Annotated in this window: 51 protein-coding genes (1 of these 51 running past the window's edge); 19 read left to right on the forward strand and 32 right to left on the reverse strand. The window is 52.2% G+C overall.

Annotated elements, in window-relative coordinates; genetic code table 11:
• Nucleotides 1-31: 31 nt before the first annotated feature.
• The 14 genes from J1781_RS06520 to J1781_RS06585 all read right to left on the reverse strand — a co-directional run bounded on the left by J1781_RS06520 (nucleotide 32) and on the right by J1781_RS06585 (nucleotide 14114).
• A complete protein-coding gene (locus J1781_RS06520; RefSeq protein WP_217233356.1) occupies nucleotides 32-2203 on the reverse strand; it encodes a polysaccharide biosynthesis tyrosine autokinase in 2172 nt (723 codons plus the stop codon).
• A gap of 20 nt (nucleotides 2204-2223) precedes the next feature.
• Complete coding sequence (locus J1781_RS06525) at nucleotides 2224-2658, reverse strand: arsenate reductase/protein-tyrosine-phosphatase family protein (RefSeq protein WP_013576878.1); 435 nt, start codon at nucleotides 2656-2658, stop codon at nucleotides 2224-2226.
• Between the two features lie 2 nt (nucleotides 2659-2660).
• Nucleotides 2661-3794, reverse strand: a complete 1134-nt coding sequence (locus tag J1781_RS06530) for a polysaccharide export protein (protein WP_217233357.1) — start codon at nucleotides 3792-3794, stop codon at nucleotides 2661-2663.
• A gap of 97 nt (nucleotides 3795-3891) precedes the next feature.
• Nucleotides 3892-5322, reverse strand: a complete 1431-nt coding sequence (wbaP, locus tag J1781_RS06535) for an undecaprenyl-phosphate galactose phosphotransferase WbaP (protein ID WP_217219072.1) — start codon at nucleotides 5320-5322, stop codon at nucleotides 3892-3894.
• Nucleotides 5323-5490: 168 nt separating this feature from the next.
• Nucleotides 5491-7581: a YjbH domain-containing protein gene (locus J1781_RS06540; protein WP_217139464.1), complete on the reverse strand. Its 2091-nt coding sequence runs from the start codon at nucleotides 7579-7581 to the stop codon at nucleotides 5491-5493.
• Nucleotides 7581-8324, reverse strand: coding sequence for a capsule biosynthesis GfcC family protein (locus J1781_RS06545; protein ID WP_217233358.1), 744 nt, complete (start codon nucleotides 8322-8324; stop codon nucleotides 7581-7583). The genes J1781_RS06540 and J1781_RS06545 overlap by 1 nt, the downstream gene beginning before the upstream one ends.
• Nucleotides 8321-8977 (reverse strand): YjbF family lipoprotein, encoded by a 657-nt coding sequence (locus J1781_RS06550; protein WP_129991363.1) that lies wholly within the window; start codon nucleotides 8975-8977, stop codon nucleotides 8321-8323. Before J1781_RS06550 ends, J1781_RS06545 begins: the two co-directional genes overlap by 4 nt.
• Nucleotides 8978-9051: 74 nt before the next feature.
• Nucleotides 9052-9267, reverse strand: a complete 216-nt coding sequence (locus J1781_RS06555) for a hypothetical protein (RefSeq protein ID WP_217233359.1) — start codon at nucleotides 9265-9267, stop codon at nucleotides 9052-9054.
• Between the two features lie 288 nt (nucleotides 9268-9555).
• Nucleotides 9556-10242 (reverse strand): EAL domain-containing protein, encoded by a 687-nt coding sequence (locus J1781_RS06560; RefSeq protein WP_129953097.1) that lies wholly within the window; start codon nucleotides 10240-10242, stop codon nucleotides 9556-9558.
• A gap of 75 nt (nucleotides 10243-10317) precedes the next feature.
• Complete coding sequence (locus J1781_RS06565; protein ID WP_129953098.1) at nucleotides 10318-10914, reverse strand: helix-turn-helix transcriptional regulator; 597 nt, start codon at nucleotides 10912-10914, stop codon at nucleotides 10318-10320.
• A 1044-nt stretch (nucleotides 10915-11958) separates the two neighbouring features.
• Nucleotides 11959-12228, reverse strand: a complete 270-nt coding sequence (locus J1781_RS06570; protein ID WP_129953099.1) for a helix-turn-helix domain-containing protein — start codon at nucleotides 12226-12228, stop codon at nucleotides 11959-11961.
• The gene (locus J1781_RS06575; protein WP_217233372.1) at nucleotides 12225-12674 is read right to left on the reverse strand and encodes a hypothetical protein; all 450 of its coding nucleotides are present in this window, start codon (nucleotides 12672-12674) and stop codon (nucleotides 12225-12227) included. Before J1781_RS06575 ends, J1781_RS06570 begins: the two co-directional genes overlap by 4 nt.
• A 614-nt stretch (nucleotides 12675-13288) precedes the next feature.
• Nucleotides 13289-13435, reverse strand: coding sequence for a hypothetical protein (locus tag J1781_RS06580; RefSeq protein ID WP_217233373.1), 147 nt, complete (start codon nucleotides 13433-13435; stop codon nucleotides 13289-13291).
• Nucleotides 13436-13565: 130 nt separating this feature from the next.
• Nucleotides 13566-14114: a helix-turn-helix domain-containing protein gene (locus tag J1781_RS06585; protein ID WP_217233360.1), complete on the reverse strand. Its 549-nt coding sequence runs from the start codon at nucleotides 14112-14114 to the stop codon at nucleotides 13566-13568.
• A gap of 98 nt (nucleotides 14115-14212) precedes the next feature.
• Here J1781_RS06585 and J1781_RS06590 point away from each other — a divergent pair, with 98 nt between their 5' ends.
• Together J1781_RS06590 and J1781_RS06595 are read left to right on the forward strand one after the other, a co-directional pair.
• Nucleotides 14213-14881 (forward strand): AzlC family ABC transporter permease, encoded by a 669-nt coding sequence (locus J1781_RS06590; RefSeq protein ID WP_217233361.1) that lies wholly within the window; start codon nucleotides 14213-14215, stop codon nucleotides 14879-14881.
• On the forward strand, nucleotides 14878-15201 hold the full coding sequence (locus J1781_RS06595) for an AzlD domain-containing protein (protein ID WP_217139471.1): 324 nt from the start codon (nucleotides 14878-14880) through the stop codon (nucleotides 15199-15201). The genes J1781_RS06590 and J1781_RS06595 overlap by 4 nt, the downstream gene beginning before the upstream one ends.
• A gap of 50 nt (nucleotides 15202-15251) precedes the next feature.
• On the opposite strand, the gene J1781_RS06600 is transcribed toward J1781_RS06595, so the two are convergent.
• On the reverse strand, nucleotides 15252-16613 hold the full coding sequence (locus tag J1781_RS06600) for an APC family permease (RefSeq protein ID WP_129953323.1): 1362 nt from the start codon (nucleotides 16611-16613) through the stop codon (nucleotides 15252-15254).
• Nucleotides 16614-17195: 582 nt separating this feature from the next.
• On the opposite strand from J1781_RS06600, the gene J1781_RS06605 reads away from it, so the two are divergent.
• Nucleotides 17196-18002, forward strand: coding sequence for a helix-turn-helix transcriptional regulator (locus J1781_RS06605; RefSeq protein ID WP_129953105.1), 807 nt, complete (start codon nucleotides 17196-17198; stop codon nucleotides 18000-18002).
• Here J1781_RS06605 and J1781_RS06610 read toward each other — a convergent pair.
• On the reverse strand, nucleotides 17989-18627 hold the full coding sequence (locus tag J1781_RS06610) for a LysE family translocator (RefSeq protein ID WP_217233362.1): 639 nt from the start codon (nucleotides 18625-18627) through the stop codon (nucleotides 17989-17991). The two genes, J1781_RS06605 and J1781_RS06610, sit on opposite strands and share 14 nt — an antisense overlap.
• A 424-nt stretch (nucleotides 18628-19051) precedes the next feature.
• Between J1781_RS06610 and J1781_RS06615 the strand changes: the two genes are divergently transcribed.
• Genes J1781_RS06615 through J1781_RS06625 form a run of 3 tightly spaced genes read left to right on the forward strand, consistent with a single transcriptional unit; the run spans nucleotide 19052 to nucleotide 21877 of the window.
• Nucleotides 19052-19870: a transporter substrate-binding domain-containing protein gene (locus J1781_RS06615; RefSeq protein WP_129953107.1), complete on the forward strand. Its 819-nt coding sequence runs from the start codon at nucleotides 19052-19054 to the stop codon at nucleotides 19868-19870.
• A complete protein-coding gene (locus tag J1781_RS06620) occupies nucleotides 19870-20694 on the forward strand; it encodes an amino acid ABC transporter permease (RefSeq protein WP_217158297.1) in 825 nt (274 codons plus the stop codon). The genes J1781_RS06615 and J1781_RS06620 overlap by 1 nt, the downstream gene beginning before the upstream one ends.
• Before the next feature lie 52 nt (nucleotides 20695-20746).
• Nucleotides 20747-21877: an aminotransferase class I/II-fold pyridoxal phosphate-dependent enzyme gene (locus tag J1781_RS06625; RefSeq protein ID WP_217218974.1), complete on the forward strand. Its 1131-nt coding sequence runs from the start codon at nucleotides 20747-20749 to the stop codon at nucleotides 21875-21877.
• A gap of 12 nt (nucleotides 21878-21889) precedes the next feature.
• Here J1781_RS06625 and J1781_RS06630 read toward each other — a convergent pair whose 3' ends face one another.
• Entirely contained in the window at nucleotides 21890-22771 is an 882-nt protein-coding gene (locus J1781_RS06630; protein ID WP_129953110.1) for a LysR substrate-binding domain-containing protein, read from the reverse strand.
• Nucleotides 22772-22886: 115 nt separating this feature from the next.
• On the opposite strand from J1781_RS06630, the gene J1781_RS06635 reads away from it, so the two are divergent.
• The 7 genes from J1781_RS06635 to J1781_RS06670 all read left to right on the forward strand — a co-directional run bounded on the left by J1781_RS06635 (nucleotide 22887) and on the right by J1781_RS06670 (nucleotide 30932).
• Nucleotides 22887-24440 (forward strand): MFS transporter, encoded by a 1554-nt coding sequence (locus tag J1781_RS06635; protein WP_129991357.1) that lies wholly within the window; start codon nucleotides 22887-22889, stop codon nucleotides 24438-24440.
• Between the two features lie 440 nt (nucleotides 24441-24880).
• Nucleotides 24881-25426 (forward strand): Csu type fimbrial protein, encoded by a 546-nt coding sequence (locus J1781_RS06640; RefSeq protein WP_129953324.1) that lies wholly within the window; start codon nucleotides 24881-24883, stop codon nucleotides 25424-25426.
• A gap of 62 nt (nucleotides 25427-25488) precedes the next feature.
• Nucleotides 25489-26007, forward strand: coding sequence for a Csu type fimbrial protein (locus J1781_RS06645; RefSeq protein ID WP_129953112.1), 519 nt, complete (start codon nucleotides 25489-25491; stop codon nucleotides 26005-26007).
• An 83-nt stretch (nucleotides 26008-26090) separates the two neighbouring features.
• On the forward strand, nucleotides 26091-26594 hold the full coding sequence (locus tag J1781_RS06650) for a Csu type fimbrial protein (protein WP_217158311.1): 504 nt from the start codon (nucleotides 26091-26093) through the stop codon (nucleotides 26592-26594).
• Nucleotides 26595-26613: 19 nt separating this feature from the next.
• Entirely contained in the window at nucleotides 26614-27411 is a 798-nt protein-coding gene (locus tag J1781_RS06655; protein ID WP_217158293.1) for a fimbrial biogenesis chaperone, read from the forward strand.
• An 18-nt stretch (nucleotides 27412-27429) separates the two neighbouring features.
• On the forward strand, nucleotides 27430-29967 hold the full coding sequence (locus tag J1781_RS26130; protein WP_238483481.1) for a fimbria/pilus outer membrane usher protein: 2538 nt from the start codon (nucleotides 27430-27432) through the stop codon (nucleotides 29965-29967).
• The gene (locus J1781_RS06670; protein ID WP_129991355.1) at nucleotides 29964-30932 is read left to right on the forward strand and encodes a Csu type fimbrial protein; all 969 of its coding nucleotides are present in this window, start codon (nucleotides 29964-29966) and stop codon (nucleotides 30930-30932) included. Before J1781_RS26130 ends, J1781_RS06670 begins: the two co-directional genes overlap by 4 nt.
• Before the next feature lie 55 nt (nucleotides 30933-30987).
• Here the strand turns inward: J1781_RS06670 and J1781_RS06675 are convergent, their stop codons facing one another.
• Together J1781_RS06675 and alkB are read right to left on the reverse strand one after the other, a co-directional pair.
• Nucleotides 30988-31467, reverse strand: a complete 480-nt coding sequence (locus tag J1781_RS06675; RefSeq protein ID WP_129953116.1) for a cold-shock protein — start codon at nucleotides 31465-31467, stop codon at nucleotides 30988-30990.
• 108 nt (nucleotides 31468-31575) lie between these two features.
• A complete protein-coding gene (gene alkB, locus J1781_RS06680; RefSeq protein WP_129953117.1) occupies nucleotides 31576-32229 on the reverse strand; it encodes a DNA oxidative demethylase AlkB in 654 nt (217 codons plus the stop codon).
• 137 nt (nucleotides 32230-32366) lie between these two features.
• Between alkB and J1781_RS06685 the strand changes: the two genes are divergently transcribed.
• Nucleotides 32367-33188, forward strand: coding sequence for a shikimate 5-dehydrogenase (locus J1781_RS06685; RefSeq protein WP_129953118.1), 822 nt, complete (start codon nucleotides 32367-32369; stop codon nucleotides 33186-33188).
• A gap of 69 nt (nucleotides 33189-33257) precedes the next feature.
• Here J1781_RS06685 and gudD read toward each other — a convergent pair whose 3' ends face one another.
• The 6 genes from gudD to dgt all read right to left on the reverse strand — a co-directional run bounded on the left by gudD (nucleotide 33258) and on the right by dgt (nucleotide 42259).
• A complete protein-coding gene (gene gudD, locus J1781_RS06690) occupies nucleotides 33258-34595 on the reverse strand; it encodes a glucarate dehydratase (RefSeq protein ID WP_129953119.1) in 1338 nt (445 codons plus the stop codon).
• A 28-nt stretch (nucleotides 34596-34623) separates the two neighbouring features.
• Complete coding sequence (locus J1781_RS06695; protein ID WP_238483482.1) at nucleotides 34624-35964, reverse strand: enolase C-terminal domain-like protein; 1341 nt, start codon at nucleotides 35962-35964, stop codon at nucleotides 34624-34626.
• Nucleotides 35964-37337 (reverse strand): MFS transporter, encoded by a 1374-nt coding sequence (locus tag J1781_RS06700; protein ID WP_129991353.1) that lies wholly within the window; start codon nucleotides 37335-37337, stop codon nucleotides 35964-35966. The genes J1781_RS06695 and J1781_RS06700 overlap by 1 nt, the downstream gene beginning before the upstream one ends.
• 226 nt (nucleotides 37338-37563) lie before the next feature.
• Entirely contained in the window at nucleotides 37564-38724 is a 1161-nt protein-coding gene (locus J1781_RS06705; protein WP_129953122.1) for a CdaR family transcriptional regulator, read from the reverse strand.
• Nucleotides 38725-38962: 238 nt separating this feature from the next.
• On the reverse strand, nucleotides 38963-40414 hold the full coding sequence (gene degP / locus J1781_RS06710; protein ID WP_129953123.1) for a serine endoprotease DegP: 1452 nt from the start codon (nucleotides 40412-40414) through the stop codon (nucleotides 38963-38965).
• 330 nt (nucleotides 40415-40744) lie between these two features.
• Nucleotides 40745-42259, reverse strand: coding sequence for a dGTPase (dgt, locus tag J1781_RS06715; RefSeq protein ID WP_217233364.1), 1515 nt, complete (start codon nucleotides 42257-42259; stop codon nucleotides 40745-40747).
• 183 nt (nucleotides 42260-42442) lie between these two features.
• Between dgt and mtnN the strand changes: the two genes are divergently transcribed.
• From mtnN to J1781_RS06730, 3 genes are all read left to right on the forward strand, one after another.
• Nucleotides 42443-43147, forward strand: coding sequence for a 5'-methylthioadenosine/S-adenosylhomocysteine nucleosidase (mtnN, locus tag J1781_RS06720; RefSeq protein ID WP_129953125.1), 705 nt, complete (start codon nucleotides 42443-42445; stop codon nucleotides 43145-43147).
• Entirely contained in the window at nucleotides 43147-43959 is an 813-nt protein-coding gene (gene btuF, locus J1781_RS06725) for a vitamin B12 ABC transporter substrate-binding protein BtuF (RefSeq protein WP_217233365.1), read from the forward strand. Before mtnN ends, btuF begins: the two co-directional genes overlap by 1 nt.
• Nucleotides 43960-44280: 321 nt before the next feature.
• The gene (locus tag J1781_RS06730; protein ID WP_129953127.1) at nucleotides 44281-44526 is read left to right on the forward strand and encodes a hypothetical protein; all 246 of its coding nucleotides are present in this window, start codon (nucleotides 44281-44283) and stop codon (nucleotides 44524-44526) included.
• Nucleotides 44527-44632: 106 nt separating this feature from the next.
• On the opposite strand, the gene erpA is transcribed toward J1781_RS06730, so the two are convergent.
• On the reverse strand, nucleotides 44633-44992 hold the full coding sequence (erpA, locus tag J1781_RS06735; RefSeq protein WP_370278338.1) for an iron-sulfur cluster insertion protein ErpA: 360 nt from the start codon (nucleotides 44990-44992) through the stop codon (nucleotides 44633-44635).
• An 88-nt stretch (nucleotides 44993-45080) separates the two neighbouring features.
• Nucleotides 45081-46544, reverse strand: a complete 1464-nt coding sequence (gene clcA, locus J1781_RS06740) for a H(+)/Cl(-) exchange transporter ClcA (protein WP_129953128.1) — start codon at nucleotides 46542-46544, stop codon at nucleotides 45081-45083.
• Between the two features lie 186 nt (nucleotides 46545-46730).
• Here clcA and hemL point away from each other — a divergent pair, with 186 nt between their 5' ends.
• On the forward strand, nucleotides 46731-48011 hold the full coding sequence (gene hemL, locus J1781_RS06745; protein WP_217233366.1) for a glutamate-1-semialdehyde 2,1-aminomutase: 1281 nt from the start codon (nucleotides 46731-46733) through the stop codon (nucleotides 48009-48011).
• 276 nt (nucleotides 48012-48287) lie between these two features.
• Nucleotides 48288-50966 carry an autotransporter family protein gene (locus J1781_RS06750; protein WP_217233367.1) on the forward strand — a complete coding sequence of 893 codons (2679 nt, stop codon included), beginning with the start codon at nucleotides 48288-48290 and terminating at the stop codon, nucleotides 50964-50966.
• Nucleotides 50967-51013: 47 nt separating this feature from the next.
• Here the strand turns inward: J1781_RS06750 and fhuB are convergent, their stop codons facing one another.
• The 5 genes from fhuB to mrcB all read right to left on the reverse strand — a co-directional run.
• The gene (fhuB, locus tag J1781_RS06755; protein WP_217233368.1) at nucleotides 51014-53002 is read right to left on the reverse strand and encodes a Fe(3+)-hydroxamate ABC transporter permease FhuB; all 1989 of its coding nucleotides are present in this window, start codon (nucleotides 53000-53002) and stop codon (nucleotides 51014-51016) included.
• A complete protein-coding gene (gene fhuD, locus J1781_RS06760; protein WP_217233369.1) occupies nucleotides 52999-53901 on the reverse strand; it encodes a Fe(3+)-hydroxamate ABC transporter substrate-binding protein FhuD in 903 nt (300 codons plus the stop codon). The genes fhuB and fhuD overlap by 4 nt, the downstream gene beginning before the upstream one ends.
• Nucleotide 53902: 1 nt before the next feature.
• Complete coding sequence (gene fhuC, locus J1781_RS06765) at nucleotides 53903-54715, reverse strand: Fe3+-hydroxamate ABC transporter ATP-binding protein FhuC (RefSeq protein ID WP_129953327.1); 813 nt, start codon at nucleotides 54713-54715, stop codon at nucleotides 53903-53905.
• 123 nt (nucleotides 54716-54838) lie between these two features.
• Complete coding sequence (fhuA, locus tag J1781_RS06770) at nucleotides 54839-57067, reverse strand: ferrichrome porin FhuA (RefSeq protein WP_129991346.1); 2229 nt, start codon at nucleotides 57065-57067, stop codon at nucleotides 54839-54841.
• A 281-nt stretch (nucleotides 57068-57348) separates the two neighbouring features.
• On the reverse strand, nucleotides 57349-57671 hold the 3' portion of the coding sequence (mrcB, locus tag J1781_RS06775; protein WP_129953134.1) for a bifunctional glycosyl transferase/transpeptidase. Its footprint extends 2296 nt past the window's final position; only the last 323 of its 2619 coding nucleotides appear in the window; its start codon lies beyond the right edge, outside the window; its stop codon occupies nucleotides 57349-57351.

Raw genomic sequence — 57671 nt, forward strand, 5'->3', positions numbered from 1 at the left:
GTTATTACCAATATTTATAAAACCATACTAATTAACTCTCAGTTTTATTATCTGAATACGAATAACCGTAGTGATTATATCCATAGCCATAATAACTTCCCGACCTCTTAAGTATTCCGTTAAGAATGCAGCCTTTTATTGCCACACCACTTTGTTCAAAACGTCTGATGCTAATTTCAATTTCTTTTGGTGTATTAACCTCGAAACGAGCGACCAGTAACGATGTGCCAACATAGCGACCAATAACGGCGGCATCTGTAACAGCCAGAATTGGTGCTGTATCGATTACTACTATATCGTAATTATTTGATGCCCACTCAATCAACTGTTGAAACCTTGGGTGCATTAACAACTCAGCAGGATTTGGTGGGACATTACCACGAGAAATGTAATCAAAACCAACACTATGGACTTTTTTTATACCTTGTTCGATTGTACATTTACCGACAAGAATGTCTGAAAGTCCATTTTCTAACCCTCCTTTAAATAATTTATGCACATAACCTTTTCGCATGTCTGCATCAATAAATAGTACTCGCTGGTCTCCCATTGATAATAATGCAGCCATATTGGTGCTAATAAATGTTTTACCCGCACCTGGGCTAGCACTGGATATCATTAATACGTTGTTTTTTGCTTCCATCATTGCAAAATGCAAACTTGTGCGTAACCCTCGTATTGCCTCAATTGCTAAATCCGCAGGATTTTCTTGTGCGAGGAAAAATGTGTTTTCTTTATTATTTTTAGATTTTCCATTTATAGGAATGGATTTTTTTCTCACCAACTCAGATAAGGGCACACTTGCATAAACATTAATTCCCAACTCTTCTAACTGTTCTGGAGATTCAATACCCCTGTGCAAGAAAACTCGTAAAAGCACGATACCTATTGAAAATACTCCACCTAATATGATTCCAATGAGCACTACTAAGAGTTTCTTAGGTTTTACCGGCGTGGGCTCGGTAACAGCATCGTCAATGATGCGCACATTGCCTATTGCGCTTGACTTCGCAATGCTCAATTCCTGCTGACGATTCAACAACTGCATATAGATAGCACGGTTGGATTCGGCATCACGACTGAGCCTAGCAACTTCCTGCTGAGTCGCCGGCATAGCAGAGACACTTTTGTTCAGTCGCTCTCTCTCTTTTACTAAGGTTTGGCGCTTTTCTAAAAGTGCTTTGTATGTAGGATGATCTTTTGTATAGAGCTGTGAGATTTCAGCTTCACGAAACGTTAATTCGTTTAGTTGACTTTCAACATTGACGATTTGATCTAGTACAGACTTTGCTTCAAGTGACAGATCTACTGAGTCTTTCTGTCGGCGATAGGTATTTAATGCATCTTCTGATGCATTAAGGTCACTGCGCACTTGGGGCAACTGACGTTCCAGAAAATCGAGACTTTTGGCATCCTGCGCTGCCTGCCGAGCGATATTTTGATCGAGATAATTTTGGCTGATACTGTTTAGCGTCGCGGAAATTAGCTCTTTATTATCACCATTCATCACAAGATTCAAAATACCCGTATCTTTCCCTTGGTCATTGACATTAAACGCATTGAGTAAATCATTAATTGCTCTTAATCGCGTCAGATAATATACGTCAAACTGGGTTCCTGGTGCGCTTTGAATATCATTTACCAATAAAGAAATTCCTTTTTCGCTAAAAACCTCTCCAACTATTCCTTTTATTTTAAAATCATCGCCTTCAACCAGATAATTATTATTATCTATGACCTTTATTGTAATTTTTGGCATACCGCTGCTACTTGCAGGCAAATACAACCGCCCAATGGAAAGCTTGCCGGGTACCTCTCCTGTCATCCTTGCCCATCCACGACCAAATACCGGAAAATACTTTTGTTTAACCAGCGCCTGCAGATTCAGGTCATCTACAGTTTTCCCTAAAATCATACGTGATTGTAATAAAGCAATTTCGGGTGCGGATTGTGGCTGAGAATCAGGTAATACCTGACTCAGGCTTTCAAGGATTGCATTACCTTGTTTCTGTTCAACCTGAATCAATGCATCAGCCTGGTAAATCGGCGTGGCAAAAAGAGCATATATAAGGGCCAGCACCGTGAATATGGCTGTAATGGTAATAATAAGTTTTCGGTGGTCAATAATCTCACCGAAAAGACGACCCAGGTCTATTTCGTCTGAATCTGGTGAAGCGGGGGTTTTTGAAATTGCTGGAGACATACGTAGTTTCCCTGATGAAGTTATCCGTTCAGCTTTTGCAACCAGGACTGACATGCCTGATCAATTAATCGGTAAACAGAGTCAAAGGCTTCCTGACTTTTACGATAAGGATCAGGAATCTCCCTCTGCCCAAGCCAGTGGCCCAGCAACATTATCTTCCCGCGAGCTTCAGGGGAGATACGACTAATCTGCTCTTGGTGTAATTTTTCCATTACCAAAATAAGGTCATACTGGCGCCCGAGCGCGGAAGTAAATTGAGTCGCGCGGTGATTATCAAGCAGCAGCTGATGTTTGCCTGCTGTAACAATCGCCCCCTCATCTGCAGAGTGGCCGACCAAAGCAGCCATTCCAGCCGAGTCTATTTTCTTATCCGGTAATAATCGCCTCAGCAGCCTCTCCGCAATCGGAGAGCGACATATATTTCCGGTGCACACAACAAGAACTGAAGAAAACATAGTTAGTTCCATTGCTTGATGAAACGAGTAGCTTCGATCATGTCATGCACTCCCGAAATGGTCGGGACAATCTGCGAAATAACACGATTCCAGCGAACTATCGGTGCGGTGGTGACATAAACGATATCGTAAGGCTGAAGCTGGAATTCCGTACTCATCACCATAGAAGAAGCATCTTTGGCATTCAGCTGATAAATATTAGCAATTTTGCCTTTCTGGCTTCCCTTCAGTGGCCGGATAACAAATATCCCGGATGCATCCGCCATACTTTGGGCAATACCTTCTGAATTGCCTAATGCCTCGGCGAGCGTCATCCCGCTACGGTCCATTTTCAGCGTGCTCTGCTTGGTGACCTCGCCCATCACAAATACTTTCAGGTCGTCATTTCGTGGTACAAACAGAATATCGCCGGGATAAAGCAAGCGGTTCTGTGTGAGGTCCCCTTTCTGCATCAGGGCCTGAAGTGAAATCTGAGTATCCCGGCCGTTATGGTTGAGCACGACGTTACGCCAGTCTGCGTCAGGCGCTAAGCCCCCTGCAGCATTAATAGCATCAATCACGGTAAGCGGAATATTGGTAATGGGCTGTTGCCCGGACTTGACGACTTCGCCAGTGGTATAAATTTTCTGAGAACGGAAGGCCGCAATACTCACATCTACCTGCGGACTTTCAACATAAGTAGCCAGACGGCTGCTGATGTCCTGACGTACTTCCGTCACGGTTTTTCCGGAGACCTTCAGTTTCCCGATGTAAGGATAGAAAATTGTCCCATCAGCATTGACCCAGTTACCCGTATCGCTGGCACTGCGGTATTGGCCCGCAGGGGTGGTCAGTTCCGGGTGATCCCACACGGTAACCATCAGGACATCACCGACACCGATACGGTATTGGTAATTTTGCAGTTGCATATCCAGCTCAGGATTTGGCCGCGCCTGAACCGTGTCAGGGCGCAGCTGATCAATCAGGCCAGGCGTCATCGGGTAAACATTAACTAATTTATCAATGTCATAATTGCTATCAGTAGGTTGAACAACGTCTTTGTCCATGGTACTTAACGACTGCCCTGGAATAACCGTACATCCGCTCAGTAACAAAGCCCCGAATAATGCAGAAATCTTAAAGGTATTTTTTTTCATAAAATCCATATCATGTGGTTCAACAGAAATTGATGTTGGCCATGACGCTAATGATTAGCAGCCAATACATGAGGGTGATGCATTATTTAAATAACTGTTAATAAGCACCGTCTTTTCTAAGCACAACACTTACTGTTTTAAATAAAATGGCAATGTCATTCCACATCGACCAGTTTTTTACATACCAGGCGTCCAGATAGACGCGGGTCTCGTAATCCACATCACTGCGACCACTCACCTGCCATAATCCGGTCATTCCCGGCTTACTCAGTAAGTAATAATCTACCTCATCACTGTATCGCTCCAGTTCAGCGTTAATAATAGGTCTCGGCCCGACAAGGCTCATTTCTCCTTTTAGTACATTAAATAACTGCGGCAACTCATCCATACTGGTTTTACGCAATAAATGTCCGATGCGCGTAATACGTGGATCGTTTTTCAGTTTAAATGTCTCATCCCACTCGGCACGCGCTTCCGGGTTATTTGCCAGCAATTCTTCAAGCACTTCTTTGGAATTAATGACCATCGAGCGGAATTTAAGGCATTTAAAAGGACGCCCGCCTTTACCAATGCGTTCATGACCATAAATCGCCGGGCCGCCATCTTTCCTGACTTTGTAGCTGATATACAGCAACAGCGGAGAGAGTATGGCAATAATGCCCAGTGAAGCCGCAATATCGAAGGCGCGCTTCAGGAAACGTGATGACCATTTGGCCAGGTTCTGATGAACACGTAATATCATCACTTCATGGCTGAAAATAAACGACATATCGGTGCTGTCGAGCGGCATACCGCGCAGGGTCGGGATCACAGAGACATACCGGTAGCCGTGGATCATAAACATCCGTAGCCAGTAATTGCGGATATCACCCTGATGCGATTCCACAGCGACAATAAACTGCGTTTTTTTGTCGCAAGGGGTTAATAACCACAGGTCATCGCAGAATATGATCGGGATACCATTAATACTGTCGCCCGGTTTATCTGTTGGTTCACTGGATATAAATCCGGTGACATTTAACCCGAGGTTCTTCTCGCTTTGAATCGCTTTGAAGGCCTCATGAGCATTTTTACCGGTGCCGATAATAATCGCATCCCGTCGCCAGATCCCCAGAACCGTTAATATGTGTTTAGTCAGCATGCGGGCACAAGGGACAAGTATCAGCACCAGCATCCAGGTGAGGATCCACATATAACGTGAGAAATTCCACTCGGCGAAAGCCATCACGGCAATTTCAATGACGGCAAAAATCACCAATGTACGTAAGATTTCTTTCAGCTCAAACCAGAAGGTTTTGCGATAGTAATAATGCCGCAAGCGTATGGAGAACCAGCCAACACAGCAAAATGCCAGCGTCCAGTGTAATAAAACAAGGGCGGTGACATGTTCAGCGGGAATATAGTCATCAAACTCTTTGAGCATGAATCTTAACAATATTTTAGCGACATAAATCGACAGAACAAAACTGAAAAAATCCGAAAGAGCAAGGAACAGGCTTGAGTAAAAATTTCTGGTGAGAAATGTCATATTTCCCTCACAACAAGTAACGAAAAAAATTATTACCTGAGGACATCAGGTTAATAGGCTTATAATAATGGACTTCATTAACTGTCTCCTGACATGCAGTAATATCAGAAAAAAAATAAATAAGTCATTTGTAGATGCCTGACTATTCCAGTCAGGCACAACCTTTCTCTAAGGCAACTGCGGAATATCTCTGTCTGAAGTAATACCGTATAAGCCGTACTGCCTGCCCAGCATCTGGCCACCATCACGCGTCAGCGGTGTCCAGCTAACCGTCGGCGTACTGCGTGTTGGTTTGACCGTCAGCAAGTCCAGCGGAACAGAGATGTAGAACCCCTTAGTAAAGGAGCCTTCCCCGTATTCCTGTTTCGAGACATTCGTCAGCGTCGCATAGGCGCCCACGGTGACACCACTGTCAAAGCGTTTGGAGAGATCCAACGTGCCGCCTTTGTCTTTAGCCAGATATTGCCCGACGCTCATTTTCACCAGCACATCATCCATAAACGCTGGCCGCCAGTAAGCTGTCAGGTTGCCGGTGGCAGTTTTGTAATCGGTGAAACGCATCATGTCGTCCCAGTCACGCTGTTTAACGTAGTTGGCATCAATGCCCAGCGCCCAGTCAGAGTCGAGTGGCCGGTAGAGCACTTCGCCCCCGACGCCGCCGTACATCATCTCCAGATAGCCGCCATAAAGTTGTCCGTAGAAACCGTTGCCCAGATACCGGAAGTAGTTGGCTTGCAGGTTATTCACATAGACATCGTTGCTGACGTATTCACGGATACGCGTTCGCACGCGTGGCAGAGAAGAGTCATTACTGACGCCATTGTAGCGGAACTGATCATAGTTATTGGCGATGTTGCCAAACACACCACCATCAACCAGCAGATGATCTGTCAGCCAGTAGTTGGCATCCGCCAGTACCCCGACCTGATACATGTAAAAGTTTTCAGGGCCGCCGACGGATTGTCTTAATACCGGCGACAGGCTGTAATTAAACCGGTCTTTGCCGATAAAGAATCCCTGACCGACGTCAGTGACAGGTTCAATCCGTTGCTGATTCAGGGATTGCTCCTGGCCCAGCGGATAACCCTCTTGCTGCTGACGCAAACTCGCCACGCGGGTACGGGTGGTGACCATCGGCATACCAAAGCGGTTTTGGGTTACATCCAGTGTATCGACATTGGCTGGCAGATTATTCAGCATGATGAGATTGGCACGGTCTACGCCTTTTGACGTATTGCGATATTTATCCTGCTGCCCCGTGACGTTCAGGGTATCGTCACGAATGTCGATACGCGGTTCGCTAAACCCGGCATTACTTTTGAGCTGCGCCAGCTGACCGGTGGCGACGCTGTAATTGACCATTCCCGCGCTTTGCTGCTGCGGCTGATAGTCAGGCACCGGATCGTCAATCTGATGCGGTACCCACTCGTTCATGTTACTGCGCAGGGTAAAGCCGAACATAAAGGTATTGCCGCGCTCGTAGCTGGCATTGACATCCATCCAGCTGGCCAGGCGATAAACGGCACCGACATTAATCTTACTGCTCTGTTTTAATGCTCCGGCGAAATCATCGCGGTAATTATTGCCATCGTATTCCACTTTCAGGCGCAACGGCTGCCAGGGAGTCTGATACTCCACGCCACCGAATATTCCCGCTGGTCCGCGGAACATATCATTGAGGGAGATATCGCCGGTGGAATGGCTTTGAGCACGGGTACAATATTTATCGCTGGCTTTGCAGAAAGGGTTAGTGATATTACCGCTGTTACCGATATACCCCCAGCCAATCCCCAGCGTGAAATCTAACGGCCCGGCCGCTTTACTGGCAGCCAGATATTCGCTGTCGAACAAACCGGTGCCGCCGATATCGCGCTTGCCGAACGCAACCTGTGGCAGATAGTAGCCCTCTTCCCACAGCCTTAATTTCACATCGAAAGACTTGTCTTTGTAAGTCTGATCGCCGCTGAAATTCGGATCATTGCTGTAAAGCCGGTTACGCACGTCGGTATAACGCAACGTGGTTTCCAGCCAGGGAAACAGCGCCATCGAGAGCGAGTAAAAGCGGTACGCGTCATTATCACGGTAGTTGGCGCTGAACTCCCCTTCTTTGGGGATCCGCGCCGTTGGTGTTTGTAAAAGCCCCGCGCCGCCAAAATCCGATTGCGAAGGACCAAGAGGTTCATTATAAGTTTGCGCCCGGGCTGTATTAGCACACACCACGGACAAAGCGAGCAGGCTGAGAAGATATTTTGGTTTCATCAGTCAGGGATCCGGTGCGCCAAAACAGAGACGATGTTCTGATTAAGGTTTTTATACTGACGCGGCAGCGTCCAGTCAGAAAAACCGACCCAAATGATACTGCCCGGCTGGGCTTCAACGTGGCGATAGTTCCAGTACGCGACCGGTGCAACCCGGACGGTTCCGTTGGGATCAATCACCACGGCTTCATTCAGATTGGCACCGGCAAGAAACTGATGCTCCCCGAGATATTCACGCACCGTGCGTCCCGCAACCCACGGCTGTTTCCCCGCCCCGCTCACCGCCCCAAGCAGCCAGATGCTGTCGGGACGCGTTGCGGTATAAACGCGATAATCTCCCTGCAACTGCCGGTTCGCGGCATTGTTGTTCAGGATCAGATCCGCATCCATCGGCGTAAACTGACGGCCGGTAACCCGCAGCCCCTGCAATTGCTGAATAACGCCGTTAATGGTCTGCTGCGTATCGCCACTCTCGGTGATACTCCAGGCTTTCAGCTGGTTTTGCATGTTCAGATACTGTTGCTGCGCCTCAGACGTTGCGGCAGGCACAGCAATCACCGTACCGGGTGCCCAGGAATGACGGATCAGATCCGACTCCGCCATCATCTGACGCATATCTTTAATATGGCTGAGTGTCTGCACCGGCTGCCCCTGAGAAGCGCGGGTATATACGGTCACGTTGCCTGCGGAAAATGCCATCCCCGGCAAGGCGCTGAAAAGGAATAACAGTGTTTTTATTTTCATGCTGGTGGGATCCCCGCATTGGCTGGTTTGAGCAATGTCATACTCACCGGCATATCTGCTCCCAGCCTCTGATTGCTCTTGAGCACTAATCCGCTCTGCGGATCCACCCAGAACGTGTTTTGCCAGCGGTCACCCGTGGCCTGAAGCGTGACATCCTCGCGCCACACCTGGCAGGCGACGACTCTTCCGGGAAGGGTCAGGGTTTCGTCGTCCTGACGGCTGAAACGGGATGTGACAACCGATGACAAGGGTTGCCGGTTCTCCGTCCAGCGCATCAGGCGTGTCCAGTTCGCCCCCTCATGCAAACTCGCTGCATGCAGCAACGGGTCCTGGGGCAGATTGGTGACTTCCAGCAGATCGCCTTGCGAATAACCGGTTGACCGTACCAGGCGACCATTCCTGGTAATAAAGACAACCTGGTCGCCGGTACTCCATTTTTCAAAGCCATCCTGGAGATAACCAACCACAAAGATTTGCGCTGACGTAGGCAGTTTTAAATAAATGCTGCCGTAAGGAATAGCGGCAATTCTTTCGGGTGGCACCACGACATCCTGCGGCCCCTTCACGGTAACCTTAAAAGTATCAACCAGACTGTTTTGCGAAGGGGTACATGCTTGTAATAAGAGGCAGAGGAGCAATAAGGAATAGCGCACAAGTGATTCCCTATATCTTTATTATCATGTGGGAAAATAACCACACGGATGTGTGGTTATAATTAAGTGACTTATTAGCGTGAGGTTGTGGTGGTAGTTGAGGTATTGGTGTTGCTGTTACCGTTACTATCATCGTTACCTACAGCAATCAGGCCTGCGGCTAATATTGCGCCACCGGTACCGACCACTGCCGCCACTGTTGCCCCAGAGCTGAGTTCAGCAGCAGATGTTGTCTGCGAATATAGCGGCAGCAGCATCAGGGCAATAACAGAAAGCATGGCTTTTCTCATAATTACTCCTCTTCAATTGACAGACGAATTGTTCACCCAATAACCAATGGGCTCTTTGAGTATATCAACAGAAAATAATTATTGTACAATTTAACACCGGTATATATTTTAGCTATGCTACCGCCCCTGGTTTACGGCCACCAATTTGCCAAACGATAATTCCGGTAGTAATTTGCACAAGTTACCCTCGCCAAAATATTTCAGGCGATAAGTCCCCGCACCTTTAAAATAACCGCAGTAATTAGCTATTCGTGCTTATTATGGGGTTATTATAAACAGTTAATCTTTTCAAAAAAATGACTGTACTAATTCATCCTGACTATATGGCAACCATAATGTACCTTGCATAGCAAGAATATCACTGCCGCTTAAGTACTCAATATGCTGCGAATTCTCGACACCATTGATAATAACGCCCCCGCAATACGGGCGGAGATGGCGGATCACTTTTCTTAGAGACTGAGTTCCCTGGTGTTGCCAAAAAAAGACCTTACTGATTTTTATATATTCAAACTTTTCGCTCATCACAAGCGTAAGGCTGGTGTCACCGGCGCCAAAATTATCCAGCCATAGAGGACAGCATGCCGCTAAAGACTGAAGTACAGGGCGTTCCTGTCCGGCACTGAATTCGTGAAAATCCTCACTCACCTCAAGTCTTATATATTTGTGCTGCTGTAAAACCTTTTGTATCGCCTGATTGTTGGCAATATGCACCGCAATCTCATAGTCAATATTGATCGACAATAAAAAGCCGTTGGCGATAAAGATGCTTTCATTGACACAGGCTGTCGTGACCTGCTCAAAGAAGCTCTTCACCTTCTCTTCTGCAGAGAGAGGCAAATCATAATGCACTGAATTTTCGTTGCTTTCCCTTGCATTCCTTTTCTTAACCAGCTCAAAACCAAGCATCACTCCCGAGACGGACACGATGGGTTCATACATGAAGCCGGGATGGCTTCTTTTGAGTGATCGCATTTCTTACCCCTGAAAAATAGCAACGTCTGGCGCGCTTACCTGCACTGTGCAAGGCTGGCTTAAAATGTTTTCTTCTTATCGGACAATTCTGTTTCCCACGGCATGTTTGTGCAAAAAGAACAAAGCTGAACTGCTGCTGGCATCAACACCTATTTTTCTTAGTGAGTTGCATTTATGCACACTTATCGTTTTAACACTGAGCTTTAGAATATTTGAAATGCTGGTGACAGACAGACCAGACATCATCATCACCAAAACTTTTTCTTCCATTTTGGTAATATTATAATTGAATTCTTGCTTGTTAATCGCACTGCCCTGAAGCCGGATGAATTGCTCGACCGATGTCTCCACGTCTGACAATTCACTCTTCTTCTTGAGGAATTTAAACTCCTTTTTCAGTAAAAGTTCGAGCATTAACATATCCACGGCTGAAGACACAACCAGAATTCTCTCCGGGTCCAATATATTCAGATTTTCTCTTAAAAACTCATAACACCTGTGGAAGCCACCGCCTGACGGATCGATGATTAAGTAATCTCTCGCCAACAAGTTCATCCCATTGCTCTGGTCAAAAGAGATGACATGGTCAACGTAAGGCAGCTTCTTGGAGATTATTTCTTTTAACGCCAACTTGGTAAATTGGCACTCACTCCAGATTATTACCCGAGGCATTGGGCCGCCTAATTATGTGGTTTTAAAAACGCTCAAATTCTGCCTCGTCAATCCGGGGAAGAATAAAGCACTCTCAGAAAGAGATAAGAAAAAAGAATGTTTAGATCCGCTCTAAAACATATTTAAAACTTTTCAGTATCTGTACGTAGAGTAATACGCAGCCGAAACTCTTCAAATCGTTTTTCTCGCTCATAATAAGACCTAACAATAGGTTTGACCGATCGATTTACACTTTCTTATCGTTAAATGCATGCCTGTTTTCTAGGCGGATTCTTATGCTTATTCCTAATCAACCACCAAAATGTGACGTATACGACGCTTTTAGTGTTAATGACTTCGCAGATCTAAGAACTTTCTCAGTAAGAATCTCTCTCAATTAAACAACTCCGTTATTTCACCTAACTGTCTGCATTTTTGATTTAAAACAGGATTTTTCACTTTTTTAAGTGTGATTTCAGATTTACCTTTTTACGAAAACCAAACATCTATATTTCATTTTTGAGTCATTATCTGAAAAACCACTCAGAAGAACTAACCTATTGCTCTTTTATACACAGTTGTGCATAGCGATTAATCAGCCCGGCAAATTGCAATTTATCCAAGATAATTCCTAATACATAGGATTAATCATATTACCTCTTTATTTTCAGGCAAATAATCACTTTTTTATGTTTTTACGGTAAAAATAAATTTGGAGTATTCTTATATAAATGGTTTTTTTGGCCTAAATATCGGGCAGGAGCCTGAGGTGCATAACATTTGAATGGCAGTGACTATCAGATAACTCGGATAAATATTAAAAAATCAAGCTTTTCAACATGATGAATTTACAGGCAATTAAAGGATGCGAATGACCAATAAAAAACCAGCCTTCCGGCTGGTTGATGTTTTTGGGCATACTAAGGATCGATAAAAGGACGGCTTGTTTACACCTATCCAACCATACCGCTAAAATTTTTCGGGTCACATTTCCCGCACCGACGGCAAATGCGACTGACGGATAATAGCGTGCCGAAGAAGCCAATGACGTTTTTGATATCAGGATTAACCATCCGGCATTTCTCCTTTTACTTGTCGAATTTTCCTTTCTACCGGACGACCGGCTGCATCAAAATACCGGCTCGGCCAGATTTTTTCTGGCGGAATACCCATTGCCTCTGCGATCAGCTTTTCCCCTTTCGGCCACGGACGCGTCAGAGCATTCGTCAGCGTTGAGGAGGCAAGTCCGGCGGCACGCGAAACGGCGGCAAGCGTTGTCTTTCGTTTTCTAAGCGAAGCAATAATGTCGGCCTGGTGCCAGTCTTGATTTTTCATGCCAGTTCCTCCGGACCCTGCGCCGTTCTCAGGTACCGGGGTGCCTGTAAATCCGCAGCGAAGTAACTGACCAGATCATAAAGAAGCCCGGTCAGGGATTTTTCGGACTGTTCGGTGACCTCACGGTTTATCAAAATCTGCGTCAGGGTGAGACAGTATTCGGCCAGCTGTTCAGAATCAGGCTCAAAACGGGGTGCGGAGGCAGGAAGGGCATCTACCGTCAGGCTGTTAATCAGATGAGGTGGAACAGGATTGTGCAAGCCGGATTGCAGTCTGTTCAATGCCGTGGCCAGAGCATCAGAAATATTGTGGCGTTGCAGCGGATTGTCGCTTTCTAACAGCGCTTCAGCATATTGTTCGCAATGCGCAGCCAGCACAGTGAAATCAGTGGCGGCATTAAAAGGAAGGGCTTTTAAAGAATGATGTTGGGTTGGGGTCGTAGCCATCATGGCAGCCTCCGGTAAGTAAATTTTACTCACTACCCGAGAGGTCAATCTCATTGGTGGTGAGCTGAACAAGGTTGACCTTACCGGCCTTACTGGACACCGGCGCATCTTTCGATGCCCTCGCTCAGCCCACCATTGAAAGGTGTAGCAAAACGCGCGACACAATAAACGCTAACGCGTCATGTGTCACCAGTAAAGTCAGGCAGGAGGTCAATCCCGACACCTGATTTTCAGGTGCGGGGAGAAGATACAACGGTGACGAAACCACGACAAGAAACACCGGCTGGTTTTCCAGGACGTCTCGCAAAAATTATTAACGCACCTTCTGTACCCGGACCGCTGCTAAAAAACAATGTGACGAAGAAGCGCGTTAATTATTCTGCTTATCTCTGCCGGTAAGCTTATCTGTTGCTTTAGACAGTAAATAGAGGAACACCAGCCATACACCCATGCAGACATACTTCCTCGGCCAGGGCTCAAAAAACATAATGCAGAGTATTAAGCCAATAACGATCAGCGGGCCAATAAGTGCTTCGAAAGTGTGAAAAATAATGAAGGGGATGATCTTAGTAGCAATGCAGCGCAATGACCGGATAAAGCGGATAACACAATTATTATGCTGCATTGAGTTTATTTCTCATGCGAACCATAATTTTTATGAATTTGTGGCCATCTTTTATAAGGCCATATACAGCATCAGGGGAAAGAATAATCCCGGCAATGCGCGTTGCCATGTCAGCCATGTCAGCCATGTCAGCCATGTAGTCCCTTCGCGATAAACAATACCCCTGTAAATTGCAGGGCATTCATCACTCAGCAACCAGACTCTTCATTGCACCTGTCTGTCGCATAACCTTTCCGGGATCACAACGCGATCATGAACACAAAACCTCAACTCTGCTCTGATACCAGCACCGCCATGGTGTCAGGCTCCAGCGCGCGAAAGATATGTTCAACGTCGGCAGGATAGGAAATGTAATCTCCGGCATTCAGTTCTACCGGTGAATCCACCAGCCCGACCAGGGCGCGCCCCTGGGTGATAATAATGTGTTCCACCGAACCCTGCGGATGCGGGCTGGAAATACGGTCGGCTCCCGGCTGGGTGGTCAGCAGATAAATATCCCGGCGCGCAGCGGGCGGACAGGTCGCGAGTAATACTGCTTTATAATCCGCCAGTTCGGCCACCACCGTCGGACCTTCACCCCGGCGGATCACCTGCATTTTATTCACTTCCGGCTCCATCAGGCGCGCAAAAGGAATATTCAGCGCCACACACAGCGCCCACAACGTTTCCAGGCTCGGATTACCGTTGCCCGCTTCAAGCTGGGAAAGTGTCGATTTGGCGATACCTGCACGGCGGGCAACTTCCGCCAGTGACAGCCCGGCCCGCTGGCGCTCGCGAACCAGTCCCTTCGAAATAACGCTAATAGGTTGTGGCATAAACTTACCCTGATCAGTATAACGAACGATCGTTCGACTTGAAGAACGATGCAGATGCGTTCATTATAATAGAGACTTGTTCGTTATGGGATTGAATTATGCGTACGCGTTTCTTTTCACCGCTGGGAAATGATGTGATTAAAGCCATCTTTCTGGTGTGCCTGGCCGATGGCCTGGTAGGGATTTCTTATGGGTCGCTGGCGGTCGCAGGCGGTTTCCCGCTGTGGGTACCGCTGATGCTTTCACTGCTGGTGCTGGCGGGGGCATCAGAGTTTCTGTTTATCGCCATTGTCGGCGGGGGTGGCAGCCCGTTTGCGGCAGCGGCGGCCGGATTACTGGTCAATGCACGCCATTTACCGTTCGGGATTGCGGTGAAAGATCTGGTGGGCAGCAAAGCCATGAGCTGGCTGGGTTGTCACATCATGAACGATGGAAGTGTGGTATTTGGCATCTCACAATCTACCCCTGAAAAACGTAAAACGGCTTACTGGTTATGCGGCGCAGGCATCGCCTTGTTCTGGCCGGTCAGCGTGATAGCCGGGGCTTATATCGGGCAGTTTATTCCGGATATCAAAGCCATCGGCCTTGATGCCGTATTCCCGGCCATTTTACTGGGGTTGATTTTCCCGTCGCTGCGCAGCCGGAGAACGCGTACTCCTGCCACTTGCGGTGCCATCATTGCGGTAGCTGCGGTGCCTTTTGTTCCGGCCGGTATGCCGGTGCTGTTTTCACTGCTCGGATTGCTGGCGTGGAGGAACCGAAAATGACCTCACACAGCCTGATGATGGCGGGAATTGCGGTGCTCGCCGCCGGAACATTTCTGATGCGCGTGGCCGGTTACCGGCTGGGTTCGCGCCTTAATTTGTCCCCCGCCACGCAGACAATGTTATCGGATGCGGCGACCACCTTACTGCTGGCTGTCGCGGCCACGTCAGCCCTGTTTGAAGGCCAGCATTTTGCCGGATACGCGCGGATTATTGGCGTCGGTGTGGCGCTGTTTTTAGCCTGGAGAAAAGCGCCGCTGATGGTGATTATTGTCGCGGCAGCCGCCGTCACGGCGCTGATGCGCGGGCTCGGTATGGCGTAGCAGAAACAAAAATGGCTTCCGCAGAAGCCATTTTTCACATCGGTGATGAGTTACGCCACGTCTTCGTATTGCGGAACCGGATTGCGGAAACTTTTGGTCATGCAGGCCAGATAGATAAAGCCGATTGCCCCCCAGATAAGCCCCAGCACCATCGATCCTTCTTCAAGATTCACCCACAAGGCGCCGACAGTCAGCGCGCCACACAACGGCAGAAGCAGATACTGGATATGATCCATAACGCTTTTGTTGCGCTTCTCGCGGATCCAGAACTGCGAAATGACCGACAGGTTGACGAAGGTAAAGGCCACCAGCGCACCGAAGTTAATCAGCGCTGTCGCCGTGACCAGATCGAAATTAATCGCCATCAAAGCAATGGCACCAACCAGCAACACGTTGAAAGACGGGGTGCGCCATGTCGGATGGATATAGCCGAAAAATCGTTTCGGAAACACGCCGTCGCGGCCCATTACATACATCAGGCGCGAAACGCCCGCGTGTGCCGCCATACCGGAGGCCAGCACGGTGATGCTGGAGAAAATCAGCGCACCAAACTGGAACGCCCTGCCCGCCACCTGCAACATGATTTCCGGCTGTGAAGCGTCCGGATCTTTGAAGCTGGAGATATCCGGGAAATAGAGTTGCAGAAAATAGGTCGCCGCAATAAAGATTACGCCGCCGATTAATGCCGTCAGGAATATCGCCCGCGGGATCACGCGCTCGGCATCTTTAGTTTCTTCCGATAAGTTACTGATGCCATCAAAACCGGTGAAGGAGAAACACAAAATGGTGGCACCGGTAATCATCGGCACGGTATGCGCATTTTCGCCCCAGAAGGGTTGGGTACTGGCCAGCGTGCCATAGCCGGTGCCGTGACCCACGCCATAAATCACCATGCCGGTGATCACCGTGATCAGCACTATCTGCAAGACAACCACCAGCGTATTAATATTGGCGACCGTTTTAATGCTGCGTAAATTCGACAGCGTCATAAAACCGACCAGCACAACGACAAATATCCACGACGGCACTGACGGGACCAGCGCTTCAAAATAGATTTTCGCCAGCAGGATATTGATCATTGGTGCGAATAAGTAATCGAGCAGCGACGACCAGCCGACCATAAAACCGACCACCGGATGGATGGCTTTTTGCGCGTAAGTATACGCAGAACCGGCGGAAGGATAGCGGCGCACCAGCTTGCCGTAACTGAGCGCGGTGAACAGCACAGCGATCAGCGCAAAAGCATACGCCGTTGGCACATGGCCGTCCGTCAGGCCGGAGACAATACCGAACGTATCGAACAATGTCATGGGCTGCATATAGGCCAGGCCTATCATAACAACCGGAATCAGCGTAAGCGTTTTACGTAATTCCACGCGGGAAGTGGTACCTGTCACGGCATTATCCGACATGATGTTGATTTCCCATGACGGAGAACGCGGCATATTGAGAGTGCTGCACCATTGATGTTTCCTTGCGACAAGACTGTCGGTATCTGAAAGTAAATATCTATCCGGTACTTAGCCCGGCCTCTGGTATTTGAATGTTTTCTGGTATGAAGAATGCGTGTATCAATGAGCCAGTAACGGACCATCCCCGTTTTGCGGGGCGCATATTTTGCCTTATTAAGTATTGAATTTACAAGCCGCATAAGAATAAACACCGCCAATAAATAAAACCGACAGCCAAAACGAGCACGTATTGCCAAAAGTCGTCTGACAGTGATTTTGTTAATTGTTTTTATCCTGTAAAACAAAAAACAACTCCCCGTTATTGCCGTTATAAAATATCGGTAGCATGTCCGGAAAAATAACGACTGCGGCTCTTAATTAACATTTGGATTACATTCCGTGCATGCCTGCTGTCCGGTTTGCCTTGCCGGCAAAAGATGAATTTCCCCCGCTTCTGTGGTTAACAACTTGTGTTATAAATTCGTTAATAAGAAAAACCGATGCTGCCCCTTTTCAGCACAGCAAAGATTTTCGGAGTGTAACGTGTCTCTTTCTATTTCTGAATGGACGATGGCTAACGACATTGAGTACTCGCATCTGACAGCGAGCAATTCATCATTCCCCCGCCATACGCATGATGAATATGTCATCAGTGCCAATCTGACCGGTACGGAAGAAATCAGGTTGCACGGGAAAACCGAACTGGTGCGCGGCGGCGATATTACGATTTATAATCCGGCCACCGTTCAGTCTTCGCTGTTTGGCAACGACAAAGTCGAATTCCTCAGCGTGCATATTCCGCAATCTTTACTGCGTCAGGTATCGGTCGATCACAATCTGCGTTCTGATCACTGTGCGCCGGTGTTAACCGAAGGCGTGCTCAGCAATCCTGCGCTGTTTTCCGCGCTGTGCCATTACCGGCGCACACTGAACGACGACGATCAGGAACAGAATTTGTTATGGCTGCTGGGGGCGTTGCTGGAAGAACCCGCCAGAGAGCAGGAACAATCTTTGCGGCCGGTTATGCTGGCGCTGGATTTTATGCGTGACCATCTGACCCGGAAAATCCATCTCGATACGCTGGCGCAAATCAGCGGACTGAGTAAGTTTCACTTTGTCCGCCTGTTCCGCCAGCACATTGGCATGCCACCACTGCAATACCATATGCAGTTGCGTTTACTTGAGGCCCGGAATCAGCTGCGTAAAAATAATAATGCGCTGGATGTGGCGATACGGTTGGGCTTTTATGATCAAAGCCATTTCATTAATACATTCCGCAAAATGATGGGGATCACCCCCCACCTTTATTCACTGTCACTTCATGCGTCGCCGGCGCTTATACCAAAATGAATTCCCGATAACCGGTGATGACCACATACAGCGCGAAATAAGAGAAGATCACTGCTGAAGCGATATAGGAGTATTTCAGCATTTTGGTGCCGAGCATTTTTCCGCCCAGGCTGCCGACGAAACAAATCACCATCGTCCAGCACACACCCGCAATAAAGAACCCTCCCAGAAACCACGAAGCATTCGCCGTGCTTCCCTGCCCCATGCGGGAAATCAGCGCACCACCGACAGCGGCAAACCATAAAATAGCGGTCGGTGAAGACATCGCCAGTACGATACCGCGGCCAAAATTACGGATAACAGAACGTGACTGCGTGCTGTCACCGCTGCCCAGGTCCCCGGCAGGCGCCAGTGCAGCGCGGATCATTTTGTAGGTAAACCACATCAGCATCAGCGAGCCGCCGACCCATAACATCCAGCGCACGCTCTGGTATTGCAGCAACATCGTCATCCCGGCCAGCGCCAGTACGGCGTAAATTAAGTCGCCGATGCAGGTGCCAATGCCCAGCCAGAATCCATGAAAATAACCCCGCTGCATCGCCAGCGTCATCATGGCGATATTAGCCATTCCGATGTCCAGACACAGCGACAGGCTGAGTAAAAATCCATTTGAAAACGGCATCATTACGGGACTCTCTTAGTTAACGGGTTGTATTCAATTATGTCATGTGCGGATAAACCAGGTCTTTCCGCCATGGATACCTGACAGGCCGCAGCGGCTGACCCAAATAATGTCGTCAACCTAGTGTCAGCCCCCTGAGCACAATGGAGAGACACGATTTAAACACGCTCCTGCGGCCGGGTATTGGAAGAAATTGCGCGTAAATCTGCATACCGGATAGTGCCCGCAGCATCTACAGTTAACCTCACGTCGGGGCGGGATTACTGAGTTACCTTCGCATTGAAGTAATGCACTGTGATTGGGGGGATTTTCCGCAGAGTTCACTGTAAGTCTGAAAAGGCTTAATTTAGACTTCTATACGTCTAAAACTTAGTGTAGGTTTTCACAATAATCTCTCAATTTGGTTACGTTTAAGGAAACTCTGTTTATGCGTACTCCGTTTGTCGTGGTGACTCTGCTTGCCGCCTCCCTGTTTTCAGCTGCCTCATTTGCCGGTGCAACGCTGGATCGCGTGACCAAAACCGGTGTGTTGCGTAATGCCATCGTTAACGATTACCCGCCGTTTGGTTTTATTGATGATAATAACCAGCTGGCCGGTTTTGACGTTGATGTGGCCAAAGCCGTGGCGCAGCGGATGGGCGTAAAACTTGAGATCATTGCACCGGGCTGGGAAACCATTGTCGGCGGAAAATGGCAGGGTCGCTGGGATACCTGTATCTGCTCAATGACGCCAAACACCGAGCGTGCCAGGGTGCTGGATTTCCCGACACCGTATTACAACTCCCCGGCTGTCTTAGTGGTCAATAAGAAAGATGACCGCATCAAATCGGCGGCTGATCTGAGCAATAAAAAGATTGGTGTAGGCATCGGTTCGACTTACGAAACGTATCTGCAAAAAACGCTGGTGATCCCAGGCAGCAAACCCCTCGCATTCCCGTTCGATAACGTACAGGTGATCCCAAGCGACGAAGAAGTGGCGTTCCAGAATCTGGCGCTCGGGCCCGGTGTGCGTCTTGACGGCGTGGTATCCGATTTAGCCACCGCGAATGCCCGTATCAAACGTGCGCCGGTATTTAAAATTGTCACCGAGCTTTATGCGGAACCGAACTGGGTAGCCACCGACAAAGGCGATCCGGAATGGGATAAGAAAGTGGCCGATACCATCAAATCGCTGCGCGACGATGGCACACTGGCCAAAATCTCTCAGCACTGGCTGGGTGAAGATATTACCCACGAGGTACCGTAATGCCACAAATCCCGGACAGCCAGCCGAAAGTGGAAACGCCGGAACGCTGGCACCACGCACACGCGTTTAAATTTAAAACCGGGCTGACGTGGCTGATTTTGCTCAGCCTGCTGCTCGGCACGTTCAGCAAAATGGGGCTCGACTGGAGCCTGATTAGCCAGAAACTGCCGTTCCTGCTTGGCCTGCGCCTGTCACCGGACGGCTTCATTCAGGGGGCAGCGCTGACCATTATGATCACTGCCTGCTCAATGTTTTTCTGTCTGTTGATCGGGCTGGTTACCGCGCTCGGACGGATGTCTGAAAATGCGCTGGCGTTTGGTTGCGCGACGTTTTATGCCTCGCTGTTTCGCGGTACGCCGCTGCTGGTGCAGGTGCTGATTATCTATCTGGCGCTGCCGCAGGCGGGCATTGTGCTCGGCGCGCTCAGCTCAGGCATTATCGCTTTGTCGATGAACTACGGTGCCTACCTGGCGGAAACCATCCGCAGCGGCGTACTTTCGGTCCCGCGCGGTCAGCAGGAAGCCGCGCTGGCGCTCGGCGTATCACGCTGGACGGTTGCGGTGCACGTCACCGCTCCTCAGGCGCTGCGCATCATTATCCCGCCCGCCGGTTCGATGTTTATTTCGATGCTGAAAGATTCCTCGCTCGTCTCGCTGATGGGACTGTGGGAACTGAACTTTCTGGCGCAATCTTACGGGCGCAGCACCTACCGGTATATGGAAATGCTGGCGACCGCAGCCGCGATATACTGGATTATGTCGATTGTGTTAGAACTGCTGCAAAGCCGCCTTGAGCGCCGTTTTGCGCAAGGCCAGCGCCGCTGATGTTTTGATTTTTCATTAACGAACGCTTTGATTTTTCATTAGCAGGTACGCCATGTCTTTTCCTGAAGATTTTCGTCTGATCAGTTACCTCTCGCGCCTCGAACATGCGGTGCGTTTTCCGCTGTCCTCTTCCTATCCTGAATCAATGGACCTCGATACGCTCTTTGAACTGGCAGGGAAAGAACACCGCGCCCCGTTCATGCAGACGATGCTGGATTATCCGCCGTTACGCGGGACACCGGCACTGCTTGATGCTATCGCCTCGACCTATCAAAAAATTACCGCGCAGGACATCATCAGTTTTGCCGGTGCCGACGAAGCGATTTACGCCAGTTTCCAGATGCTGCTCAAATCCGGCGATCACGCCGTGGTGATTACCCCGAATTATCAGTCGCTGGAAAGCGTGCCGTTATCGCTGTGCGATGTCAGCGGCGTGGCGCTGGATGCAGATAATGACTGGGCGCTGGATACCGGCAAAATCCGTGATGCATTGCGCCCTAATACCAAAGTGCTGGTCATTAACTTTCCGCATAACCCGACCGGCGCGCTGATAAGCCGTGCGCAGCTTGATGAACTGATCGACCTGTGCCGCGAACGCGGGATCTGGATTTTTTCGGATGAAGTGTACCGGCTGACAGAATTTGATCCGGCTGACCGCCTGCCGCAACTCGCCGATATTTATGAACGGGGTATTTCGCTGAACGTGACCTCAAAAGCGTACGGTTTGCCGGGGCTGCGCATCGGCTGGGTAGCCTGTCAGGATAAAACGTGGATGCTGGAACTGGAACGTATGAAGCAGTATCTGTCGATCTGTAATTCCATGCCTGGCGAAGTGCTCACGACGATAGCACTCAATGCCCGTATTCCGATCCTCGAACGGGTGATGGAACGTTCGCGCCGCCGCCTCGCCTCACTGACCGCCTTTCTGGCGCGGTATCCGCACTTGTTTCAGTTATCATTGCCGAAAGCCGGGGTGCTGACGTTTGTGCGCTATACCGGCGCGGAAGGCGCAGAGGCTTTTGCTACGCAACTGGTGCAACAGGCGGGAGTGATGGTCATTCCTTCGGTGGCCTACGGCTCAGCGCTCAATGCCGTATCTGAAGATTTCCTGCGTATCGGTTTCGGGCGTGAAAACCTTGATGAAGCCCTGGGCGAAATGGGCAAATGGCTGGATAAACAATGAGAGAGAAACTGATCAGCCCAGCACCTGCTTTTCGGTCAGGAAATCGATAAAAACCCGTACTTTCGGTAGCATATGGCGGCTGCTTGGCCAGACTACCGAAAACTTCCCACCTTCTTTCAGATAGGCGGGCAGTACCGAAATCAGTTCACCGGATGCCAGATACGGCCGCACGATAAATTCCGGTACATACGCCAGCCCTAATCCCTGCACCGTTGCCTGCAGTATCGACTCCAGATTATTGCTGCTTAGCGCCAGCGGCAGTTCCGGCGGCGTCGGGCTGGTCATTTCCCATTCCTGCCATTGTCCGTTGCCCGGAAACCGGTAGCGAAGGCAAGCATGTTGATAAAGGTCGTCAGGTGTAAGCGGCGCAGGATGCGCGGCAAAATATTGCGGAGCACCGACAATGGCAAAACGGAATGGCCCGAGACGGCGCGACATCATCTGCGAACTGTTCAGTTCCCCGCTGCGGATGGCGATATCAAATCCTTCATCAATAACGTCCACCATACGGTCACTGAAATCCAGATCCAGCTCAACGTCGGGATAACGCTGGCGAAATTCCGGCAAATGCGGCAACAACATGCGGTAACCAATAGCAGGCGCGGTGATACGTAATTTACCGCGTGGCACGGCGGAAATCCGTACCAGTTCCTGCTCGGCGTCTTCCAGTTGCGTGACGATATTCTGACAGCGCTCAAAAAACAGCTGACCTTCATCGGTCAGGCTGATGCGCCGCGTACTGCGGTTGAACAGCCGTACGCTGAGTTTTTCCTCAAGCCGTGCCACACTTTTCCCGACCGCCGAGGCCGAAATGCCCATCCGCTCTGCCGCTGCGGCGAAACTCTGACTTTGCGCCGCGCGGACAAACGCCAGCAGGCCGTTGAGGTTTTCCATATTGACTCCCGTTTATACGAGCGTTTTAGTCCGCAATCATCGGACTGACGGCCTGTTTCCGTCACATTACCGACATTTTATCATCATCGCTAACCCTAATTCGTTGGAGAAACCCATGCATCCCTCAACAACCCCCCCGGCGGGCAGCCTGCGCGTTCTGTTTACCGTATGTCTGGCGGCAGTGATTTTACCCCTCAACTTTGTCAGCGGCGCGGTGGCAACGCCCGCGATCGCCCGTGAACTCGGCGGCAGCGCGCAGGCGCTGAGCTGGATAACCAATGCGTTTATGCTTACTTTCGGCTGTTTTCTGATGGCCGCCGGGGCGCTGGCCGATGAACTGGGGCGCAAAAAAGTGTTCGTCAGCGGCGTCTCGCTGTTTGCACTTTTATCCTTATTGCAGGCTTTCAGCAGCAGTGTGCTGGCGATTGATTTACTGCGCGCCGCGCAGGGTATTGCGGCTGCCGGTGCGCTGGCAGGGGGTGGTGCAGCACTGGCGCAGGAATTCGATGGCGCAGCACGTACCCGGGCCTTCAGCCTGATGGGCAGCAGTTTTGGCGTCGGGCTGGCTTTCGGCCCGTTCCTTGCGGGCGTGCTGATCGCGCATTTCGGCTGGCGTTCGGTGTTTCTCTCCGCGACAGTCATTGCGGCTCTTTCTCTCATCACCGGCGCAGCCAAAATGCGCGAAACGCGTAATCCGCAGGCATCCGGCATTGACTGGCCGGGCACCCTTTCCTTCACCGCCATGCTGGCGTTACTGACCTGGGCGCTGATGGATATTCCCCAATCCGGACTGCACAGCACGCGAGTACTTTCTCAACTGGGTGGCGCGGCACTGCTACTCGCAGTATTTGTGGTCATTGAATTACGGGTGAAAAAACCGATGCTGGATTTATCGCTTTTCCGCTACATCCGTTTTATCGGTGTACAGGCATTGCCGCTGGCGACCGGTTTTTGTTTTGTGGTGCTGCTGGTGGTCTTGCCGATGCTATTTATCGGCGTTACGGGTCTGAGTGAAGAACGCGCCGGGCTGATGATGATGGCGCTTTCACTGCCGATGCTGATTGTACCGATGCTGGCGGCATGGCTGACGCGCTGGATTTCTGCAGGGGTATTATGCACATCAGGGTTAGTGATTGCCGCCGCCGGTTTGGGCTGGCTCAGTCAGGCTGTGCTGGCACAGAATCTGACAGGCATGATTGCGCCAATGGTGGTTATCGGCATCGGTACCGGTTTGCCGTGGGGGCTGATGGATGGATTGTCGGTGAGCGTCGTGCCAACGGAACGTGCGGGCATGGCAACCGGTATTTTCAGCACCACACGCGTGGCGGGAGAAGGCATCTCACTGGCGATTGTCAGTGCTATTGTGTCGGCGTTAACCCGCAACGCACTGGCAGCGCATTTCAGCAGTGATGCGATCAGCTCAGAAACTATCAGCCAGGCGGCGCAACGTCTGGCGACCGGTAATCTTTCCGTGACACAGCAGCTTATCCCGCAGGCCAGTACGCCGCAGCTACAGCAGCTTTATGCCGCCTCACTGCATCCCTTACTGTTGTGTCTGATGGCGATTACGCTGTTCTGTGCGCTGGTGGTGTTGCTGGCACTACGCGGGAAACCCCGTGCGTCAGCCTGTTCAAAAAGCAGAAAACGCGCCGGCGGTTTCCCCTCCTGAAGCACATCATCATAAAACATCAGTAGCGCTGTTAAACAATGACGGGCAGCAAGCAGGTAACACCACAACCAGAAAGGTTAAACAGCTGCGTTTTTTGGTTTAAACAAGGCAATCATTATCAACATAAATTAATAATAAACAGGATAAAAATTCGATAATTTGTAATTTATGGAATTTTTATCCTTATTGGCCTGAATAATGAAAAGATTACCTTAAGGTAAATTTATTAACTTATATTTAACCATGATGGCGTTCTTCATCATGCACATAAGGTCAGGGTTCCGCTCCGTTGTGAAGGGAAAACATAACACCCGGCCTGCACGCTGTTTCTTACCGGCTTTTTTGCAGTTTTTAGCGTTAATTATTCATCACCAGAGGATTTCCACATGCAACGACGTTGCATGAATACACAACGGTGTAAGCTGTTTTTGGGAGTCATCATGGGCGAAAAAAAATCATTATTGCTGGCCGTTCTTGCCGCTGCAACGCTGACATTAGCCGCTGGCGCACAGGCAGCCGGTACTTTAACAGGACAGGTAGGCGTTCAGCTGACCATCAGCACCGGTTGTACGGTCGGTAACGGCACATCAACGGGGGGGACCAACCAGTGGGGTACACTGAACTTTGGTAACTACGCCGATCTGACCAGCGTCATTAACGGGACGGTATTCGGGGCCAACGGCACCGGTGCAGTCACGATCACCTGTAGCACCGGACTGACCCCAACGCTGTCACTGAACGGCGGACTGGCGGCAACCGGCGGGCTGCGTACCATGACATCCAGCGGTAACAGCATTCCTTACCGCCTCTATTCCGATACCGCACGGACTACCGAAATCGCGATTAATACGCCGATTACGCTCACGACAGGCACCACGGCGCAAAACATTCCGATTTACGGTCGTGTGCTGCCTGCCGATCAGACCAGTACCACACCGGCTGCGGGCACCTATAACGATACCGTTGTTGCCACTCTTTCCTGGTAAGAGTTTTTCCATCAGAGTCGGTTCCGCCTCTGACTGGCTTTCGGTTCAAGGAAGGAAAGATCATGGACATCAAGGTACTGCTGCTACTGCCAGCCGCACTGCTGGTGTCAATGCAAGGGTATATTTCACTGAGTCAGGCGGCAACAATAGGCATCAGTGCCACGTTGCTGCCCGCCTGTGAAGCGGGAACCACGACGTCCGGCAGCACCAGTTTCGGTACGCTGAATTTTGGCAATTATGCATCGCTCACCAGCGCGGTGAATGCGACCAGCGCACAACTGGCGGGATCGATCCGCGTGAAATGTGTGAGCGGGGTGACGTACAAAATTGTCATGGATGGCGGCAGCAGCGGCGTGGTCACGGCGCGGCGAATGGTCAACACCACCAACAGCGCTTCCACCCTGCTTTACAATCTTTATACCACGGCCGCCCGCACCACGGTGTGGGACAACACCACCGGCGTCAGCGGCACCGGTAACGGCGCGGATCAATGGAGCACGGTCTATGGCCGCGTTCCGGCACAAACCACGCCCGCAGCCGGTGTTTATCAGGATACGGTGAATGTCACCGTATCCTGGTAGAGGTGATGATGCCTGGCCGCCAGCGGGTTCCGACCGCGTTATTACCGGTGAGGGTATTATTGCCGCTGGTTTTATTGTCGCTGATGTTATTGCCGCTGATGTTATGCAGTTCAGCGCGTGCCGCCACAGCTACCAGCACATTTACCGTTTCAGCCACTCTCACCAATGGCTGCGTATTTGGCAGCTCACTTTCCAGCCCGACCACCAATCTCGGCACCATCAACTTCGGTTCCATGTCGTCCCTCACCAGCAACGTCGATACGGTCAGCAGCACGGGCGCCGGTTCTGTGGTAGTGACCTGTACGCCGGGTGCCTCCGTCAGTATTGCCATGGATTACGGTATCCACGGGGGCACCGCCACCCGGCGCTTTATGCAAAACACCAGTAATCCCGATCAGCTCGGCTACCAGCTTTTTCGCGACGCCGCCCGCAGCCAGGTATGGGGCGATGGCGCGCTGGTGATGTCCATCCCCAGCTTTCCGGCTACCACCCAAACCTATCCGGTTTATGCACGCTTATACGCTGTGAGCCCCCTGCCTTCCGCCGGGACGTATACCGACACGGTCACCGTGACATTAACCTATTGAATTATCAGGATATAGAAATATGAAGACATTGCTTTTACGCCTGTTCGCCACCGCCGCACTGACCTGGACTTTTCTGTCTTGCCTGACCGCACAGGCTGCCAGTTCAGTGCTGGTCTGGCCGGTCTATCAGATTATTGAATCCGATCAGAACGGATCCGCCCTGTGGCTGGAAAACCGTGGCGCGGAACCGGTGTCCTTGCAGGTGCGCGTACTCGCCTGGAAGCAGGAGAATTTTAACGAGAAATACGCCGATCAAAGCAACGTAGTCGCCAGCCCGCCTTTCGCGACCGTGCCACCGGGTCAGCGTCAGTTGATCCGGCTGATCCGCAATACCCCGGTTGCGGCCAATACCGAGCAGGCGTACCGCATCATTATTGATGAGATCCCTTCCCCGCTGAATGATTCCTCACAGGGGAAAGACAAAGCGGTGGTCGGCCTGCAATTGCAGATGCGTTATCTGCTTCCGCTATTTATGGATGGCGGCAGTTTGTGGACCCATGATCGTAGCGACGTGAAGCGTGATCCTTCCACGGCAACGCGCCCGATCCTCAGCTGGCGTACGGTATCCGAAAACGGGAAAACGTATTTGCAGGTGCGCAATACCGGCATCGTGCATGCGCGGCTGAGCAACGTGTTCTGGTCCGCCACCGGCAATCAGAAACAGGGGGTGAAAACCCTGGTCGGCGGTTTTATGGGTTATGTATTGCCGGGGCAGCAAATGCGCTGGCCGGTGCCGGCGGGGGTGACGCCGGGTGCGCAGCTCAATGCGCAGATAGCGGATAACACCCAACCGATTGTCATCGCGCGCGGCCAGTAACAGCAGGAGCTGCAAAGGATGCCAATCAGACGTCTTCTCCGGAAAGGTCATCAGCGACCACTGTATTTTCGGGGAAGCCTGTGCCTGTTATGCCTGAGTACCTTCAGCGCACAGGCGCAGGAATATTCTTCACTGCCCGATGCCCCGCGTGCTGCACCGGTGGTCACAGACGCCCTGTTTTATCTGTCGATTGTGGTCAACGGCCAGACCGACAATCAGGTCGTACCGGTCACCTGGCGCAATAACGCGTATTTCGTGGAAGCGGGTGTGCTGGCGAAAAATCATATTCATATTAACGGCCGGCAGGGGTTGATTAATGTCGGTGAACTGCCGGACGTGAAAGCGAAATACGATTCGGCCACCCAGCAGCTGATACTCAGCGTGCCGGACGCCTGGCTGCCGAACCAGAATATCAGTGGTGATCCCCTGATGAACTACACGCCGTCGCAAAGCAGCACCGGCCTGCTGTTTAACTATGATTCCTACTACACCGATTCCCCCGGCGGAGCGAAAACTATCGCCACCTGGATGGAGCAACGTTTATTCAGCGGCCTCGGGCTGGTCACCAATACCGGCACTTACCGCTATAACGTTGATAACATCGACAGCAGCAACGGCGGCCAGACCACGCAGGATGGCTATCTGCGTTACGACACCTTCTGGCGTTTCACAGACGAGAAAAACCTGATCAGCTACCAGGCCGGGGATTTCGTCAGCGATTCACTGACGTGGAGTAATTCAGCACGTATGGGCGGTTTACGTATCAGCCGTAACTTTGGTGTCCGGCCGGATCTGGTGACTTATCCGTTGCTGCAATACAGCGGTACGGCGGCGGTACCAACCACGGTGGATTTGTTCCTCAATGGCTACAAAGCCAGCAGTAATAACCTGAATTCAGGGCCGTTTACCCTGACCAACGTGCCGTATATTAATGGCGCCGGTGAAGCGACGGTTGTCACCACCGATGCGGTCGGACGTCAGGTTTCGACCAGCGTGCCGTTTTATGTTTCCAACACCTTACTGCGCAAAAACCTCAGCGATTTCGATTTCTCACTCGGGGCCGTTCGCCAAAATTATGGCATCACCAACGGCGATTATTCGGATGCCGCATTCAGCGGGATTTACCGTTACGGGCTGAACAATTATCTGACGCTTTCCGGTCATACCGAAGCCGTACAGGGTCTGGCGCTGGGCGGCGCTGGCGCGGATATCGCGGTCGGTACCTGGGGCACACTGAGTGTTTCAGCCAGCCAGAGTAAAGCCGATCATCCGCCGGTCAGCGGTGATAATCAGATAACGACACAGCTTAATGATAACCCGACGGCAGGCATGCCCGATGCCGGAGGTAAAATGCTCCCGCCGCCCGACGAAAGCGTGACGGATAAAAAAGACGGCAACCAGTTCACGCTGGGCTATTCCTACTATTCGACGGTATTCAGTCTGTCAGCACTGCGCTCAAAACGTACGGCGGGTTATCAGGACATCACGTCTTACACCAGCGACACACGGTTAAGCCGTCAGTCGGATCAGGTGACGTTCAGCACGTCGCCGTTCGGGCATGCTAACGGCACGATGGGTATCGGGTATTACGATGTCGAAGCCTATGACAATTCGCATACCCGTCTGGTGAATTTTTCCTACAGCCGCTCGCTGTGGGGGCAAAGCAGCCTGTTTTTATCGCTCAATAAAACGCTCGGTGATAACGGCTACAGCGCACAGCTGCAATTTATCATTCCGCTTGGCCCCGATATTAACCTGAACGCCGGTGTGCAACGGGACAGTGCGGGTCATTATCAGGAGCAAACCGGCGCCAGTAAAGCCACGCCAACCGACGGCGGTCTGGGCTGGAATCTGGCCTACAGCGGCGGCAACAATCCGTATCGGCAAGCCGACGCCACCTGGAAATCCCGTTACGCGACCATCCAGGGCGGATTCTACGGCAATCAGGGCGATTACACCCGGTGGGCAGATCTGAGCGGATCGGTGGTGTTTATGGCCAATGACTGGTTCCTTTCAGACAAGATCAACGATGCCTTTATCGTGGTGGATACCGACCATTATGCCGATGTTCCGGTGCTGTACGAGAATCAGAAAATGGGCAAAACGGATAGAAACGGCCACCTGCTGATCCCGACCGTCAGTTCGTATTATCCGGCCAAAGTAGAAATCGACACCCTGCCGCTGCCCGCCGACGTGGTCGCCAATAACGTCAACGACCGTATTGCGGTGAAACAGGGCAGCGGCGTGGTGGTGAAATTCAACGTCGAGAAAGTGCTGTCCGCCAATATCACCCTGCATGACGCTGCCGGACAGCCCCTGAAGCCCGGCACGCTGGTCACGGAGCAAAATACGCAACAAACCACCGTCACGGGTTACGACGGGCTGGCCTATTTCTCGCACTTACAGGAAAACAACGTACTGAATATCCGGACGGAAGATCATTCGGTCTGCCGGATCAGTTTCACACTCAACCCTGACTACCACAGCATTGAGCAGATCGGCCCGCTGGCATGCCCCGGTGGCTCAGCGAAAGTCACAGCTGGAGATAAATCATGAGAATGTTCAGGCAGCGGATGCATCGCGGATTGCTACTGATGTTATTGCTGGGCGCGTCGTCGCTGGTAAGAGCGGGTTGTACTACCACACCAGGCACCATCACGCTGGGCACACAGAACTCCTTTGCCGTCAGTTCCTCACCCTTGATCACATCAGGCGGCAGCGGATTAAGCTGTACCGGCGGACTGCTTAACATTGCAGGCACCAATACCATCACCGCCCTGATCGGCGTGACTCAGCATCCCAGCAACTCACAGCCAAGACTTTACAGCGGGACAACGGGTCAGTACTTGCCCTACAGCCTGTGCAAAGATGCCAGCTGCAGTGCCGTTTATAATCAGAACGATACCATCACCTGGAGCAGCACCACGGCACTGGGATTGCTAGGCTTATTTTCCGGCCCCAACAGTACGTTACCTCTCTACATCCGTCCGGCCGCCATTTCCAATCTGGCCGCCGGCACCTATACGGATGTCGTTCCCCTCTCCTGGACATGGAATATGTGTTCAGTGGCTATTGGTACCTTACTGTGTCTGGCAGACTCCGGCTCCACGACAGGGAATATCAACCTGACCCTCAACGTCACCAATTTCTGTTATATCGACAGTGCACCCAACGTCGGTTTCGGCAGTGCAGCCCTGCCTTCCGGACTGACCACGGTCGTGGCAAATACTATCAGCGTACGCTGTACCCTGAACGCCAGCTATTCCGTCAATCTGACCAGCAGCGTGCCGGTGTCCGGGCAATACCGGCAGATGGCCTCAACCGTCGGCGGCACCACCTCTTATCTGCAATATCAGATATTTAAAGGTGACAGTACGGTATGGACGGCTTCCACCAACAGCAGCGCGACCGGCACCGGTACATCACAATCGTTTCCGTACACCGCGTCGGTGAATCTGGCGCAAAGCAACCAGCCTGCAGGTAACTACAGCGATACGGTGACAGTGACAGTGACGTATTAAAAAAGGGGGGATAACAGAACCGGTGCCACGAATGTGCACCGGTTTGAGAAGGGTATTACAGCGCTTTCAGCGTTTTGACCGTGGCATCCACGTCAATTTCATCTTCGGTGAACACATAGGTGCTGTTCTGGAAGGTGGTGATCAGCAGCTTTTTCATGGTGCGCGTTTCCGCTTTTTTCTCTTCTTCCTGCGGGCGGATACGGTTCATCAGCAATCCGACGGACAGCACGGCGTTTTCTTTATCGATTTTCGTCTCTGCCGGGACTTCTTCGTTAAACGCCAGGAATGATTTAATGCTGGTGATTTTGATACGCTCACCGGCGATAAAGATGTATTTGCTCTCCGGCTCAACTTTCACCGCAAAGGCGGAAAGCCCTTTGTTGTTGGTGGTCGGTTCAAAGGTGACTGCCGCATCTTTTTTAATCAGCTCAGGGTTGGCAACTTTAATCACGTGGAAATAACGGTTATCGCCGTTTTCATCTTTGATAAAACCGAAACCTTTATCTTCAAACCAGGTTGTGATTACGCCGTTCATCGCTTACCGCCTAAGTAATTATTTATTCAACATGTCATTTTTGCAGGGCGGCAGTGTAAAGCAGAATGCGGACAAAGTCCTGTGCTTTACGGCCTGATCCCCACGGAATTACGTCGCTTTTCTGAAAGTCAGGTTAAACCGGTACTGACCGGTCAGCGGATGCTCGCCTGCTTTGAGCGGCAATACGCCGTGATAACGCAACCGCGACGGGCCGCCCCACACCACAATATCACCATGTAACAGCGGCACACGCTGCGTTTTATCACTGCGTTGCATGCCACCAAACTGGAAAACAGCCGGTAAACCCAGCGAGACAGACACGATCGGCTGGCCGAAATCGTGCTCGTCTTTATCCTGATGCAGGCTCATTTTTGCGCCTGGCTGATAACGGTTGATCAGACAGGCATCCGGCGTAAAGCCCGCAAAACCCGCCTGTTCTGCCGCGCTGACGGCAAGCCGGCGAAATAATTCCGGCATCGGCGGCCAGTGCTGATGACTTTCCGGCGAGGTGGACTGATAGCGATAACCTGCCCTGTCCGTCACCCAGCCGACATCACCGCAATTGGTCATTGCCACCGACATCGCATAGCCGCCCGGCGTGGCGCGATACTGAAAAGGCACCAGCCCGGCGATGCGGTCGATCTCCGCCAGCAACGCCGCATCATCTGCCAGCGCCGCACCGCGCAATACCACTGCACCCGGACACAGTTCTTCGCGCCAGTTGGGGTGAAAATCGGGGTGATCAAATAGATCTAAATTCATGTCAGCCTCCGTGTTCACGCATCCGTTAAGTATAACAGCCGATTTGAGACAGAGGCAGATTGTCGGGGCTGATCGTTTCAGCTAAGGTTGCTTAAAAGGCCGTAAGGTCATTAAGAACATCTTAAAAGGAGAATGAAATGAGTCGGGAAATTAACAAAGACACCCAGTTGTGTATGTCCCTTTCCGGTCGGCCGGGCAATTTCGGAACCCGTTTTCATAACAGCCTTTATCAGGCATTAGACCTGAATTACGTCTACAAAGCGTTTTCCACTCAGGACATCGAAGCCGCAGTGAAAGGCGTACGTGCACTGGGCATTCGCGGCTGCGCAGTCTCGATGCCGTTCAAGGAAGCCTGCATTCCTTTCCTTGATGAGTTGGATCCTTCCGCAACTGCCATTCAGTCAGTGAATACCATTGTTAATGACGATGGATTCCTGCGCGCTTACAATACCGATTACATCGCAGTCGCCAAACTGCTCGACAGCCATCAGGTGCCGCGCGACGCCGTTTTCGCCCTGCGCGGCAGCGGCGGTATGGGTAAAGCCGTGGTGGCAGCTATTCGTGACGCAGGTTTCAAAACCGGCTATATCATCGCCCGTAACGAAGCCAACGGCCGTGCACTGGCAGAAGAATACGGTTACGAATGGAAAGCAGAAGTCGGCGATCTGGCCGTTGATATGGTGGTTAACGTCACACCCATCGGCATGCCGGGGACACCGGAAGCGGACTCTCTGGCGTTTGAACCGGCCGTGATTGATCGTGCCAGTATCGTCTTTGACGTCGTCGTCGCACAAGCCACCGAAACGCCGCTGATCCGCTATGGCCGTGAACACGGCAAGAAAATCATTACCGGTGAAGAAGTGGCCGCGCTACAGGCCGTGGAACAGTTCGTGCTGTATACCGGTATACGTCCATCCGATGAACAGATCGAAGCCGCAGCGGCACACGCACGTCGCTGATCCGCAGCGCTGAATGCAAAAAGCCTCTCACGGGAGAGGCTTTTTTAATGGCCGGGATCTGGCCGGCGATCACCGCACCAGACACGGTTTTTTCGGATCGAACTTCCAGTCCGGTATCAGGAACTGCATGCCCTGTGCATCGTCACGGGCGCCCAGTCCCATGCCTTTGTACAGCTCGTGGGCTTTCATCACCTGATCCATATCCAGTTCAACGCCCAGTCCCGGTTGTTCCGGTACGCGCACTTTACCGCCTTTGATCTGCAACGGTTCTTTGGTCAGGCGCTGATTGCCTTCCTGCCAGATCCAGTGGGTGTCGATGGCGGTAATTTTACCCGGCGCGGCGGCGGCTACCTGGGTGAACATTGCCAGCGAGATATCAAAGTGATTATTAGAATGCGAACCCCAGGTCAGCCCCCACTCGTGGCACATCTGCGCCACGCGAACCGACCCCTGCATCGTCCAGAAGTGCGGATCCGCCAGCGGAATATCGACGGATTTCAGCTGGATGGTATGCCCCATCTGACGCCAGTCAGTGGCGATCATGTTAGTGGCCGTCGGCAGACCGGTCGCCTGGCGGAATTCGGCCATCACCTCACGCCCGGAGAAGCCCTGCTCTGCGCCACACGGATCTTCCGCATACGCCAGCACACCGCGCAGTTGTTTGCCCAGCGCGATCGCTTCATTCAGCGACCAGGCACCGTTAGGATCGAGCGTGATCCGCGCCTGTGGGAAACGCTGCGCCAGCGCCGTCACGGCTTCGGCCTCTTCGCTTCCGGCCAGCACGCCGCCTTTTAATTTGAAATCATTAAAACCGTATTTCTCATACGCGGCTTCCGCCAGACGCACTACCGCCGCCGGTGTCAGCGCTTCCTCGTGGCGCAGGCGATACCAGTCGCAGCTGTCGCCCGGCTGGCTCTGATAGCCCAGCGACGTTTTATTACGGTCGCCGACGTAGAACAGATAACCAAGCATTTCGACTTCATCACGCTGTTGTCCGTCGCCCAGCAATGAGGCCACGGTGACGCCCAGATGCTGGCCGAGCAGGTCAAGCATGGCAGCTTCGATCGCCGTCACGACGTGAATGGTGGTGCGTAAATCAAAGGTCTGCAAACCCCGGCCTGACGCATCACGGTCGGCAAATTTCTCCCGCACGGCAGTCATCACATTTTTGTATTCGCCCAGAGTTTTGCCGATCACCAGCAACGCAGAATCCTCCAGCGTCTGACGAATTTTCTCGCCGCCCGGCACTTCGCCGACGCCGGTGTGACCACTGCTGTCCTTGAGGATCAGGATGTTGCGGGTGAAGAAAGGGGCGTGTGCGCCGCTGAGATTAAGCAACATACTGTCGTGCCCGGCGACCGGGATCACCTGCATGGAGACAATTTTAGGTGTAGATGAAGAGGTCATGCTGACTCCTTAGTCAATTCAGATTCCGTTAACCGCGCCCGAGTGCCGGGCGCTTACGATCGAATGTCCAGCCGGGGATCAGATACTGCATCGCGGCGGCATCGTTGCGCGCACCGGTCGGCAGTGTCCGGTGCAGCGCGTGGGCACGATGGATTTGATCCATGTCGATCTCCACACCCAGCCCCGGTTTTTCAGGCACTTTGATTTTCCCGTTCACAATTTGCAGCGGCTCTTTGGTCAGGCGTTGGCTGCCTTCCTGCCAGATCCAGTGCGTATCTATTGCCGTCGGCTTACCCGGTACGGACGCGCCGACATGAGTAAACATCGCCAGCGAAATATCGAAATGGTTATTCGAATGACAACCCCACGTCAGGCCCCATTCATCGCAAAGTTGAGCGACACGCACCGCACCGTGCATCGTCCAGAAGTGTGGGTCCGCCAGCGGAATGTCCACCGACTGCAACATGACCGCGTGCTGCATCTCACGCCAGTTGGTAGCGATCATGTTAGTGGCGACCGGCAAACCGGTGGCGCGGCGGAATTCCGCCATCACTTCACGACCGGAAAAACCCTGCTCCGCGCCGCACGGATCTTCGGCATAACTGAGGATACCGTGCAGGTTTTTGCACAGACCGATCGCTTCATCCAGCAGCCATGCGCCGTTCGGATCGACGGTGATCCGCGCATCCGGGAACCGTTTTGCCAGTGCTTTAACCGCCTCGATCTCCTGCTCGCCCGGCAATACGCCACCTTTAAGTTTGAAATCCCTGAAGCCATAACGATCCTGCGCCGCTTCGGCCAGCCGCACTACCGCCTCGCTGTTCATGGCCTCCTGATGACGCAGGTGATACCAGTCATGGTTAACGCGCTCCCCAGTCTGATAAGGCAAATCGGTTTTCTGCCGGTCACCGATATAGAACAGATAACCGAGCACCGTGACTTCATCCCGCTGTTTGCCCGGCCCGAGGAGTTCACATACCGGCACACCGAGGAATTTGCCCATCAGATCCAGCAGTGCGGCTTCGAGTGCGGCGACGGCGTTAACATGCAGCTCGAAAGTCCATGCGCCTTTGCCGAAAGAGTCAAAATCAGAGGACTGATTGCCCATGTGGATCTGGTGCACCAGCCGGTTCATGCGCGCGACTTCCTGGCCTTTCACCTGAGCAATAGCTTCCGTCAGCGTGTGGTAAATCACCTCACCCCCCGGCGCTTCGCCCACACCGGTATTCCCGGCGCTGTCTGTGAGGATAACGATATTGCGGGTGAAGTAAGCGCCATGTGCGCCACCGATATTCATCAGCATACTGTCATGCCCGGCCACCGGAATGACCTGCATATCAGTAATGACGGGTGAGGATTGCGTACTCATCACAGTTCTCCTTTTATGCTGCCTGTACTGGCGTACGGACGAAGCTGGATACGTTCGATTTTTCCCACAATAAATACATAACTCACCACAGCGAGCAGCGCGTGGACGCCGACATAAATCAGTGCACCGTTGAAGGAGCCGGTCGTCCCGATAATGTAGCCGATAGCGATCGGCGTGATGATGCCGGAGACGTTACCGAACATGTTGAACAAACCGCCGCTCAGCCCGCTGATTTCTTTCGGTGCGGTATCGGCCATCACCGCCCAGCCCAGCGCCCCCAGACCTTTACCGAAGAAAGCGAATGCCATAATGCCGACCACCATCCATTCGGTATCGACGTAGTTGCAGAAAATCATCGACATCGACAGCAGCATGCCAATCACAATCGGAGCCTTGCGCGACAGTGTCAGGTTGCCGGTTCTGCGCATCAGCCAGTCGGAAATGATCCCGCCCAGCACACCGCCGAGAAATCCGCAAATCGCCGGTACCGAAGCCACCATACCCGCTTTCAGTATCGACATACCCCGCGCCTGAACCAGATACACCGGAAACCAGGTAATGAAGAAATAGGTCAGCGCGTTGATGCAGTACTGGCCAATATAAATGCCAATCATCATGCGCGATTTCAGTAACTGCTTCAGCTGGAAGGTTTTTTCGCCTTTGACGACGACTTTTTGGGCGATCTTCTGATCCATATTGATCAGCGCTCCCCCGGCTTCCATGTAATCAAGTTCGGCCTGATTGACGCCCGGATGATTTTTCGGATCGTGGATCACTTTCAGCCAGATGAAACTCAGGATGATGCCGAGGCCGCCCATAAAGAAGAAGACATGTGACCAGCCCACCTCATGCGTCAGCCAGCCCATGATCGGGGCGAAAATAACCGTGGCGAAGTACTGTGCGGAGTTAAAAATAGAGACCGCAGTGCCACGTTCCTGAGCCGGGAACCAGGCGGCGACGATACGGCTGTTGCCGGGGAAGGACGGCGCTTCGGCCAGACCGACCAGAAAACGTAAGGCAAACAATGAAACAACAATGCCGAAGCCGCTGAAGACATCAACAAAGCCCTGCAACAGGGTGAATAAAGACCAGATGAAAATGCTGTAGAAATAGACTTTTTTCGAACCGAATTTATCGAGCAGCCAGCCACCGGGTATTTGACCGATGACATAAGCCCAGGAAAATGCCGAGAAGATATAACCCATCCCGACGGAATCCAGCCCGATATCTTTGGCCATTGCCGAACCGGCAATGGATAACGTGGCACGATCGCCGTAATTAAATGAGGTGACAATAAATAACATCACCACTATCCAGTACCGCGCGTTAGTTCTTTTTTTGACAGCACTGGCTGCTGAAACGGTAGTTTCCATGGTGTTCTCCGGAATTAATGACAACGCCTCTAAACAGAGATAAAAGTCATTCCATTCACAGAACTGTAGGGTTCAGAGAGGAAGGAACGCAGCCAGTATATGAACAACGTTCCTTTTACTCATTGGGCAATCTTCCAAGCATAAACAGCCCGTTGCATTTATCCTGAGGCAAATGCCCAGCCACATGGGAGTTGTTTCACAAAAAATGAAACAGCTGTGATGGCTGTCACAGATGGTTATTATCTAATTGCAGAGCGACGTAGAGCAATAAACGATCGTCGAAATTACCCAGATCCAGACCGGTTAATTCCGAGATACGGTTAAGGCGATATTCCAGTGTATTACGATGAATATACAATGCTTTAGAGGTCGCAGTCGGCTGAACGTTATTCTGGAACCACGACACCAATGTGCGCCGCAGTAATCCATTGCCATCCGTCGCTTTAAGACGCGCCAGGGGACGCACCAGTTCGTCGGCCTGCCAGCCGCCACGCAGGCTGTCGAGCAGCACGGGTAAGATCAGATCCTGATAGAAATAACAGCGCTGTTCCGGCATCCGCTGCTTGCCTACCGTCATGGTGGTGCGTGCGGTGCGGTAAGAACGGGCGATACTGCCGGGGCCGGTAAAGAAGTTACCCAGGGAAATGCGCACGCGCAGGCGTCCGGTTTCGGTCATGCGCGACAGCAGATGATCAATGCGCTGACGGTGGCTGTCCGGATCCCAGCGATCGTAGCTGTTCAGCGCCGGTTTCAGCACCACCATTTCAGTGAGGGAAACGATAGCGATCAGATTGTCGCGTTCCGGCGTAGTCAGCAAGGTTTGCAACTGCTGCAGTTCGGCCATGGCGGAATCCACACCAAGCTGTCCGCTGTCTACTTCTACCACTGCCGCAACGCGTGGCCGGTTCAGGTCGATGCCCAGACGCTGCGCCCACTCCATCAGCGCCGGTGAAAGCTCATCCACACGGATCAGGTTAAGCACCAGTTCTTCACGCAGACGGCTGTCCTGCGCCAGCATATGCAACAGGCGCGCCTGTTCGAGCATCATTTCCGCCGTCATACATACCAGCTCGCCATACTGACGCAACTGGGACGGATTGCCCGTCAGACCGATAACGCCCACGATCTGGCCGTCGATACGCAGTGGCAAATTGATACCCGGACGTACACCGTGCAAATGCCGTGCAACGCCTTCGTCGATATCGACAATACGCTCCTGCGAAATCGCCAGCAAAGCGCCTTCGTGCAATTCACCAAGACGCTGATCGTCGCCGCTGCCAATAATCCGTCCGCGGCCATCCATGACATTCACATTACTATCAATAATTTGCATTGTGCGGGCAACAATTTGTTGCGCCAGCTTTGCATCGAGATGATACGCCGACATGGAGCCCCTGCCTTGCCTGTTTTATCGTTGTTAAAACAGCATACTCAGGCCGTGATGCCCACACATTATGCAAATGCCCAAAGAGCGAAAGCGCCTATTGAAGTTGCGGGTAACGTCACAGTTTTAAGCAAATGCCCAACCTGCCCGGCTAAATCCGCATAATTTATGTGTGTTACTGGAAAACAGGCAAAAAAAAGCACGCCGGAGCGTGCTTTGTATGCGGTCTTGCAGGCGTAAATTACTGCGCCAGCAGATAAATGGAGGTATCGCCACGCTGAATATCCAGCGCCAGAACGTTTGGCTTGGTGTCGAGAATTTTACGCAGCTCACCCAGATTGGTTACTTTCTGCTGATTCACACCCAGGATCACGTCGCCTTTTTTCAGGCCGATGCGCGCCGCCGTTGAACCCGGTTTCACTTCATCGACTTTCACACCTTTCTGATCGCCAGCCGCACCGTTGCTCAGTTCAGCCCCTTCGATGCCGGTATAAATATTGCCGGATTCCACTTTCGGTGTCTGAGTGCTTTGCTCGATAGTGACGTCAACGTTCATCGGTTTGCCTTCACGCAGCAGGCCGAGCGTCACTTTAGTACCGATTGGCAAGGTGCCGATATCAGCACGGAACGAGGCGAAGCTGCTGATCGGTTTACCGTTCATGCTCAGTATCACGTCACCGGCTTTGATGCCCGCTTTCTCAGCGGCGGATTTCGGCATGACCTGGCTGATGAACGCACCGCGCTGTGCGTCAACTTTCATGGCTTTCGCCAGTTCGGAGTTCAGCTCAGTCCCCATGATGCCCAGTTCACCGCGTTTCACCTGACCGAATTCGATCATTTGTTTAGACAGGTTTTTCACCATGTTACTTGGGATCGCAAAACCGATACCGATGTTGCCGCCGTCCGGGGCCAGGATCGCCGTGTTAAGGCCAATCAGTTCACCGTTGAGGTTCACCAGCGCACCGCCGGAGTTACCCCGGTTAATTGCCGCATCAGTCTGGATGAAGTTTTCGTAGTTCTCAATATTCAGGCCGGAACGACCCAGTGCGGAAACAATACCGGAAGTCACGGTTTCGCCCAGACCATACGGGTTACCGATTGCCACGGTGTAATCACCCACACGCAGTTGTTCGGAATCAGCCATCTTAATCGCCGTCAGGTTTTTCGCATTTTCTAACTGAATAACGGCGATGTCAGAACGCGGATCCTTACCGATGACTTTCGCGTCGAACTTGCGGCCATCGTTGAGCTGCACAGTGATTTTAGTGGCGTTATCCACCACATGGTTGTTGGTGACAACATAACCTTTGTCGGCATCAATGATGACACCGGAGCCCAGCGCGCGGAAATCTTCTTTCTGTTCAGGCACAGGCTGACCGTCCGGCCCCTGGCCACCGCCCTGGCAAACCGGAGAACCCTGGAACGGCGAGCCGTCCTGGCACAGCGGTGAATTTTGACCAAAGAATTGCTGGAACTGCTGGCCCATACGCGGTGTTTTTACCGGCGCGCTGCCTTCAACGTTAACGCTCACCACGGATGGCATCACTTTTTCAAGCATAGGTGCCAGGCTAGGAAGCTGAGTGGTACTGGTGCTGGAAGACGCTGTTTCAGCAGCCAGTGCAGAAGAAACCGGGGCCATTGCCATGCCGATGCTTAACGCTAATGCGCTGAGGAATAAACTCGATTTTTTCATTTTTCAGGATCTCTTAAAATTATTGTGGCAACCAAAAATAGTCGCATTGCTTGGTAGTCGTGATACTGAGAGAGTATTAATAACGTGAAGTTCATCAGGGTCGAACGGACAATGGTAAAAAATTATTGTCAGTGCTTACAAATGGCGAACTTTCAGACAGTTCAGTAAAGAAACTTAAAGACATTTAAATTTAATCCTTAACTATCACCCTAAATAATTCGTATTACCGCAAGACGGCAAGGGCAGAAATCCCGGTGAGCTGACATGAGTCAGGGATCCGGATAACTGAAAACAGCCAATGCCTCTGTCATACGAAATATGACGGGGAAATTACTCAGCCGCCATTAGTCTTCTGTATTCATCGTATGCATAAAGGTCAGTCATACCGCTGATATAATCCTGGATCATTCGCGCCCGGTAATAAAACTCCTGCGCGGCATGTTCCGCGACCGGTAACCCTTCCAGAGCCGCCACAGCATTGTTGTAAGCCAGACGATGTTTAGCAGAAATCTTATGCAACAGACGGGTTTCTATAGGATATTGCTTGTGCGTGTCTTCCTGAACCAGACGGGTAAAATCGGTCAGCGGCATATCCAGCAGCGGGCTGTAAATATCCAGTAATCCGCTGATCACCCGATAGCCTTGTAATTCCAGCTCCTCCACTTCGTGATGATTGAATACCTGTTTGAAGGCGACCGCTTTATAAATCTCTAACAACCGGTTGGCCTGGCTGTCATCTTCGAGTAATGCATGATTAAAGGTGCCCTGATAAATATCTTCTATATGATCAATGAATCTGCGTGCAGCATGGGGCACCAGTTGTTTCACCGTCTGAACACGCAGTTCCATAAAGAAGTAATCTACCGGATTACGGAACGTTTTCGCTTTATCCATTTTTTCGTAAGCGGTGCGAACCACTTTATCGAAGAAGTCATTTTTCTCTATTGTGCCCCACTCGCGACACAGATATTGATAAAGCTGTTCAACGCTGAAAATACTTTTTTCAACCGCATCTTCCAGATCCGCAATGCAGTAAGAAATATCATCGGCCGCTTCCATAATGTAGGTGAGCGGAAAACGGTTAAATTCACCCATCCCGAGTTCGCTGCGCAGTTTATTGATGAACGGCTCTTCTGCCAGATAAAAACCCGGTTTTTTCATCAGGTAATCATGCGAGGCCAGTTTGGTCATTGAGTACGCAGGGCGGGTATATTTCAGAATGCACGCGGTCTGGCTGTAGGTCAGATTGAGTTTCAGCAAAGTGAAGACCAGCCGGATGGCCTGCGCATTGCCTTCAAAATTAGACAGATCGTAGCGGATTTTACTGCGCAGCTGATTCAGTTCAGTATCGCCTGACGTCAGGCGTAAACACGCGACCAGACAGGCATCAGTTTCCTGCGGCGTTTCGCCGCAACCGGCGGTATCCATCCGTCTGGCGAACCAGTTATTAATGGCGGATTCACCAAAATGGCCGAACGGTGGATTGCCGATGTCATGCATCAGGCATGCCATTTCGACCACACTTTCAAACGGATCCGTTACCCCGTCCAGCCCGTAATATTCCAGTTTTCCCTGCCGGCCCAGACGATGCAAAATTTCTTTGGCAATGTGACGCCCGACCTGTTGAACTTCAAGGGAATGGGTCAGGCGGCTACGAACGGCGGCATTTTTCTCCAGCGGAAAAACCTGCGTCTTCTGTTGCAGGCGACGGATGGCTGCCGAGTTGATAATGCGTCCGCGATCGCTTTCGAACTGACGGACGACGTCATAGGCATCGCGTGCCTCGATCGGTGCGCTGAAAGGGCGCTGAAAATTGAATTTCGCTTTAAAATCGATCCCGGACATGTTTTCCCACCTTTTCAGCCACTCACACATCAAACCGACGCACTTTTTGCATTAACAACCTGCATCCCAAACGGATTATTTCTTATCTTTAGCCATGATAGACTATCGCGCATTGTTTTCGTGATTAAACCGACAATTCCGCACATGCTGCGGCTCATTCCATACACATCTGCGAGTATTCATATGAAAGTAGGCATTATCGGTGCAATGGAGCAGGAAGTGACTCTGCTGCGCGACAAGATCATCAACCGTCAGACTATCGAACGTGCGGGCTGCGAAATCTATACAGGCCAGTTAAACGGCGTAGACGTGGCGCTGCTGAAATCCGGCATTGGTAAAGTGTCTGCGGCGATGGGCACCACGCTGCTGCTGGAACATTGCCGTCCTGATGTGGTGATTAACACCGGTTCCGCCGGCGGTCTGGCGAAAACGCTGAAAGTCGGCGATATCGTCGTCTCTGATGAAGTGCGGTATCACGATGCTGATGTCACCGCGTTTGGTTACGAACCGGGCCAGATGGCCGGTTGTCCGCCTGCGTTCACCGCTGATCCGGCACTGATTGAACTGGCAGAGAACTGCATCCGTGAACTGAACCTGAACGCCGTCCGCGGCCTGGTTTGCAGCGGTGACGCCTTCATCAATGGTGCCGCGCCTCTGGCACGTATCCGCGCGACCTTCCCGCAGGTTGCGGCTGTCGAAATGGAAGCTGCCGCTATCGGTCACGTTTGCCACCTTTTCGATACGCCGTTCGTGGTCGTTCGCGCGATTTCTGACGTTGCCGATGGTGAATCTCACCTGAGCTTTGAAGAATTCCTGGTTGTCGCCGCACAGCAATCCACTCTGATGGTGGATGCGATGCTGACAGCGCTGGCAGCTTCCGAAGAATAATGATAAGCCGGTTCTGCCTCATTCTGAGCGGCCTGCTGTTGCCTGTGGTGGCCAATGCCGCACCTGCACAACGGGTGATCACGCTGGCACCCAGTCTGACAGAACTGGCGTTTGCCGCCGGTCTGGGCGACCGGATAATCGGAGTTAGTGCTTACTCCGATTATCCACCCCAGGCCAGAAAGCTTGAGCAGGTGGCTAACTGGCAGGGAATCAACGTTGAACGCATTGTGACGCTGAAACCTGATTTAGTCCTCGCCTGGCGGGGCGGTAACCCGCAACGCCCGCTGGATCAGCTGATTTCGCTGGGGATACAGGTTATCTATCTTGATCCGCAAAATGCTCAACAGGTAACACAGGCACTGGAACAGCTGGCGGTGTACAGCCCTTCGCCGGAAAAGGCAAAACAAGCCGCGGCGGATTTCCGTCAGCAATGGCAGGCGCTGAAGCTGAAATATCGCCGCGAAAAACCGGTTTCTGCCTTTATTCAGTTCGGCACCCAGCCGCTGTTTACGGCTGCCGCCACCACAATGCAAAGCGAAGTGCTTAACGTGTGCGGCGCAAAAAATATTTTCGCTGACAGCCGCGTACCCTGGCCTCAGGTCAGCCGGGAACAGGTTTTAAGCCGTCATCCTCAGGTTATTGTTATATCAGGCGGAAAACCGCAGAAACAGGTGATAGAAGATTACTGGGGCCCGATGCTCAGTGCGCAGGTTATCGCCCTGGATCCCGACTGGTTCAGCCGCGCCGGACCGCGTATCCTTCTGGCTGCACAACAACTTTGCCCGCAGCTTGCTGCTATCCCTGAAGGGTGAATGCTCACCAACATGAAAGTGTATCAACGGGCAGACCCGCAGGCGCCTTCCCGGATTGTTGTATTATTAACCGAAATCAATAATTTTTCGTCGCCTTCTGTTACTCTATCCGGCGTAACATCCTTCGTACGTTGCCACCCCCGCCTTACGATTATCTGTTTGTTAAACAAGCAAATTAATATAAATAACGGTATGAACAACGACAAAAAAGCGGTTTATCTCCAAATCATAACAACTTCGGATTAAAGACCGCGAAAATTAGACCGATAACCTTTTCAGCCAGGCTGATTTTGTTGATCTACACCAGCAGGAATAACAATAATGAAAGCTCTTTTACTCAGTGTGCTGCTCGCACTGAGCCCGCTGTTTGCTGTCGCGGGCATGACGGGCGGCCAGATTGGCGTCAGCCTGACGATCATGCCAGGTTGCAAGATTAATGCTGCGCGCACTCACACTTCAGTCATCTGCGCCAGCCGGACGATGATGCAACCGCACATCAGCGAAAAAATGCTTACCGCCGTGCCGGGGATTAGCCCCGGTTCGAAGCTGGTAACGGTTGAATGGTAACCCCCTTGTGAATACTCACTTACCTGAGCGCCCTTTTAAACGGGGGTTTTAAGCATAAAAAAGCCCGTCTGCATGCGCAAACGGGCTTTTTCTTTGAAACGGGTAATTAAATGCTGAAAGAGGAACCACAACCACAGGTGGTTTTTGCATTCGGATTGGTCACCACAAAACGTGAACCTTCCAGCCCTTCGGTATAATCCACCGAACCGCCGACCAGATATTGCAGGCTCATCGGATCCACCACCAGCGCCACACCGGCTTTTTCGATGGTCATGTCACCATCATTAATTTTGTCGTCAAAGGTGAAACCGTACTGGAAACCGCTACAACCGCCCCCGGTGATATACACACGCAGTTTCAGGTTCGGGTTTTCCTCATCGGAAATCAGGTTTTTCACCTTACGTGCCGCGGCCTCAGTAAACTGTAACGGCAACGCGGCTGTTTCATTCAACAATGCTTCACTCATAATTTCTCACTCCCAATCCGCATTTGTTCAGGCCGCCGGATTGACTGTCTGAATAATATACTCATTATCTTATACCTGAGTTAATGCTTCAAGTATGGGCATTTTTGGCTGCGTTGTCCTGCTCATTGGTGCTTTCAGTGGTAACCCCGGCCTGCGTTTTTTCGGCATTCTCACGTTCCTGCCTCTGTAAGGTGCGGGTCAGGATGGCGGAATACAAGGGTTTACCGCCCAAAAACTGCGCCAGCAGGGTCGCCCCCAGGCAGGTAATAATCATCGGTAAAATCAGCTGATAATTATCGGTCATCTCCAGCACCAGCACGATACCGGTCAGCGGTGCACGCACACTGGCGGCAAATAGCGCGCCCATTCCGGCAATGGCAAAAGTGGCAGGCTGAATGCCGTATTGCGGGAACCACGCCAGTGCCGCCGTACCGAATGCGGTGCCGAGCAACGTGCCCAGCGCCAGCATCGGGGCAAAAATCCCTCCCGGTGCACCGGACGCAAAGCACAACAGCGTCGTGACCACCCGGACAACGAAGATCGCCAGCAACATCATCAGGCTGTATTTTCCTGCCGCCGCCAGCGGGATCAATGCGAATCCTCCCCCGGTGGCTTCCTGATGCACCAGCCCGAGCAGGCCGCAGAATCCTCCCAACATGCCGCCGATAAGCAGGATTTTACGCAGATTTCCACCATGCACGCGGGCAAACATATCCTGCGTACGGAAAATAAGGGCGTTAAAGCAGACGCCGACCACACCAAATACCATGCCTAACACCAGATACAACCACAGGGTGTTGAGCGGCGCACTCGCCAGTTTGCCGACTTCAATCACCGCGCCGTCACCGTTAAAAATACGGAAAACGATACTCGACATGATCACGCCGATAAACACCGCTTTTATCGAGATCAGGCTGTAACGGAACTGCAGCCGCATCTCTTCGAGAATAAACAGAATACCGGCAAGCGGCGCATTAAATGCGGCCGAAAGACCGGCCGCCGCACCGGTTGCCAGCAACGAATGCCGCGCCTCCGCACTGCGCAGCCGGAAAATATCGACCATCATTTTCCCGACATTCGCGCCCATCTGAACAGTTGGCCCTTCCCTTCCCAGCACCATACCCGCGCCCAGCGTCCCCATGCCGCCGAAAAATTTCACCGGGATCACACGCCACCAGCGTACCGGCCTTAATTCCTCCAGCGCGCCTTCAATTTCCGGAATCCCTGAACCGCCCGCCTCGGGCGCATAACACCGAACCAGATAGTACCCGACCATCGCCAGTGCGGCGGAAAACACAAACGTCAGTGGCCACAGCAGGATCCAGTAATCACTGAAGACATCCAGCCCGGAAAGCCGGACCGCCATCACCCAGTTCACCGCTTTTTCGAATGCTACGCCGAGTAAACCGGCGGCCGTGCCGACCACAGCGGCGACAAGCAAAATGGTGACCGGCGTTTTATCGCGACGCAATACAAGGCGCAGGATTTCGCTGCGTTTGCGCGGACCGCGCGCGGGCGAATCCGCTAAAATTTCAGTGTCTGATTCATTCATCACGGAAGGCGAAATACAAAAAAGGTTATGGAAGGTAAATGGATTTAATCATACAAATTGCCGTCCTGACAGGATCTGCAACAAAATGCCGCACGGTTTACGGTTTGATAACGCCGCTCAGTTCACTAGAATGGGCGCGTTAATCTTTTCATCACATATTGAACCCAGCAATTCAGGAGCCGAATAATGAGTAAGTCAGAAAGTCTGTTCACGCAGGCGCAAGCGCTGATCCCGGGCGGTGTTAACTCGCCGGTACGTGCCTTCTCCGGCGTCGGCGGCACCCCCTTATTCATCGCGCGTGCTGACGGCGCTTTCCTGTTTGATGCCGATGGTAAAGCCTACATCGACTACGTGGGTTCATGGGGACCGATGGTGCTTGGCCATAACAATGCTGAAATCCGCAATGCGGTGATTGAAGCGGCAGAGCGCGGTCTGAGCTTTGGGGCACCGACCGAGATGGAAGTCAAAATGGCCGAACTGGTGACCGGTCTGGTGCCCAGCATGGACATGGTGCGCATGGTGAACTCCGGCACCGAAGCGACGATGAGTGCCATCCGTCTGGCGCGTGGTTTCACGCATCGCGATAAAATCGTCAAATTCGAAGGCTGTTACCATGGCCATGCCGACTGCCTGTTGGTGAAAGCCGGTTCCGGCGCGCTGACCCTCGGCCAGCCAAACTCACCAGGCGTACCGGCTGATTTTGCCAAACACACGCTGACCTGTACCTATAATGATCTGGATTCTGTCCGCGCCGCGTTCGAACAATTTCCTGACGATATCGCCTGTATCATTGTTGAGCCGGTCGCTGGCAATATGAACTGTGTACCGCCATTGCCTGAGTTTTTGCCCGGTCTGCGGGCAATTTGTGATGAATTTAGCGCACTGTTGATCATCGATGAAGTCATGACCGGTTTCCGTGTCGCACTGGGTGGTGCGCAGGATTATTATGATGTGATGCCTGACCTCACATGCCTGGGTAAAATCATCGGCGGCGGAATGCCGGTGGGCGCATTCGGCGGGCGCCGCGATGTGATGGAAGCGCTGGCACCAACGGGGCCGGTTTATCAGGCAGGAACACTTTCCGGTAACCCGATTGCCATGGCTGCCGGTATTGCCTGCCTGACACAAGTCGCACAGCCGGGCGTTCATCAGACCCTGACCGAACGCACCACCCAACTGGCCGAAGGCTTGCTGGACGCGGCACGCAAAGAAAATATTCCGTTCGCGGTGAATCACGTCGGCGGCATGTTCGGGTTGTTCTTTACCGATGCTGAAACCGTCACCTGCTATCAGGATGTGATGAAATGTGACGTTGAACGTTTCAAAAAGTTCTTCCACCTGATGTTGGATGAAGGTGTTTACCTCGCCCCCTCCGCGTTCGAAGCAGGTTTTATGTCTATCGCCCATACGCAGGAAGATATTCAGCGCACCATCGATGCAGCACGTCGTTGTTTCGCTAAGCTTTAATAATGTAAATTAATTTATTATTCACGGGAGGAATACCTTCCCGTGATATATATAATATCTGTATTTTATTTAACCACCGCCAAAAGATACAATTCCGGCTTTTCAAATATCACTTCAAATGAATGATGCAAAGGAATTGTATTCAGCATGGTATATAAAAATTATTTAACTTCCAGGACGACAGGGAATATACCTGTTAAATCCCGGATCTCTGTACTCAGAATTGCCCTTTATACCGCACTCCCTCTTTTTCTGGCACAGGGAATTCCTCCGGCAATGGCGGCCTCTGCGCCGGTAAAAGCAAACAGCGGAGCGACCCTGCTCACAACCACGTCTTTCGATGGCACCGACACATTATTCCAGCCTGCAGAAAGCCTTACCGATCCCACGGGTACTGCCGTCATTATTACGGGTGACGGGAATACCTTCGAAATGGTACGGCCTTCACCGTCAGACAGCGAAAGCATTGTGCCTGAAATAACCGGAAAAAATGGTATTTTATTTGAGGGGAATAATTCAACACTTAATAACACTGTAAGTATTACTACAACCGGAACAGAATTTGCCGGTGATGATTATTCTGTACGAATGAACGGTAGCGGAACGGTCAATAATAGTGAGTCTGGTTATATTGAATCTCAGTCCGATGCTGTCTATCTCAAGGAATTTTCAATCGTAAATAACAGCGGCACAATAAAAGCGTCCAATCCTGACAAACCACGCACAGCGGTTTATTTTTATAACGGCGGCCACTATAACAGTACCGAAGGTAGCGTGGTGAACAGCACCGGCTACGGTGTGATATTCAACTCAGCAGCAGACGGCGATCCGCAAAGCCAGATACTCAATTCCGGACTCATCTCAGGTAAAACCGGCGGTGTGGTAGGCAGGGGAAATGCCAATGGGGTGATAATCAACCAGGCCGGAGGCACGATATCTTCTGAACTGGATTCAGGCATCCTGATTTCTGACACTGCCAGTTTCGATATCACCAATTACGGCACCCTCTCAGGGAAAGAAGCAGCGGTTAATTTCTCAGGCACTGGCAGCAATTCCCTGACACTTAGCACCGGATCCGTGCTCAACGGCGACGTTATCAGCAGCACAGCAGACACCAATACCCTGGTGCTTTATGAAACCGGATCTGAGGATGCCAATTTTACCGGCACGTCGGCCGGCACTGGCTTTAAAACGCTGACGATGAACGGTAATGACTGGGCATTGTCCGGTGATATCAACCTTACCGGCAGCGATGAATCAACATTGTTGGTTAACCACGGACAACTGACCCTGAGTGGCAATGTCACCTCGGCGGGAAATGCCCTCATCAATAGCGGCGGGGGATTACTGGTTGAGGCTACCGGCTCCCTGACCGCACCTGAAGTAAATGTCGCGCAAGGTGCCTGGTTTGCTTCACAAGGGAATGTTACGGGTGACATTAATAACAGCGGAACGGTGATGGCCTATAACGCCCTGCCCGGTAAAGCATCAGTCACCGCTGGCACAACAACGTTGCAGGGAAACATGAACAATGCCGGCACACTGTTGCTGGGCGGCGGCCAGGTAGGTAATCGCTATGTCATTACCGGCGATTATACGGGCGATAACGGAACCGTAGTGATGAACAGCGAACTGGGCGATGATGCATCACTGACTGACACACTGGTGATCGGAGGTAACAGCTACGGACAATCTTCCCTGACCGTCAATAATATCGGTGGAATGGGCGCTGAAAGCCTGCAAGGCATGGAAGTCATCAGTGTAGAAGGCACTTCTGACGGGCAGTTCTCGCTGGCGAACCGCGCGGTTGCCGGGGCATATGAATATAACCTGTTCCAGAATACCCAGAATGGCGACTGGTATCTGAGTTCGGCAACCACGCCGGAACCGGATCCCACCCCGGAGCCCGACCCTACGCCCGATCCCGATCCTACGCCTGAGCCTGATCCAATTCCTGATCCCACCCCGGATCCCATTCCTGACCCCACGCCTGAGCCGACGCCGGACCCGACACCGGCACCTTCGCTCTATCGCCCTGAAACCGGTGCTTATCTCGGTAACCAGCTGGCTGCGCAGCGTATGTTCACGTTGCAGCAGCATGATCGCGGTACTGCACAAAAAAGTGAGGACGGGCGGGCCTGGCTGTTCATTCACAGCGATGCGACTGAGCTTAATGCGGCGGGCGGCGATTTATCCCTGGATATCAACAGTACCGCACTGCAACTGGGAACTGAGCTTCTTACCGGCGATACGGCCAGTGGTGGCCAGTATCAGTTAGGCATCATGGCAGGTGTTGGCGAAAGCAGGACTCAATCGCAAGCAGAGGGCAACCACTACGGCGCAACGGGTAAAGTAAGCGGTTATAGCGTGGGGACCTATGCGACCTGGTATCAGGATGCGCAGCACCAAAAAGGCTGGTATGTAGACAGCTGGGCACACTATGCCTGGTATGACAACAGCGTACAGGGCGACCAGCTGGACAAAGAAAACTACCGCAGCCAGGGGATCCAGACTTCACTGGAAACAGGGTATCTGCTGGCTTTCGGCCAGTCAGCAACCCGTGAATGGACGGTTGAGCCTCAGGCGCAGGTTATCTATAACCGCTATGACAGTGAAAACCACACCGAAACCAACGGTAGCCGTATCACCGGCGGCAGTGATGATGCATTGCAAAGTCGCGCGGCTATTCGCTTATCTAACCGTAGCAGCAATGACCGCAGCGCACTGGTTCCTTATGTAGAAGTGAATTGGGAAAATGGCCAGTATGCAGATTCTCTGACCTTTAACGGCGATACCCTCAGCAGCGATGTCCCGGAAAACCGCTATGGATTGCGGATGGGTCTCAGCGGAAAAGCGTCAGAAAACATACAGGTCTGGGGTCAGGCGGGTGCCTCTGCCGGTGAAAATGATTACAGCAACTATCAGGCCGCTGTCGGTTTAAAAGTGAATTTTTAAGACGATATCAGCTGATTTCAGGGCACTCACCGGAGTGCCCTTTTTTATTATTGTGCCTGCTTTCTCAGCAGATAAATAAAGTACGGTGCGCCGATAAACGTCGCCAGCAAACCAGCGGGGATCTGATCCGGGAAGATGATCATACGTCCGCACCAGTCAGCAAAGATCATCAGCAACCCGCCCAGCACGCTGGCGACCATCCACTGCGGGAGCGCCCTGCGAAATCCCATCATACGCGCCATATGCGGTGCCATCAGCCCGACAAAACTCAGCGGTCCGACCGTCAGCGTCGCCGCTGCCGTCATCACCGCCGCCAGCAGTAAGATCGCCACGCGGGTGGGCGTCAGCGCCACTCCGACCGATTTCGCCGTCACGCTACCCAGTGGCAGAATATTGATCCAGCGGCGGCAGAATGGCACAAGAACCATCAGCACCCCGGCCAGGATCAGCGTGCGCCACGCCGCTTGTGCAGAAACGGAATAGGTTGAACCGGAAAGCCAGGTCAGCAAGCCGCCCATGCGCGGATCGCCGCTCGCCAGCAGCAACGTCATCAGCGTGGTGAATGCGGTACTCAGCGCGATACCGGTCAGTAACATACGTTCGGCCGAAAAACTTCTCAGCCCCGAGGCGACCATAATCACCAGCAGCGTCAGCGCCGCACCGGCCGTGCCCGCCGGCAACAGCCATACAAAGGCATCGCCCGGCACGATAAACATCATCACCACCACACCCGTCGCCGCACCGGAGCTGATCCCCAGCACTTCCGGGCTGGCCATCGCATTACCGGTCAGTTTTTGAATCAGCACACCGGATGACGCCAGCATCACGCCTGCCGCCAACGCTGCCAGCACGCGCGGTAACCGCCACGGCAACAACGCCTGCAGGTCGGCACCGGTTGACCAGCTCCAGCCGGTGGCGTTACGTCCGGCCATCAGCGCAACCATCAGGCCGAAGAACAACACGGTCAGTGCCAGTGACACCCAGCGCACCAGATGCTGACGTTCATCGGGCACATGGTCGCCCTGATTCATCGGCGGCGGTACCATGTTATTACGCAGACGCGGCAGCAGCCATAACAGCAGCGGCGCACCCACCAGCGCCGTCGCGGCACCGGTCGGAATTTCCATCCAGAATGTGGTGATGGTTTGCATCACCTGATCGGTAAACCAGAGCAGCAACGCACCGATCACCGGCGCCATGACCAGCCGTACAGCCAGTCGACGTGCGCCCAACATTTTTGCCAGAAGCGGTGCAAACAGGCCAATAAAGCCGATAATCCCCACCGCATTAACCAGTTGCGCACTCATCAGAATCGCCAGCGTCAGCACAGCAAGACGCGCCGCTGACAGCCCGAGGCCGAGATTTTTGGCAACACCGTCATCCAGCCCCAGCAACGTCATCGGACGCTGCAACAAAAATGCCAGCAGCCAGACGATAATCACACGTGGCAGCAGGAAACTCGCCACATCCCAGTCCTGCTGGTTCAGCGCACCACTGCTCCACATGTACAAACTTTGCAGATTCTGATAGTTGAAAATGCCGATCAGGCCGTTCACCGCACTGCAATATAAGCCGAGCACCAGACCGGCGAGGATCAGCGTGACCGGTGACATGCGTTTGCCCCAGGCAATACCGAACACCAGTGCACCGATAACCACCGCGCCCGTCATGGCGGCAAACTGCTGGGTGATCATTCCGCCCGGCAGCGCCCACAAAGTGGCCACCGTCAGACCGAGCTGTGCGCCCGCCGAGACACCGAGTGTTGCGGGTTCCGCCAGCGGATTGCGCAACACCTGCTGGAACAGCAAACCGACCAGTCCCAGCCCGGCTCCCGCCAGCAAGGCCACGACGACACGCGGCAGCAAACTGTAATGAAAAAGCATCTGCTGAACATTGTCGATATCAGGATGCCATAGCGCGCCGCGCCACTGCGCATAAGGCAGTTGCTGATGCAGGTTGTAGATACTGAGCGCACCGGCGGCCAGCGTCAGGAGAATCAGCAGGAGCAGCGAAACGCTGAGCGCACGGCGATTCATACCGGTTTCCTCAGGGTTCGGGTTAACGTCTTGCAGAAGTGCATCGCGCTGAAGGTTGCGCCGTAATACCACACGGCGGGCACGATGCTGAACTGATCCGCACGTACGAACGGCATGGATTTCCACAGCGGCGTTTTCGCCACGGCATCCATCATATCGGTGTTGTCATGTTCGAAACACAATACGCGGGCATTTTTAATGCTGGCCAGGCGCTCAACGCCCACCGATACGCTGCCCCAGAAGCTGCCTTCCCCCGCCCAGGCGTTAGTCAGCCCGAGTTCGCCCATCACTTCATGGAACATGCTGCCTACGCCAAACACCAGAACGTGGCGCGTATCAATGAAGGTGATTAACAGCAGCGGCTGATGCGCGACCGGCTTCAGTTGCTCGCGGGTTTGCGTCAGCGTGTTGCGGTACAACTGCAAATGCGTTTCGGCGCGATCCTGTAACCCGAGGGTATCGGCCAGTTTATGCAGAGAACTGATGGCCAGATTTAGCGGTTTCGCCGAACCGTCATTGGCTTTAACGCCCAGCACCGGCGCAATCGTTTCGAGCTGACGGGTGGTCGGGCCATAACCGGAAGTGATCAGCAACAGCCAGGGTTTCAGTTGCTGAATAAGTTCCATATTAGGTTCGGTACGCTGACCGACATCAATCACGCCCGGAGCCAGCGTCGGTTCAACAACCCAGGTGTTGTAATTACGAATATCTGCAATCGCCAGCGGCATCACGCCGAGTGCGATCAGCAACTCGGCAGGCAACCATTCAAGGGCAATAATCCGGCTGAGATCAGGACGCGATGCCGACAGTGCCGGCAGTGAGGTCAGCAACGGGGAAAGCGCCATCATCTGCAACAGACGGCGACGGGTTAATCCGGAAAAGTTTGAAATATCAGACATATCAGTATACGAAGCTCACCGGCGCACCACCCGCAGGATGCGGCAGGATTCCCATCGGAATACCATAAATTTGTTCAAGCACATCGCCGCGCATCATCTCTTGCGGCGCGCCCTGTGCAATCATTTCGCCACCGCGCAAAGCCATCAGCTGATCGCAATAACGTGCGGCCATGTTCAGGTCATGCAGCACCGCGATCACCGTTAAGCCTTTTTCACGGCTCAGACGCTGGATCAACGCCAGCACGTCTTTCTGATGGGCAATATCCAGCGCAGAAGTCGGTTCATCGAGCAGCAGGCAACGGCTGTCCTGCGCCACCATCATTGCCAGCCAGGCGCGCTGACGTTCGCCGCCGGAGAGGCTGTCTACCAGACGCCGGGCAAACGGTTTGAGGCCGACCAGTGCAATAGCTTCTTCAACCTTTTCTTTGTCCTGAGGCTTGAAACGCCCCAGTGCGCCGTGCCAGGGATAGCGGCCAATCGCCACCAGTTCCTGTACGGTCATACCTTCTGCGGCAGGAAGCTGCTGCGGCAGGTAGGCAACCTGACGCGCAAAGGCTTTACTGTCCCACTGTGCCAGTGGCGTTTCATTGAGATAAATCGTTCCGGATGTCGCAGACTGATGCCGCCCGAGCATTTTAAGTAACGTCGACTTTCCCGACCCGTTATGACCAATCAGTCCACACACTTTTCCTTGTGGAAAAGTCAGCGACAGTGGCGCCAGCAGCGTTCTCCCCGGCACGGTAAAGCTGACATCTTGCAGGCGAAATACGCTGTCTGGCAGCGGGGAAGAAGGATGTACGTTGTTATCAGGCATAAGATTTTCTACGTCGACATCTGGTTGAGAACAGGAAACGGGCACGACCAGCGTGCCCGGATTTGACCACGTCACTGCTACCGATACCCTAAATAATTCTGGTTGCAGATGCGTTGACGGGTATCAGAAGCGGAATGTGGCCGTTGCGACCACCTGACGATCCGAGCCCCAGTAACAGGCATAATCGCGGTAGCAACTGGCGACATATTCACGATCCAGCAGGTTGTTGATGTTCAGACCAACAGAAGAACCCGGCATACCGAAACGACCCAGATCGTATTTCACCGTAGCATCGACCAGCGTATAGGACGAGACGTTGAATGCCTCATTCTCTCTGGATGCATTCACGCCGTTTGCGGTGTAGAAGCTGGAGCTGGCACCGACATAGCGCACGCCGGAGCCCACTGTCAGGCCGCTGAGCGCGGTTTCGTGGAAGGTGTAATCCGCCCACAAAGACGCCATATTTGCCGGCACTTCAACAGGACGCTTGCCTTCGAAATTGGTGTCATGCGTGTATTTTGCATCGGTGTAAGTGTAAGACGCCGTGACGTTGATGTTGGCATTCACCGCGGCTTTGGCTTCCAGTTCCACACCGCGCGAACGGATTTCACCGGACTGAACGCTAAAGGCCGCGTCAGACGGATTGGCTGTCAGGTTTTTGTCTTTTGTCAGCTGGTATACCGCGGCCGTCAGGCTGACCGGACGATCGTTCGGGATGTATTTGATCCCGGCTTCGTACTGCTTACCCATTGAAGGATCGAAAGGCTGACCTTGCTTGGTCGCGCCTGCCGTTGGCTCAAACGACTCGCTGTAGCTGAAGTATGGAGAAATACCATTGTCGAACAGGTAGTTCAGACCACCACGCCAGGTAAACTGCTGGTCGTTAATCTGCGATGCGCTGTTGGTAGTGCGGGTGTAGGTTGAGCTTTTCGCAAAATCGTAACGGCCACCGACGGTCAGGATCCACTTGTTCCATTCCGCCTGATCCTGCGCGTACAGGCCGGTTTGTTCCTGACGGTTGAGGAGCTTATACGGGAAATAGAGCGAAACATTGCCGTTACCGTATTGCGGATTGGCCAGGTTCAGATTACTTGCGCTGCCGTAATCGGCATTAATGTCATTACGCATACGCATGTAATCGACACCCACCAGCACGGTGTGACCGACATCGCCGGTGCCGAATTTAGCCTGAGCCTGTGTATCGACATCAAAGTTCGCCAGCTTCTCTTTGGACTGAACATAGCTGCGGGTAATGTTACCGTTACCGAGGTAGCCGAAGCCGTAAACCGATTTATATTCCGTATCGAGTTTGGTGTAACGCAGGTTCTGGCGAACCGTCCAGGTATCATCAAACTGATGGGCGAAGCTGTAACCGACCATTTTCTGGTTACGGGACATGCGATTACCCGCTTCACCTTCGTTGAAGTCTGTCGGTAATTTATGCGCTTTTCCATTGGCGTCGTAATACGGCACCACAGTCCCTTCACGAGGTAACCATCCGTAGAATCCGGCATCCGGATCGTTCTGGAAATTGCTCAGGAAGGTGAAGTCAGTTTTATCATCAGGACGCCATGAGAAAGACGGCGCGATTGAATAGCGTTTCTCTTTTGCCATTTCCTGCTGCGCATCCTGACTGCGCGCCACGCCGGTCAGACGGTAAGAATAGACGCCTGCATCATCGATAGCATCGCTGAAATCAAAACCGGTCTGGAACAGGTTATCGGTACCCATTTTGAACTGCACTTCTTTCAGCGGTTCAGTCGTCGGGCGTTTGCTGACCATGCTGACGACACCGCCAGGGTTGCTCTTACCGTACAAAACGGAAGACGGCCCGCGCAGCACTTCAACGCGCTCCAGCATGTACGGATCCATCGACACTTCGGAATAGTTATCCCCCTGAAGTTTGATGCCATCGAGATACTGGTTAGTGTTGACCGAGGTGAAGCCACGGATGGCCATGGCGTCAATAGTGTTAGAGCTGCCACGACTGGCAAAGACGCCCGGCGTATAGCCCAGCGCCTCTTTCACGGTCCCTGGCTGCTTCATGTCCATTTCTTCGCGGGTGACCACGGAAACAGATTGTGGTGTCTTCACCAGCGGCGTGTCAGTTTTCGTGCCGGTTGCGCTGTGTTTCGCAGCGATAGTGGCCGCCGGCCCCCATGCCGATTCTGGCGCCGCTTCAGCCGTTGCCTGGCTGGTCACGTTGATGGTGTCTTCTTTCGCAGGCGCGGTGGTGGCTGCACCGGCATAAAACGCGGCAGAGCCGAGCGCAGCGGCGATAGTTAAAGCTAACGTCCGGCGCCTGAATGCGCCTTGTCGGACTGAGGTTGAAAGCGAACGTTGAGAAACCATTGCATAATCTCTGGAGGAGTAATGGGAATGTAAACGATAATTATTATTATAACCGTCGCATATTATGCTCAATGCTTGCGCGGCTGCAAGCCTATTTAATGTATAGATTGCCCGAACGAATAAAAAATATCCCCATGTTAAACAGGGGTAAAAACTCTTATAAATTAAACGGGAATGAATGTGGCGTATTTGCAGAAGATGTAAAACGCGGCGGGTTAATTTGAGTGAGAATAACAAATAAAAAAGGCGCAACTTTCATTGCGCCTTTGAGGTTTATGGAATTAATTCCCTGAGCCGAACATATCCTTGATCCAACCCGCAACGCCGTTACTGTCTTTCTTCTCATCCTGCGGCTGTTGCTGCCCGGATTGTTGTTGCTGCTGGATTTGTTGCTGTTGCTGGATCTGTTGCTGTTGTTGCTGAACAGCAGTCACAGACGCCTGGCACATGGCGTCAGGCGAATCGGTCCAGACCGGGATTGAACGCACTGCACCACTTCCGCCCAACAGGCCACCGCTGTTGCCACAGACAAAGTTACCGCTGCCATCAATATTCATCGTACTGATGCCTTCAGGCATTTGCAGATCCAGTGGCTGAGGTGTGC

Source organism: Rahnella perminowiae (genome assembly GCF_019049695.1).
Lineage (GTDB): Bacteria > Pseudomonadota > Gammaproteobacteria > Enterobacterales > Enterobacteriaceae > Rahnella > Rahnella perminowiae.

Excerpts from the sequence above, each read along its gene's own strand:
- J1781_RS06635 (WP_129991357.1), top strand. The coding sequence starts at position 22,887 with ATGCATCCCTCAACAACCCCCCCGGCGGGCAGCCTGCGCGTTCTGTTT.
- J1781_RS06655 (WP_217158293.1), top strand. The coding sequence starts at position 26,614 with ATGAAGACATTGCTTTTACGCCTGTTCGCCACCGCCGCACTGACCTGG.
- J1781_RS06525 (WP_013576878.1), bottom strand. The coding sequence starts at position 2,658 with ATGTTTTCTTCAGTTCTTGTTGTGTGCACCGGAAATATATGTCGCTCT.
- J1781_RS06610 (WP_217233362.1), bottom strand. The coding sequence starts at position 18,627 with ATGATGCCGTTTTCAAATGGATTTTTACTCAGCCTGTCGCTGTGTCTG.
- btuF (WP_217233365.1), top strand. The coding sequence starts at position 43,147 with ATGATAAGCCGGTTCTGCCTCATTCTGAGCGGCCTGCTGTTGCCTGTG.
- J1781_RS06730 (WP_129953127.1), top strand. The coding sequence starts at position 44,281 with ATGAAAGCTCTTTTACTCAGTGTGCTGCTCGCACTGAGCCCGCTGTTT.
- J1781_RS06555 (WP_217233359.1), bottom strand. The coding sequence starts at position 9,267 with ATGAGAAAAGCCATGCTTTCTGTTATTGCCCTGATGCTGCTGCCGCTA.
- gudD (WP_129953119.1), bottom strand. The coding sequence starts at position 34,595 with ATGACCTCTTCATCTACACCTAAAATTGTCTCCATGCAGGTGATCCCG.
- J1781_RS06705 (WP_129953122.1), bottom strand. The coding sequence starts at position 38,724 with ATGTCGGCGTATCATCTCGATGCAAAGCTGGCGCAACAAATTGTTGCC.
- J1781_RS06640 (WP_129953324.1), top strand. The coding sequence starts at position 24,881 with ATGGGCGAAAAAAAATCATTATTGCTGGCCGTTCTTGCCGCTGCAACG.
- J1781_RS06575 (WP_217233372.1), bottom strand. The coding sequence starts at position 12,674 with ATGGCTACGACCCCAACCCAACATCATTCTTTAAAAGCCCTTCCTTTT.
- J1781_RS06565 (WP_129953098.1), bottom strand. The coding sequence starts at position 10,914 with ATGCCTCGGGTAATAATCTGGAGTGAGTGCCAATTTACCAAGTTGGCG.
- J1781_RS06595 (WP_217139471.1), top strand. The coding sequence starts at position 14,878 with ATGACCTCACACAGCCTGATGATGGCGGGAATTGCGGTGCTCGCCGCC.
- fhuB (WP_217233368.1), bottom strand. The coding sequence starts at position 53,002 with ATGAATCGCCGTGCGCTCAGCGTTTCGCTGCTCCTGCTGATTCTCCTG.
- degP (WP_129953123.1), bottom strand. The coding sequence starts at position 40,414 with ATGAAAAAATCGAGTTTATTCCTCAGCGCATTAGCGTTAAGCATCGGC.
- fhuA (WP_129991346.1), bottom strand. The coding sequence starts at position 57,067 with ATGGTTTCTCAACGTTCGCTTTCAACCTCAGTCCGACAAGGCGCATTC.
- J1781_RS06530 (WP_217233357.1), bottom strand. The coding sequence starts at position 3,794 with ATGAAAAAAAATACCTTTAAGATTTCTGCATTATTCGGGGCTTTGTTA.
- J1781_RS06560 (WP_129953097.1), bottom strand. The coding sequence starts at position 10,242 with ATGCGATCACTCAAAAGAAGCCATCCCGGCTTCATGTATGAACCCATC.
- J1781_RS06540 (WP_217139464.1), bottom strand. The coding sequence starts at position 7,581 with ATGAAACCAAAATATCTTCTCAGCCTGCTCGCTTTGTCCGTGGTGTGT.
- J1781_RS06620 (WP_217158297.1), top strand. The coding sequence starts at position 19,870 with ATGCCACAAATCCCGGACAGCCAGCCGAAAGTGGAAACGCCGGAACGC.
- J1781_RS06685 (WP_129953118.1), top strand. The coding sequence starts at position 32,367 with ATGAGTCGGGAAATTAACAAAGACACCCAGTTGTGTATGTCCCTTTCC.
- J1781_RS06545 (WP_217233358.1), bottom strand. The coding sequence starts at position 8,324 with ATGAAAATAAAAACACTGTTATTCCTTTTCAGCGCCTTGCCGGGGATG.
- fhuC (WP_129953327.1), bottom strand. The coding sequence starts at position 54,715 with ATGCCTGATAACAACGTACATCCTTCTTCCCCGCTGCCAGACAGCGTA.
- J1781_RS06645 (WP_129953112.1), top strand. The coding sequence starts at position 25,489 with ATGGACATCAAGGTACTGCTGCTACTGCCAGCCGCACTGCTGGTGTCA.
- J1781_RS06675 (WP_129953116.1), bottom strand. The coding sequence starts at position 31,467 with ATGAACGGCGTAATCACAACCTGGTTTGAAGATAAAGGTTTCGGTTTT.
- dgt (WP_217233364.1), bottom strand. The coding sequence starts at position 42,259 with ATGTCCGGGATCGATTTTAAAGCGAAATTCAATTTTCAGCGCCCTTTC.
- J1781_RS06750 (WP_217233367.1), top strand. The coding sequence starts at position 48,288 with ATGGCGGCCTCTGCGCCGGTAAAAGCAAACAGCGGAGCGACCCTGCTC.
- J1781_RS06630 (WP_129953110.1), bottom strand. The coding sequence starts at position 22,771 with ATGGAAAACCTCAACGGCCTGCTGGCGTTTGTCCGCGCGGCGCAAAGT.
- mtnN (WP_129953125.1), top strand. The coding sequence starts at position 42,443 with ATGAAAGTAGGCATTATCGGTGCAATGGAGCAGGAAGTGACTCTGCTG.
- J1781_RS06580 (WP_217233373.1), bottom strand. The coding sequence starts at position 13,435 with ATGGCTGACATGGCTGACATGGCTGACATGGCAACGCGCATTGCCGGG.
- J1781_RS06615 (WP_129953107.1), top strand. The coding sequence starts at position 19,052 with ATGCGTACTCCGTTTGTCGTGGTGACTCTGCTTGCCGCCTCCCTGTTT.
- J1781_RS06695 (WP_238483482.1), bottom strand. The coding sequence starts at position 35,964 with ATGAGTACGCAATCCTCACCCGTCATTACTGATATGCAGGTCATTCCG.
- alkB (WP_129953117.1), bottom strand. The coding sequence starts at position 32,229 with ATGAATTTAGATCTATTTGATCACCCCGATTTTCACCCCAACTGGCGC.
- J1781_RS06625 (WP_217218974.1), top strand. The coding sequence starts at position 20,747 with ATGTCTTTTCCTGAAGATTTTCGTCTGATCAGTTACCTCTCGCGCCTC.
- erpA (WP_370278338.1), bottom strand. The coding sequence starts at position 44,992 with ATGAGTGAAGCATTGTTGAATGAAACAGCCGCGTTGCCGTTACAGTTT.
- J1781_RS06700 (WP_129991353.1), bottom strand. The coding sequence starts at position 37,337 with ATGGAAACTACCGTTTCAGCAGCCAGTGCTGTCAAAAAAAGAACTAAC.
- J1781_RS06570 (WP_129953099.1), bottom strand. The coding sequence starts at position 12,228 with ATGAAAAATCAAGACTGGCACCAGGCCGACATTATTGCTTCGCTTAGA.
- J1781_RS06650 (WP_217158311.1), top strand. The coding sequence starts at position 26,091 with ATGTTATTGCCGCTGATGTTATGCAGTTCAGCGCGTGCCGCCACAGCT.
- wbaP (WP_217219072.1), bottom strand. The coding sequence starts at position 5,322 with ATGACATTTCTCACCAGAAATTTTTACTCAAGCCTGTTCCTTGCTCTT.
- J1781_RS06520 (WP_217233356.1), bottom strand. The coding sequence starts at position 2,203 with ATGTCTCCAGCAATTTCAAAAACCCCCGCTTCACCAGATTCAGACGAA.
- J1781_RS06590 (WP_217233361.1), top strand. The coding sequence starts at position 14,213 with ATGCGTACGCGTTTCTTTTCACCGCTGGGAAATGATGTGATTAAAGCC.
- fhuD (WP_217233369.1), bottom strand. The coding sequence starts at position 53,901 with ATGTCTGATATTTCAAACTTTTCCGGATTAACCCGTCGCCGTCTGTTG.
- J1781_RS06670 (WP_129991355.1), top strand. The coding sequence starts at position 29,964 with ATGAGAATGTTCAGGCAGCGGATGCATCGCGGATTGCTACTGATGTTA.
- clcA (WP_129953128.1), bottom strand. The coding sequence starts at position 46,544 with ATGAATGAATCAGACACTGAAATTTTAGCGGATTCGCCCGCGCGCGGT.
- J1781_RS06585 (WP_217233360.1), bottom strand. The coding sequence starts at position 14,114 with ATGCCACAACCTATTAGCGTTATTTCGAAGGGACTGGTTCGCGAGCGC.
- J1781_RS26130 (WP_238483481.1), top strand. The coding sequence starts at position 27,430 with ATGCCAATCAGACGTCTTCTCCGGAAAGGTCATCAGCGACCACTGTAT.
- J1781_RS06600 (WP_129953323.1), bottom strand. The coding sequence starts at position 16,613 with ATGTCGGATAATGCCGTGACAGGTACCACTTCCCGCGTGGAATTACGT.
- hemL (WP_217233366.1), top strand. The coding sequence starts at position 46,731 with ATGAGTAAGTCAGAAAGTCTGTTCACGCAGGCGCAAGCGCTGATCCCG.